This is a genomic window from Leisingera sp. SS27 (genome assembly GCF_028368855.1).
In the GTDB taxonomy this organism is placed as follows: Bacteria; Pseudomonadota; Alphaproteobacteria; order Rhodobacterales; family Rhodobacteraceae; genus Leisingera.
Genome location: NZ_JAQNCY010000008.1, coordinates 112039 through 167411 on the forward strand (window position 1 = coordinate 112039; position 55373 = coordinate 167411).

The following is a 55373-nucleotide window of genomic DNA, read 5'->3' on the forward strand; positions in this document are numbered from 1 at the left end:
CTGCGCCTTCTTGGCGGCCTTCTCTGCCGCCTGTTTTGCCGCTTTCTGGGGGTCCTCGCCCTTTTCCTCGCCCTTGGCGAAATAGCTGTCGTAGAGCGAGGTGGCATAGTCCTCGATCTCCTCCAGCAGCGCGGCCCAGCCGCCCTGGTCCAGGGATTTGGCCTTGGCCTCCTTCATCACCGCGTCCTTGGCGGCCTTCACCGCCTTGGCCTTGGCGTCCTCCTTGGCCTTTTCGTCCTGCTTTTCCTTGGCCTTCTTCTCAGCCTTGGCCTTGCCGGGGCCTGCGTTCAGTTTCTTGATGGTGGTCTTGCCGGGGTCGATGCGGCAGTCGGGCTTGAAGCCGCAGATCTCCTGCTGGAACTGGCCGATCATCTTTTCCAGCACCGGCGTCGGGGTGCCGTCGGTCTTGACCTTCTTGATCCCGGACTGGCCGGCAAAGGCATTCAGCAGTTGTTGAACGGTTTTGACGTCTTCGGGCAGGTTCTTGCCCTTGCGCCCGACGGAGGCGGAAAGCTTGGCAGCCATGGTAAACTCGCAAATTGGAACCAGCGGGCCGGAAACTCTGCCCGCGCAATAAAATTCTACACCCAAAGCAGCGTTTCAGGCAATCTGCGCAGGGTTGTGCGGCACTGCTGCGTGTGGCGATTGATCTCAGCCGGAAACTATGCGCATCAAGGCCTTCATGGTTTGCAAGCTGCCGCATATCCGCCCGGGCATGGCCGTCGGGCTCTTGGGAGGGTCCTTTGATCCGCCGCACCGCGGCCATGCGGCGATTTCCCATGCGGCGCTGAAGCGTTTCGGGCTCGATCACCTGTTCTGGCTGGTGTCGCCCGGCAATCCGCTGAAGACCCGCCAGCCCGCGCCGCTCGCGCGCAGGATCGCTGCGGCAGAGGCGCTGGTGCAGCATCCCCGCATCCATATCAGCGGTATCGAGGCGGACCTTGGCACCCGCTACACCGCCCAGACCCTGCGCCACCTGCGCCGCCGCCATCCCGGCGTGCGCTTCGTCTGGCTGATGGGGGCTGACAACCTGACCCACTTCCATCGCTGGAAGGACTGGCAGCAGATCCTGGACACGGTGCCGGTGGGGGTGCTGGCGCGTCCCGGCGACCGGATCTCGGCCCGGTTCTCCCCGGCGGCCCGGATCTACCGGCATTCGATGCTGAAAGGCAGCGAAAGCCAGCTGCTGGCACAGGCCGAAAGCCCGGCCTGGTGTTTTGTCAATCTGCCGATGGTGGACGTCAGCTCCACCGCGCTGCGCGCCCGCGGCAGCTGGTCAGCGGCGGAGGGCTGCTGAGGCCAGCCCGGCCGACAGCACCACCCCCAGCCCGGCCCAGGTCCAGGCATCCGGCAGCTGGCTGAACACTGCCCAGCCCAGGCCGACCGCGGCGACCAGCTGGAAATAGACCATCGGCGCCAGCTTCACCGCCTGCACCCGGCCATAGGCAAACAGCAGCAAGAGGTTGCCCAGCATCGAAAAGGCCGCACTCCCCACCGTCAGCGCCGCGGTGGCGGGGGTGAACTCCGGCAGGCTGGCGAGGCCCAAGGGCAGCATCAGCAGGGCCGACAGCAGCAGCTGCGTCAGGCTCAGCTCCAGCGGTGTGCCGACATGCGCCAGCCAGCGTGAGCTGGTCAGAAAGCCGCCATAGAAACAGCCTGCCAGCACCGCCCACAACAGGTTCACAGAGCCGCCGAACCCCGGCCGCACCACCATCAGCACACCCAGGAACCCCAGCGCCATCAGCAGGCTGCGCAGCGCCGTTGCCTGCTCGCGCAACAACAGCACCGACAGCACGTAGCTGACCACCGGCCCGATGAAGAAGGCGGCAAAGACATTGGCCAGCGGTTCCGTCTGCAGCGCCAGCTGGATCGAGAAGATACCGCCGGTCAGCAGCCCGGCGCGCAGCCACAGCCGCCAGTCACCCAGCAGGGAGAACGCCCGGCGCGGCACAAAGGGCAGGATCAGCGCGGTGCCGATGGCAAAGCGGGACCAGGCGACAAAGGCGGGCGTGGCCAGCCCGGCGCCGGTCAGCAGCTTCCCGCACAGGTCGCCTGCGGGGATCATTGACATGGCCGCGAACATGAGGAGTACTGCCTGAAACATGGCTGCCAGCGGTAGCAGGACTTGCCCGTGTGAAAAAGCCCGGACCTTGCGGCGCAAAGCTGCGGATCGGGGATTGAAGTAGAGCCGCTCCTGACCCTAAAAATGAATAAGATGACTTCACGCCGGACATTCCTTCTTTCCGGGCTCGCCGCCTTGGCGGGCTCCTCTGCGCTGGCCAATGCGCCGGCGGTCTCATTGCGGCCTGTTGCCCGCAAGGTCAGCTCTTTGGCGGCGGGGGCCGATGGCCTGAAGGCGCTGATTGAACGCGCGGGCCTCAGGGGCGAGGCTGTTTGCGCGGTGGCGGATGTGAAGACCGGCCAAGTGCTGGAATCCTCCGGCGGCACCCAGGCCCTGCCGCCTGCCAGCGTCGCCAAGGCGCTGACCGCGCTTTATGCGCTGGACGTGCTGGGGGCGGACCACCGGTTTGAGACCCGTATCCTGGCCACCGGCGGTGTCGCGGGCGGCGTGGTGAACGGCGACCTGATCCTGGCGGGCGGCGGCGACCCGCTGTTGAACACCGATCATCTGGCGCTGCTGGCAAAGTCGCTGAAGACCGCCGGCGTGCGCGAGGTGCGCGGCAAGTTCCTGATCTGGGACGGCGCGCTGCCCAGCGTTAAAACCATCGACCCGGACCAGCCCGATCATGTCGGCTATTCCCCTGCGGTTTCCGGCATCTCGCTGAACTTCAACCGGGTGCATTTCGAATGGAAGCGCGCCGCCAGCGGCGGCTGGGCGATCACCATGGACGCCCGCACCGAGAAATACCGCCCCGAGGTGGCCACTGCCCGGATGGCGATCCAGTCCCGCGCGGTGCCGGTCTATACTTATGCTGAGAAGGGCGGCGTGGACCACTGGACCGTCGCCTCCAAGGCGCTGGGCAAGGGCGGGTCCCGCTGGCTGCCGGTGCGCAACCCTGCGGCCTATGCAGGGGACGTGTTCCGCACCATGGCGCGCGCCAATGGCATCAAGCTGCCAAAGCCCAAGGCAACCCGCACGCTGCCCTCAGCCACCCTGCTGGCCCAGCACCACAGCCCGCCGCTGGATGTGCTGCTGAAGGCGATGCTGAAGTATTCAAACAACCTGATGGCAGAGATGATCGGCATGTCCGCCACCGCGGCCCGCGCGGGCCGTCCGGCCTCGCTCAAGGCGTCCGCCGCGGAGATGAGCCGCTGGGCTGCGGGCAAATACGGCATGTCCGGCAGCCGGCTGGTGGATCATTCCGGCCTTGGCGAAGATTCCCGGATGACACCTGCGGATCTGACCGGCGCGCTGGTGGCGGCCTATAAGGCGGGCCAGCTGAAACCGCTCTTGAAATCTTTCCAGATGCGTGACGCCAAGGGCCGCATCATCAAGGGGCACCCGATCAAGGTCGCCGCCAAGACCGGAACGCTGAACTTTGTTTCCGGCCTCGGCGGCTTCATGACCGCGGCGGATGGCACCGTGCTGGCCTTTGCCATTTTCAGTGCGGATCAGAAAACCCGCGGCCGCCTGACCCGGGCGCAGCGCGAACGTCCCCAGGGCGCCAAGAGCTGGAACCGCCGCGCCAAACAGCTTCAGCAGCAGCTGATCGAACGCTGGGGCGCGGTTTACGGCAGTTAGGCCCTGACTGGTCTGGCAGTTTTTCCTGATACTGGACGTTTCTTGCGGGCCAGTTCGCAGGCAGACCGTTGGCGCGGCCTGCCGGGAATGCAAAGGACCAGACAATGACTGAGCGTATCAACGACCACGGACAGCCCATCGGTGCCCCGCTGCCGGATTGGCAGGGCGCACGCCTGCCCGGCCACGACGGGCTGGCAGGCCGCTACTGCCGGGTGGAGCCGCTGGACGCCGCCCGCCACACGACGGATTTGTTTGCCGCCTTCTGCCAGGACCCCGGCGGCGCGATCTGGACTTATATCCCCTGGGGGCCGTTTGGCACCGAAACCGAACTGCGCACCTGGATCCAGGGTGCCAGCGGTGTTGATGCGCAGCCCTATTTTGCCATCGTCAACGGCGCCAGCGGCCGGGCCGAAGGGGTGGCCAGCTATATGCGGATCAAGCCCGAACACGGCGTGATCGAGGTCGGCGGCATCACCTATGCGCCGTCCCTGCAGCGCACGCCCGCCGCGACGGAGGCGATGTTTCTGATGATGGCGCGGGTGTTCAACGACCTCGGCTACCGCCGCTATGAATGGAAGTGCGACGCCTTGAACGCGCCTTCCTGCCGGGCGGCGGAGCGGCTGGGTTTCACCTATGAAGGGCTGTTCCGCCAGGCCGTGGTCTATAAGGGCCGCAACCGCGACACCGCCTGGTATGCGGTGCTGGACAGCGAATGGCCGCGGCTGGAGGCGGCTTATGCCGAATGGCTCGATCCCGGCAATTTCGACGCTGAGGGGCAGCAGAAACAGAGCCTAAGCAAGCTTATTGCGGCCCATCGGGGGTAGCGTCCGCCACTGTCCGCCCGGCCTGCGGGTCGTACAGCCCGCCGCCCAGATGCGCGTGGCCCCAGCCCATGATCTGCAGCAGCAGCCCCTCCAGGCTGCGGCCCGCCTCCGTCAGGGCATAGCGGTAGCGCACCGGCCGGTCCTGATAGGCTTCGCGCGCCACCAGCCCCAGCGCCATCAGCCGCTTCAGCCGCTCTGACAGCAGGTTGGCGGCAATATGCTCCTCGCTTGCCTGCAGCTCTTGGAACGTATGCTTGCCGTGCCACATCAGATCGCGCACCACCAAGAGCGTCCATTTGTCCCCAAGAACGTCCAGCGTCCGGGCTATCGAGCAGCGCGAGCGGTACTTGGTCTGCGGCTGGGTCAAGGCGCGTCTCCTGTGGATCCTGGTCCCGCCACATTAAGAGACTTTTAAAATGAAAGCCACTACCGCATAGTCACTTTAATTTTGAAAGTGACTCGCGCAGCCAGGGAGACCCGCCGCATGAACGCCATCGGAAACACGCCGCTTGTTCAACTGAAGCATCTGACCACCCCGGACATGGCCGGGGTCTGGGTGAAATGGGAGGGCGCCAACCCCACCGGCAGCATGAAGGACCGGATGGCGCTGTCGATGATCAAAGGGGCGGAGCGGCGCGGCGATCTGAAGCCCGGCGGCAGGGTGGTGGAATACACCGGCGGCAGCACCGGCAGCTCGCTGGCGATGGTCTGCGCCACCCGCGGCTACAAGGCGCATTTCGTCTCCTCCAACGCGTTCTCGGAGGAGAAGCTGCAGACCATGCGCGCCTATGGTGCGAAGGTGGAGATCATCCGCGCCGAGGGCGGCATCCTGACCGCCAGCGTGATCGACCGCACCATCGCGCGGGCCAGGGAGCTGGCGGCGGAGCCGGATGTGTTCTGGACCGATCAGGTCAACAACATGGACAACAAGCGCGGCTACCACGGTATGGCGCGGGAGATCCTGTCGCAACTGGAAGGGCCAGTGGATGAATTTGTCATGGCCACCGGCGGCGGCGGCTGCATTTCCGGCAATGCCGAGGTGCTGAAGGAGGTGAACCCTGAAACCCGCATCATTGCCATCGAGCCCTATCACGTGCGCAACCTGTCGGGCGGCGACACCAGCGGCACCCACCAGCTGGAGGGGATCGGCCTGTCCTTCCTGCCCAAGATCCTGCGCCGCGACCTGATTGACGATGTGGTGCCGGTCCGGGACGAGGACGCCTTTGCTGGTGCCCGTATGCTGGCGCAGCAGGAGGGGCTTTTGGGCGGTATCACCTCCGGCGCCAATATCTGGGCGGCGCTGCAGCGTGCGCGCGAACTGGGGCCGGGCAGGCGGGTGGTCACCGTGGTGATCGACACCGGCCTGCGCTACCTCAATTCCGCGCTCTACCGGTGACCGGTCTGGCGCAGACGTGAAGCCGGGGGAGCGCGCAGAGGTTTGACATTGCACAGCTCAGGCTAGTTTCCTGCCAATGCAGCCGCCAGCAAGGCGGCGCCAGCCAGGGAGAAGCCCATGTGTGACCATTGCGTAATGAATGCCGTCAAGGACCGGATGCTGTCGCGCCGGTCGTTGTTCAAGGCGAGTGCCGCCGCAGCCGCCGGTGCTGCCCTTGGGGCGGGCGCCTCTGCCCCCGCTGCCGCCATGGCGCACGGCGGGGTGGTGGACATGACCCATGCCTATGACGCCGATTTCCCGACCTATTTCGGCCAGCCCGGGGTAGAGATCACCCAGGCCTTCAATTTCAAGGACAACGGTTTCAACCTGTTCAATCTGACCCTGAACGAGCACACCGGCACCCATATCGACGCGCCGCTGCATTTCTCGGCCGATGGGCAGGCGGTGAATGAAATCCCGGTGCAGAACCTGATCTGCCCGCTCTGTGTGATCGACATTGCCGCCCGGGCCGCGGAAAGCCCGCATGCCCAGGTGACACCGGATGACATCAAGGCCTGGACCGCCGAGCACGGCGATATCCCGGACGGCGCCTGCGTGGCGATGCACTCCGGCTGGGGCGGCAAAACCGGCAGCGACGGCTTCCGCAATGCCGACGAAGAGGGCGTGATGCATTTCCCCGGCTTCCATGTGGAAGCGGCGCAGATGCTCCTGGAGACCGGCGCCGTGGCGCTGGCGGTCGACACGCTGTCGCTGGACCACGGCCCGTCCGCGGATTTCGCCACCCATTACGCCTGGCTGCCGCAGAACCGTTACGGGATCGAAAACCTGGCCAATCTGGATCAGGTGCCTGCCAGCGGCGCCCGTTTGTTCGTAGGGGCGCCGGCGCACCGCGGCGGCTCCGGCGGCCCGGCCCGTATTCTGGCGGTGTCCTGATGAGACCCGGCCGGCGCCGGGGGGAGTGCCGGCCGGGCCCAGGGAAAAAGATTGCTCAGGTGCCGGACGCTTCCAGCGTCCCGGCCTCCCGGCGCATCAATTCCCCTGCCAGACCGCTAAGGATTTCCATGCTGAAGCCGCCCAGCTGGCGGTGGCGCTCCTGCACTGCTTCCCATATGTCCTCGCGGCGGATGTTGTCCAGCAGCTCATGACCGCTCCAGGTCAGCCCGCGCACATGCCAGTTGCCATTGGACAGCCTGCTGAACCGGGCCAGTCCGGCGCTTTCCAGCAGGCTCAGATGATACGACAGCTTGCGCGCCTCACCGTCGGGCAGGCACTCTTCCGCGGGCAGCATCATCGCTTCGGCAGAAGAGCGCGGCAGGGCGCAGAACGCTTCTCTCCCGCCCTCGATCTCGAGCAGAAGCCTGCGGATTTCACCAATGTCTCTTTGCCACCTGACCATGCACCGATTCCCAATACGCGTCGAACTAGCGCGAAATGGGAGTCGGTCAAATTTTCTGCAAGCTTGCGTTGTGCAACCCCGCCATGCGCGCCGGGCAAGGGAAGCTGCGTCAACCGGGCGGTGTCAGACCATGTGCCGCGCCCGCGCGCCGCGCTCGATCGCGGCGGCGTGCAGCCGGTCGATGTTCAGCTCGTAACGGACCTCTGCCAGGAACTCCAGCTCGGTCTCGCCCAGCACCCCGTCAGCCGCCGCCACATCGCAGGACAGCGCATAGGCTGTCTCGAACAACCGCTCCGGCAGGTCGCCGCGGATAAGGCCGAACAGCGCCTCCAGCCCGTCCTCCTGCTCGAACAGGTCTAACACGGTGCGGGAAATGCGGGCCACCCGGTCGATGTCATAGTCTGCAAACACCGGCAGCATGTTGACCGCCGACTGGATCTTGACCAGCTCGGCGGTGCGGATGTTCTCGTCCGAGGCAGACACCGCCACCATCAGCGCCACCAGGCAGTCCTGCGGGGACATCGGGTGCGGGGTTTGCTCTGTCATGGACGAATTCCTTGTCTGGAAAATTTGCGATGCAATCAGGATAGGTATGCCCGCAGCCGGGTTCAACGGCAGACCGCGCGCTGCGGCAATTTTTGCGCGGCTGCGGCCTGCAAATCCCTGCGCCGGAAGGGCTGCCGTCATTGACTCATGCTGCACAGGCACAATAGAGGGAAGGGCCGGATGCATGGGGCATCCGGGATGATCACGCGGCACCCCGATCGCTGACAGAACTGCCGCCGATGGAGAACACAAATGTCTGATGTGCGCAACGAGGCTCTGAAGAGCAAAGCCTGGCCGTTTGAAGAAGCCCGCCGGGTTCTCAAACGTTATGCCAAGGGCGCGCCGGAGAAGGGTTATGTGCTGTTCGAAACCGGCTATGGCCCCTCTGGCCTGCCGCATATCGGCACCTTCGGCGAGGTCGCCCGCACCACCATGATCAAGAAGGCGTTCGAGACCATCTCGGACATCCCGGCCAAGCTGATCTGCTTCTCCGACGATTTGGACGGCATGCGCAAGGTGCCGGGCAACGTCCCCAACCAGGAGGCGCTGGCGGAGCATCTGCAAAAGCCGCTGACCTCAGTGCCGGACCCGTTCGGCACGCATGAGAGCTTTGGCCACCACAACAACGCCATGCTGCGCCGGTTCCTGGACACCTTCGGGTTTTCCTATGAGTTCTATTCGGCCACCGAATTCTACGGCTCCGGCCAGTTCGACGAGATCCTGAAGCGCGCCGTCGACAAATACGATGACATCATGGCGATCATGCTGAAGTCCCTGCGCGAGGAGCGCCGCCAGACCTATTCGATCTTCCTGCCGATCCACCCGGAAACCGGCCGCGTTCTTTACGTGCCGATGAAGAAGGTCTGCGCCGAGACCTATACCATCACCTTCGACGACGAGGACGGCAAGGAATGGACCCTACCGGTCACTGGCGGCAACGTGAAGCTGCAGTGGAAGCCGGACTTCGGCGCCCGCTGGGCCGCGCTGGAAGTCGATTTCGAGATGTATGGCAAGGACCACTCCACCAACACTCCGATCTATGACGGCATCTGCCGGGTGCTGGGCCAGCGCGCGCCGGAGCATTTCACCTATGAGCTGTTCCTCGATGCCAACGGCCAGAAGATCTCCAAATCCTCCGGCAACGGCATCTCGATCGACGAATGGCTGACCTACGCCTCGACCGAGAGCCTGGCGTATTTCATGTACCAGAAGCCCAAGACCGCCAAGCGGATGCATTTCGACGTGATCCCCAAGGCGGTGGACGAGTACCACCAGCAGCTGCGCGCCTACCACACACAGGACCTGAAGGCGCAGCTGAACAACCCGGTGTGGCATATCCACGGCGGCGATGTTCCGCAGTCGGACATGGTGGTGCCGTTCTCGATGCTGCTGAACCTGGCCTCTGCCTCCAGTGCAGAGGACAAGGAAACCATGTGGGGCTTCATCAACAAATACGCCCCCAACGCCACCCCCGACACCCATCCGGGCATGGATCAGGCGGCGGGCTTTGCGGTGGCCTATTTCAACGACTTCGTGAAACCCGCGAAGGAATTCCGCCTGCCCACCGATCAGGAGCGCGCGGCGCTGCAGGACCTGGCAGACGCGCTGAAATCGGCGGACGCCGCCCTGGCCGCAATTGCCAGGAAGAACGAGATCGCAGGCAACACCGACCCGCTGCCCGAGGCGGATTTCGCGGATGAGGAATTCCTGCAGTCGGTGGTTTTCGCCATCGGCAAGATCCACGGCTTCGAGCCGCTGCGCGCCTGGTTCTCGGCGATCTACGAGGTGCTGCTGGGCGCCTCCCAGGGCCCGCGTTTCGGCGGCTTCATCGCGCTTTACGGCGTCGAGGACACCATCGCGCTGATCGAAAAAGCGCTGGCGGGCGAGCTGGCCTGAGCCTGAACAGTCTATCGCAATCGAAGGGCGCGGGTTTCCGCGCCCTTCTGCGTTTCCAGCCTTGCCGCCCGCGGCCGCGCCCTGCGCAACAAAATTACCAGATCGAAAAAAAGTTTGACGCAGCGTCACCCTGTCCTAACATTAAGAAACGGACCGGGAGGGACAGATGCGCAGTGTTCTGTTTGCGGGGGTAAGTGTTTTTCTTCTGACCTTTCCGGCCTTTGCCCAGAGAGAGCCGGTCACAGCTGTGATCGGCTCTCAGTTTGAGGCCTTCCTGAACAATGATGCTGAGACGGCGTTCACCTTCGCCTCTCCGGATATCCGCCGGATTTTCGGCACGCCTGAGCGGTTTGGCGAAATGGTGAAGCAGGGCTATCCGATGGTCTGGCGCCCTGCAGAGGTGCGCTATCTGGACCTGCGTGAGGTGGCGGGCGGGTTGTGGCAGCGCGTCATGATCACCGATCAAAGCGGCGCCGTGCACCTGTTGGATTACCAAATGGTTAACCTGGAAAGCGGCTGGAAAATCAACGCGGTGCACCTGCTGAAGGGGCCGGCCGGCAGCGTCTGAACCCAGGGCAGCGTACGCACCGCTGGGCGGAATTTAACGCCCTTTCTGTACTTCCTTTTTCCCGAACGCGAGATGCGCAGCAGGAAAGGAAGCTTCCATGAATAAGGCAATCACCGACGGTCTGCAGCTGATGCCCCCCGCCTTTGCGGATGGTCTGGGCGTCTGGTCCAGCGGCGACGGCACCCCGGGGTCTGACACCTATGATGGCGCCGTAAATGCGGTCTTTGTGGCGGCGGATGGCGATTTCGGCAGCTGTCTGGAAATGCAGAAGACCGAAAACACCCAGAAGCTGCGCTTCATGGGCCAGACACCGCTCACGCCGGGCTGCTATCTGCAGATCAAGGTCCGCATCAAGGCCATGAGCGGCGCGCTGCCTTCGGTCCGGGTTGCAGGCTGGGCGGCGGCGGCCGGCGGCGGCCATATCGGCGGCGTCACCGAGTTTGCGCCGCAGGTGGCGCTCAGCACCTATGGCCAGGTGGTGGAGGTGACCGGCATCGTCGGCAGCGGCAGCCGCGGCGGCGTGGACATGCCCTGGGGCCGCGATGCAGCCTATGGCCACCTTGGCCTCGACCTCACCGGCGCTAACGGCGGCGTGGTGCGGATCGATGATATCGAGATCACCGACATCACCAGCGCCTTCCTGCGCGATATGCTGAGCGTGGTGGATGTCACCGACTATGGCGCGGTGGGCAACGGCAGTTTTGACTGCACCGCCGCGTTCGAGGCGGCCGACGCCGCCGCCGACGGCCGCCGCATCCTGGTGCCTGCGGGGGAGTTCTATCTGGCCAGCACCGTGTCGCTGAACCACGAGGCGGTGTTTGAAGGCACGGTTGAGATGCCGGACAGCGCCATGCTGCTGCTGACCCGGAACTTTGATTTCCCCTCCTACGCCGCGGCTTTCGGGGATGAGGGGCTGGGCTTCCGGAAGGCGTTCCAGGCACTCTTGAACAACTCCGACCATGAATCGCTGGACCTGATGGGCCGCAAGATCACCGTCAGCGCCCCCATCGGCATGGCGGCGGCGGTGCCCAACAAGACCTCCTATGCCACCCGCCGCATCATCCGCAACGGCCAGATCGAAGCCGCGGACAGCGCCGCCTGGGACACGCAGGTGGTGACGTCGCAGGCGACCTACAGCGCTGCGGATGCCAAGAAGCTGACCAATGTCACCAATATTGCCAACATCGCCGTCGGCTCCCTGGTCGAGGGCGCTGGCGTGGGCCGCGAGGTTTATGTCAGGTCCAAAAACACCGGCGCCGGCGAGCTGACCCTCAGCGCCGCGCTTTACGATGCCGAGGGCACCCAGAATTTCACATTCCGCGACTTCAAGTACCTGGTGGACTTCAGCGGCTTCGGTTCGCTCAGCAAATTCGGCCTGCAGGACATCGAGTTCCAGTGCAACGGCCGCTGCAGCGCCGTGCGGCTTGCGCCCTCCGGCTCGGTCAACACCTTCGACAGCTGCTTCTTCTCCCGCCCGCTGGACCGCGGCATCACCTCCACCGGCACCGGCTGCCAGGGCGTTCTGATCGACAATTGCCAGTTCCTGTCGAATGAAGACGCGCTGGATGTGCCGGACCGTGTCAGCATCGGCCTCAACGTCAATGCAAATGACTCCAAACTGCGCGGCAACCGCGCCACGCGGTTCCGGCACTTCGCTGTGCTGGGCGGCAGTTACAACACCGTGGCCGGCAACCACTTCTTTCAGGGCGATGCGGTGCCTAACGGGGTGCGCACCGCCGGGCTGGTGCTGGCCTTCAACAACTGCACCTCCACCGTGTCGGACAACTACATCGACAATTGCTTCATCGAATGGACCAACGAGCGCGATACTACGCCGGACTTCAACGGAGGGTTTTCTTTCAGCGCCCTTTCCATCACCGCCAATGTGTTCCTGTCGGGCGATGTGGCGCCCTGGTTCAGCTACATCGTCATCAAACCCTATGGCAGCGGCAACTTCCTGAACGGGGTCTCGGTGACCGGCAACAAGTTCCGCTCCCTGAACGGCACCATTGACCGCGCGGAACGGGTCGACACCAGCTTTGCCAATCTGGATTTCAGCCGCTCCAAACACGTCGATTTCAGCGGCAACATGTACCATAACGTTGTGATCCAATCGGCCAACCCGCTGCGGCGTGTGCATAATCAGGCCTCGGCCGCCTCCACCTGGACCGTTGCCGCCGGCGGCGAGCTGCCGTTTGAGGGCCATGCGCGGTTTGTCGACAGCGTTGTGCCGATTGGGGCGCTGCAGACCAGCGGCAATAGCACCCGCTATATCACCTCCTATGCAGAGGTCTCGCAGGGGGCGAACAACGACAATGTGAACCTGCGCTGGCCGGAGGCGGTCAAGGGGCAGGTGCAGCTGCTGATGCGGATGGACAGCGGGTCCTGACGCGATGGCCCTAATCGCCCGGCAGCAGATCTGCGGCGGCAAGGCGGAACGCCTTGCCAAAGCCGCCGTTCAGATGCGCTGCCGTGATTGTAAAGCGGACAAAGCTGAAATCGGCAAATTGCAGGTAGAGTTTGGCCTTCGGCTGATGCGCCAGATAGGCCGCGGCAACAGTATCATGGTCCGCGCTGTCACGCGGCACAAAGGCCGCCTCTGCCAGCAGGCTGAGCCGCGGGTGGGTCAGCGCGTCGCCCTTGGCGCCCGGCTCCCCCACCAGCAGCGAACAGGCGGGATGCTGCCGCAGCGCCTGCGTGTGCTGCGCCAGGTCAGAGATCAGGCTGATGGGATGCCCTTGGGGGTCCAGACCAAAGGCCACCCGCGTCACCATCGGCTGGCCGTCTTCCAGCAGCACGCCAAGCGCGGCAAACCGGGCCCCGGTCATCAGGCCGCGGGCCATCCCGCGGGCTTGGTCATCGGTGGGGCGGATCACATCGGCCATGGCGCGCTTTCTGTTTTGTGCTGCCCGACCGGGTCAGCGGCTTCAGAATTTCTGCCACAGCCCCAGCTTCAGGCCAAGGCTGCCCGCGCCGGCGGAGCGGCGCTCCACGCCGACGACCAGCTCGCGGCCGGTGCGCAAGGGATAGCGCAGCGACGGCGTCAGCGTGTAGGAAAACACCCCGCCATCCGGTTTGGAGGTCTCGATCTTGAGCATCGGGGCGGGTTTGCCGGGACGGTTCAAACCCAGGGTGGCGTCCAGTTTCCAGACTGCCGCCAGACCGCTGTTGCGCAGCTCATAGGCGGCGTCGATGGCCAGCCAGCCGCTGATGGTGCCGGTGTCGAAGCCGCGGCCATAGGACAGGGTGGCCTTCTGCATCATCATCCAAAGGCCGCGGTCATGATTGCCGCCAAAGGCGGCCTCTGCCGCCAGCCGGTAGCGCGCGCCCTCATAAAGCGGCATCCGGGCAAAGATCAGCGCATGGCCGGACAGATCGCCGGACTGGTTCAGATCCACCCCCAGTGTCAGCTTGGGCGTGATGCCGTAGGCGCCGTAATAGCTCAGCTCGTGCTGTTCACCGCTGGCGGTCTGCCGGTAGCTGGCGCTGGCCGCGGCAAAGCCCTGGCCCGGTGTCTCAAGCCAAGCGCCGCCATCCGCCGGCGGGGCCAGCAGCACGGCAAGACAGGCGGCAAAGGCAGGTCTCATCCCGAAACCTCGTTGCGAGAGCTGCAAGGGTTCGGCTTTATGGTTAAGGTTGTGTTAACCGCCTCTCGAACGGCCGGAGGGCGTTCCGTAAAAAATGACGTGCGCTTGGTGCGGTAACGGGCGTAGGCTGGGATCACGTCAACGGAGGAGCCAATGCCGAAAATAGCAAAAACCGCGGACATCCAGACCGTTATCACCACATTCGAGATGACGCCGGGCACCTGCCAGGATCTGCTGGAGGCGCTTGAGAATGCCTATGCGGAGTTCATCTCCAAGCAGCCGGGCTTCATTGCGGCGGGCCTGCATGTGAATGATGCGCAGACCCGGATCGCCAACTACTCGCAATGGCGCCGCCGCGAGGATTTCATGGCGATGCTGCGCAGCCCGGAGATGCGCGAGCGCAACCGCAAGATCAACGAGCTGTGCCGCAGCTTCGAACCGGTGATGTATGACGTCGCCGAGGTGTTCGGGGCCTGAGCCCCGGCTGCCTCAGATGAACCGGCGCAGGGTCATCAGTCCGGAGCGGATGATGACCTTGGCCGAATCCACCACTTCGGCGATGCGCTCGTAGTGCACCTTGATCGGCCCCTGGGAGCGCAGCAGGATCGTCACCGCATCAGCGCGGGCGCGCCGGAAGGCCTCCGCCGCCGGGCTCAGCCCCTCGGGCTTGATCGCCTTGAACGTCTGGCCGCCGCTGCGCAGGGGAGCAGCGGATCTGTCCCGGTACTGCTTGAGCGCGGCATTCAGGGTGCTCTCCACCATCTTCAGCGCCTTGCGCCCGTCCTTGTAATCCGGGTAGCGGCTCAGCTCTGATGCGGCGCGGCGGTAGAACTGCCGGTAGCAGTCGATCTGATAGGCCGGGGGCAGCTGGCGGCAGCTGCTGTTACCGCTTGCCAGCACCTTCACCGCCTTGGCAGTGACGCTGTCCGACATCGCGGTGGTGTAGCTGCCGTGCGGCGCCTTCGGGCTGGCGGCTGCGGGCAGGGCCAGCGCCACTGCCAGAAAGCCTGCGGAAATGGATTTGAAAATCATCCGGGTACCTTTCAATCAGCGTCCCGGAGCGCGGCCGGGGCAGGGGCCTCATCCGGAACCATAGGCGGGCGGCGGCGTTGGGCACAAGACTTGAGCAGTTCCGCCCTGGCGTGCACGCTGCAGATGATCCCTGTCAACGCGCTGGGCGGAAAAAGGGTGTAAACTGAAAGAGAAGGGAGAACTGCTATGTATCACAACATTCTGGTGCCGGTCTCATTTGACCCTGAACGCGACACCACCGGGCCGCTCAAGGTGGCGCGGCTGCTGTCCTCGCCAACCGCCAAGGTGACGCTGCTGCATGTGATCGAAGAGGTGCCGGCCTATGCGATTTCCTATATCCCGGCGGATTTCATGGAGGGCACCCGCACGGCGCTGCAGGCAGAGCTGGACGGGCTGGCCAAGACGCTGCCCAATGCCGAGGGCGTGCTGGTGGAGGGGCATTCCGGCCGCACCATCCTGGACTGGGCAGAGCAGAACGGCCCGGATCTGATCATCCTCGCCTCGCACCGGCCGTCGATGCAGGACCTGATCTGGGGGTCGACCTCAGGCCACGTGGTGCGCCACGCGGCCTGTGCCGTGCATGTGGTGCGCTGAGGCTAACCCGGCCCTCAGGCCGGGACCGCCGCTTTCAGCAGGTTCCAGGCCAGCCGGATCATGCCGCCGGGCAGCAGAGCGGAACGCAGCAGAACCTTGTTCGAATTCACCGCCTCCGCGATACGGGCATAATGGACCTGCTTGTTTGCCGGTGAGCGCAGCAGGATTGTTTCGGCCTTCTTCATTGCCGCTTCGGTCTGCCGCTTGATCTGAGGCACCGCCTCCCGCTTCACCGGACGGTACAGGTTGAGCCCCTTGCGCTTGACCGGCTGGGCGGGGTCGAGGTTCTGCTTGACGGCCCTGGTCAGGGTTTCCTCGACCAGAACCAGTGCCCTGTGCGCCTCGGCATAGGCCTGGTTGCCGTTCAGTTTCTGCGCCGCCAGCTTGTAGGTGTGGCGGTAGCAGTCGTATTTGTAAGCCCAGGGCAGGGTGCCGCAGCGCTCAAACCCGCGGGTCAGCGTGGTGACAACCGCCTTGGTGGTCTTGGAACTGAGGCCGCTGCGCTGGCCGCCGCCGGAATCCATCCCGTCCCGGCTGCCGCCGCCGTCGCCGCCGGCAAGAGCCGTGGCACAGGAAAAGATCAGGGCCAGTAGCCCGGCGAGGATGGTCTTGCTGCTCATGTAAGCCTCCTTGATTTGCTCCAGCTTACCACGCGTCAGCTTTCTGGAAACGGGCGGAAAGCCGCAAATTGCGGGATTTTGCACTGGTTTTGCCTTGCAGGAGGCCAAAGCGGTTCCCACGTGAAAGGCTGGAGTTGCAGAAGGAGACGCGAATGCAGTGCCCGATTGACGGAACCGAACTTGTGATGTCCGACCGCGCCGGGGTCGAGATCGACTATTGCCCGCGCTGCCGCGGCGTGTGGCTGGACCGGGGCGAATTGGACAAGATCATCGAACGTTCCGCCCAGCCGGTGCAGTCCGCGCCGCAGCCGCAGCGCTATGAGGAGCGCAGCCGGGAGTACGGCCGGGAAGATGGCCGGAAATATGAAAAGAAGTACGAAAAGAAGTCCTTCAAGAAGAAATCGAAGAACTTCCTGGAAGATCTGTTCGACTTCTGACCGCCGCCATCCGTGCCGCCCCGGAAACACGGGGGCGGCTGGCCGCAGGCATCAGTGCATGGTGCAGAAGGAGCCGTGTTTGGCGTCCTTCATCAGGGTGTCGAAATCGGACCCCTTCATCTCCACCAGCGTCTTGTGGTCGCCGGCCTCGAACCAGACCTTGTCGAGTCCGGTGAGGCTGTCGTCGATCACCGTGGGCACCATATAGGCCGCGCCGACGCACGGCGCCGCGCCCGGGTCGCAATCATCAAAAACCTGATCCAGTTCAATCTCTGGCGCGAGGCCAAGGCGGCGGTCGACCATCGACTGCAGCTTGTGCAGATCGACCTTCTGGTCAGAGGGGATCACCGCCAGAAACGGGCCTTCCTCCATGTGGATCAGAACCGATTTGGCCAGATGGCCGCCCGGCACATGGGCGGCTTCGGCGCATTCGGACGCAGTGGCGGTATAGGGGTGGCGGACGGTGGCAAAGGGCAATCCCTGTGCCTCCAGATGATGTTTCAGGCGTGAGGCAATCATCGAAGGGTCCTCCTGTCTGGGGCGGGACCCCGGCGGCGCGTGGCGCAGGTCCTGGCCGCCGCGGGAGCGTTCCGGCTCACTGATCTGGCGGCGGCATCAGTCCTGGGCGCAGCAAGCGGCAGGCCGGGGCGCGCGCAGGTTTATGGTGCCTGACAGTCTGCGCCCGAAGGGGTGAGTCGGGCAAGGGGGCGGGGCGGCGGGCCTGCAAGCCGCGGAAATATCTTGGGAACTCTTTGCGCCCCTGGGTCGTTATCCCTGCGACGCACCGCTGTGGTGCCAGGTAATCGAGAGGGAAAACCCATGAAGACAGGATCTGCCGTTGCCATTGGAGTGGCCGCCGTTATCGCCATTGCCGCCGCGTTCTACATGATCGACGTCGACCAGACCGAAGAGGCCCGCCTGCCGGATGTGGAAGTGAACGTCGAGGGCGGCCAGCTGCCCGAGTTCGATGCCGAGGTCGGGTCGGTCGAGCTGACCGAGGAATCCGCCACCGTGAAGGTGCCGGATGTCGACGTGGAGATGAAAGACGCCGAGATCACCGTGCCCGGCATCGAAGTGACCCCGCCGGAAGACGCCGGCACCGAGACCGCCGCCGACAACTGATTTAAGATTTGTGGTGAAGAGTGGTCCCCCTCCGGAGTTTCCGGAGGGGTTTTTTGTGGTTTGGGCCTGGGGAGCGGTGGCCCGGGCACGGGTGTAAATGAAAGGAGGTTTCGCTGCGAAACCTTGTTTATTAATATAAGGTTGGTGGGTTTGTGGTAGCTTTGCGGAGGTGAGTGTGCTGTGCAGTCGTACGTCGCTCAATATTAACTCCAGTTGATGTCATTTTCGTCAATGAAGCCAACTGTATACTCACTTTCCCCTTCATTCTGGTGAAAATGAGAAACGTGCCAATATGTACCTTCACCATTTAGGCCTGGTGTCGAGTATTCGGTTCTAATGCTTGACAATCCGTCGGGAAAGATTTTAACAACTTCGCTGTTTCTATCTGCCTTTCTGAATATTTTTACTCCTCTCTTCGGTTTTACGATGTAATTGCTTGATCCGTTGATCCATCGAAGAGATTTTTGGAAATTTTGTTTCTTCCGAATGATGTCCACCGTGTTGTCGAAGGCGTAGTGGGCTCTTGCTTCAATGCCTTCTGCCTCGAAAACTTTCAGATCATTTTTTACGGTCCAAGCGTCGCTTTGAACGTGGCGGTAGACTTCTGGTGTAAGGCGCCAAATATTCCACCATGTTCCGTGGTCAATTCTCATTTTCGCTAGTTCGGCGTCAAGATGGTTGCTGTCCATGACTATGAAGTCAAAGGGGGAATTCACCCTCTCATCTATGTAGTTCGCATTTCGCGCATATGAAGGTGCATTGCATCCGATATGGAAAAAACCAGGCGCTGTCACGTTCTCCTTCCGAAAAGTGCTTGATATCGTAGGATTTTTCAAACTCTAAAAAGAAGGCTTTTCGAGTGAAGGTAAGTGCGTCATTGTAGTTTTTTTGAGCTAGGGAGTTCTCGCATTCCTGAAGCAGTTCTTTCGTTTCGCCATCGTCAAGAATGGAGGTCAAGCTTAAGTTCCAGAATTCCCTTTGAAATATCGTTTTGGTCGCCTTTTCAAAAAAGTCGCGACAGGTGCCAAGGTAACCCTGAAGCTCAGTACGATCCGGTTGGACGCCGTGATGTTTTGCATTCACGCGAACCTTGTTAAGCTGCAAAAGGCGGAATCTAAATGGTAACTCAACGTTTTCAGGGAGCTTTTCGTTAATTCTGTCTAAGTAGGTGGGGATGTCAGTTTGTTGTTTTACGTTTGCATTGAGGAAGTCTGATGCGGTCACTAAAAATGCTTCCAAGCTGTCGTGCAGCAAGGAGATAGCAGCGAATATCGAAGGCTCCCTATCTATAGAAGCTTGGTCGTTAGCTAGTTGGAGATGGTACCTCGTAACGATCAATTGTCGAATGTGTTTTTCGTCAAGGCTCAATCTTTTTTCCCCGTTTTTCTTGTAGGACACGATCCATAGTAAAGATCAAATCCTCACGAAAACTTCTTCTGCGACTTGCCCCTATACGCCCGCGTCCCGGCCTTCCCGGCCGTTGAACGGCCCCGCGATTTGACGGCGGCCTCCGACGCTGCCTCCACCGCCGATTGCCGCGCCAGCGGGTCGTCGGAGATGGCGAGGTCCACCGCTTCCAGCCGTTTGACCTCGTCGCGCAGGCGGGCGGCTTCTTCGAACTCCAGGTTCTCTGCGGCCTTGCGCATCTGGTCGCGCAACCCGTTCAGATGCGCCTCCAGATTGGCGCCATGCATCGGCTTGTCCACCGTGGCGGTGACGCGGTTCATGTCCACATCGCCCTCGTAGAGGCCGGCCAGAACATCCTCGACGTTTTTCTTGACGGTTTCCGGCGTGATGCCGTGTTCGAGGTTGTAGGCGATCTGCTTTTCGCGGCGGCGGTTGGTTTCGCCCAGGGCGCGCTCCATCGAGCCGGTGATTTTGTCGGCATACATGATGACGCGGCCGTCGGCGTTCCGCGCGGCGCGGCCGATGGTCTGGATCAGCGAGGTCTCGGAGCGCAGGAAGCCTTCCTTGTCGGCGTCCAGAATGGCGACGAGGCCGCATTCGGGAATATCCAGCCCCTCGCGCAGGAGGTTGATGCCGATGAGCACGTCAAAGGCGCCGAGGCGCAGGTCGCGCAGGATCTCGATCCGTTCCAGCGTGTCGATGTCGGAGTGCATGTAGCGGACCTTGATGCCCTGTTCATGCAGGTATTCGGTCAGGTCCTCGGCCATGCGTTTGGTCAGCGTGGTGACCAGGGTGCGGAAGCCGTTTGCGGTGACCTTGCGGATCTCATCCAGGAGGTCGTCCACCTGCATGCCGACGGGACGGATTTCGACCTCAGGATCCAAGAGGCCGGTGGGGCGGATCACCTGTTCGGTAAAGACGCCGCCGGACTGGTCCAGCTCCCAGCCTGCGGGGGTGGCGGAGACGAAGACCGACTGCGGGCGCATGGCGTCCCATTCCTCGAACTTCAGCGGGCGGTTGTCCATGCAGGACGGCAAGCGGAAGCCATGTTCCGCCAGGGTGAACTTGCGCCGGTGGTCGCCGCGGTACATGCCGCCGATCTGCGGGACGGAGACGTGGCTTTCGTCCGCGAACACGATGGCGTTGTCGGGGATGAATTCAAACAGGGTCGGGGGCGGCTCGCCCGGGGCGCGGCCCGTGAGGTAGCGGGAGTAGTTCTCAATCCCGTTGCAGTGGCCGGTGGCCTCCAGCATTTCGAGGTCGAAGTTGGTACGCTGTTCAAGGCGCTGGGCTTCCAGGAGTTTGCCGTCGCGCACCAGCTGGTCGAGGCGCTGTTTCAGCTCCGCCTTGATGGAGACCACGGCCTGATTGAGGGTCGGCTTGGGCGTCACGTAGTGGGAGTTCGCATAGACGCGGATCTGCTCGAAGGTGCCGGTCTTTTCGCCGGTCAGAGGGTCGAATTCTGTGATCGCCTCCAGCTCCTCGCCGAAGAAGGAAAGCTTCCAGGCGCGGTCCTCCAGGTGGGCGGGGAAGATTTCCAGCGTGTCGCCGCGGACCCGGAAGGAGCCGCGCTGGAAGGCCTGGTCGTTGCGCTTGTATTGCTGGGCGACCAGATCGGCCATGATCTGGCGCTGGTCGTACATTTCGCCCGCTTTCAGGTCCTGGGTCATGGCGGAGTAGGTTTCGACCGAGCCAATGCCGTAGATGCAGCTGACAGACGCGATAATGATGACGTCGTCGCGTTCCAGAAGCGCGCGGGTCGCCGAGTGGCGCATCCGGTCGATCTGCTCGTTGATCTGGCTTTCCTTCTCAATATAGGTGTCGGAGCGCGGCACATAGGCCTCCGGCTGGTAGTAGTCGTAGAAGGAGACGAAGTATTCGACCGAGTTCTCCGGGAAGAAGCCCTTGAATTCGCCGTACAATTGCGCCGCCAGCGTTTTGTTGGGGGCAAGGATGATGGCCGGGCGCTGAGTTTCCTCGATCACCTTGGCCATGGTGAAGGTCTTGCCGGTGCCGGTGGCGCCCAAGAGCACCTGGTTGCGCTCGCCGTCCAGCACGCCCTCGGACAGTTCCTTGATCGCGGTGGGCTGGTCGCCTGCGGGATCGAAAGTGGTGTTCATGACAAACCGCTTGCCGCCCTCCAGCTTGGGCCGCTGCTGCGGCGCGCGCTGGGTCATCATCGGCATGGTCTTGTCGGAATGGGCATAGGGCATCGGGCGACTCCGTTGGCGGCTGGGGCCGATTTTGGTCTGTTTTTGTTCCGGTGCAAGGGGGCGGGGGCCGCAATCCGGAATATGGTGTCAGATTTTGTCAGCAGGTGCGGGGCGCAGGAGCTTTCCCAGCAATTCTGCCAGCCGCCGCGCCTCACCGGTGCTGAGGTTGCTGGAGATGGCGGGCTCCATGGCGGCGGCGTAAACCTCCCACATCTGCGCGCGGGTTCTGGCGCCTTCGGGGGTGAGCAGCAGCACCTGGCCGCGGCCGTCACCGCTGCAGTCCTGCCGGGTGAGGTATCCGGCCCTGGCCAGCCGGTCCGCCAGCCGTGAAACACCGTATTGCGGCAACAGCAGTTTTTCCTGCAGCTCATAGGGGCGCAGTCCCGCATCGCCTGCGCATTCCAGCTCCCACAGCAGGTCGTACCAGTCGAGGCCGGGCAGGCCTGCCTGTTTCAATGCAGCCTCCACCGCGGTGAGGATGGTTTTTTGCGCGCGTGCCAGCGGCAGCCAGACGGCAAAGGGATCGGGGGCGGACATGGTCATGGCAGAAATTTAGATGCAAGTGCATTGACATTCAAGGGTGGTTGCCCATGTGATATACATGCAAATGCATCTAAATGGAGACGCCCATGAACGACCTGCATCTGATCAGCCATCACCTGTGCCCCTATGTGCAGCGGGCGGTGATTGTGCTGAGCGAGAAATCCATCCCGCACCGGCGCACCTATATAGATCTGGCGGAGAAACCAGACTGGTTCCGCGCCCTGTCGCCAACGGGCCGGGTGCCGCTGCTGGAGACCGGCGGGCGGGTGCTGTTCGAAAGCCAGGTGATTGCGGAATATCTGGACGAGACAACGCCAGGCTCCTTGCATCCTGCGGATCCGCTGGAGCGGGCGCGGCACCGGGCTTGGATCGCGTTCGGCTCGGACACGCTGGCGGCCATCGGCAAGCTCTATAATGCACCGGATCAGGCAGCGTTTGCTGCGGCGGCGGACAGCTTGCGCGAACGGCTGGAGCGGGTCGCGCCGGAGGTGTCGGGGCCGTTCTTTGCCGGGGGCAGTTTCCATATGGTGGATGGGGTCTGGGGGACTGTGTTCCGCTATTTCGACACCTTTGATGCCATCGGGGATTTCGGCCTGATGCCGCCGCAGGGGCGCATGGCAGACTGGCGCGCGGCGGTTTCTGCCCGCCCATCGGTTCGTCAGGCGCCCCCGGAGGGCTACCCGGGCCGGCTGACGGCATTTCTGGCCGCGCGGCAGTCGTATCTCGGGGCGCTGGCCCGGGTGTCCTGTGGCAGCGCTGCAAATGCCGGATAACCCTGTTCAAAATGCCACCTTGCTGCAGACCTGCATCCGGCGCATAAATGCGCTGGATTTGAGACTCAGGAGCGGGAGACAGCCCATGCAAGCGCGGATTTACCGGCCGGCACGCAACGCCATGACCTCTGGCATGGCCAAAACGCGGAAATGGGTGCTGGAGTTTGCCCCTGCCTCGGCCCGCGAAGTGGACCCGCTGATGGGCTGGACCTCCTCCACCGACACCCAGGCGCAGGTCAAGTTGCGGTTCGACAGCAAGGAAGCGGCGGTTGAATACGCCGAGGACCACGGCATCGACGCGGTGGTTGTCGAGCCGAAAGTCCGCAAGGCCAATATCCGCGCTGGCGGCTACGGCGAAAACTTTGCCACCAGCCGCCGCGGTCCCTGGACCCACTAAGACTGTGTAAATCTTCCACGAGTTCCCACCGTTTCGGCACGAGTTCTCACCAAGATCTACATATAGGGCGCCCAGCGGGCGCCTTTTCTATATCTGGGTTGGGGCGTTGTGGCAGAGACCGAATGCATTGCGGAAACAGAGAACAGGCTCCTTCGTTTTGCTGTGCCTGCATATTCGGGGTCTGGGTGACTTCATACCCGGCGATGGGGGCAGCGGCCGCCTTCTGCAGCAGTGAAAAGATAGAGTTTCACATCAGCCTGCTCCAAGACAGCAGTCAGTCCAAACTTGCCGTTAAGTTGACACGCTTGGCGCCGATCGCTGCATGTGCGAGCTTTTTCAAGCCTTCCAGCGCAAGCGGACCTTCAGCAGGGCGCAAGCACTTGTTCTTATACCGCCAGCTGGAACGGGGTCAGCAAAGCGCAGAACTCGGCCGTTTGACGCAACCAGCCGAGGTTTTGCGCTGCAGCGCAGCCCGCCGTTCCTGCCGTTCGCTGGGGCTGCGAGGTGTTGGACCTGGTGAATTCACACACAGCGGACAAAGCCGCCGCTCCCGTCGCCGGAAGCAATGACGGCAGGCAGCCCAACACAGATGTGACCGGAACCGCTGTTTGGCCCTTCTCACTCCTGGAGGGTGGGCGGTCTCCGGAAGTTCGCCGCACATGCGTGTGCATGCTTGAGCGACTGCAGAACCGGCCCTTCATCATGAGCCTCAGTCCGGAACCTGACTGGCCGACACTCCACACGGTTGACAGTGGGTGCGTGCGTGTTCGCGTTATATGCCGCGTCCTGTGCGACCTTGTAGATGAGCAGCTGTTTCGCCGGATGTTAAATTCTACATAAAGGAATGTAATTTTACATATTGAAACTATGGATTGGATTGGCTAGCAAAACTAAAGCAAGAGATTCTGAGAGCAACGTGCGGGGGGAAATGGTGAACCTGGTCAATCTGGCAATGGATGACGGCATTGCTGTTGTGACGGTGGAGAACCCGCCGGTGAATGCTCTTTCGCACGCGGTGCGCTCTGGCTTGCAGGACTGTTTGCGGAGGGCGCTGAACAGCGCGCAGACCAAGGCGGTGGTTATCTGTTGCGCGGGCCGCAGCTTCTTTTCCGGAGCGGATATACGGGAATTCGGTAAGCCGCCCCAGGCGCCGATTCTGCCGGATCTCATTAATGAAATCGAAGCGGCGCCTGTGCCGGTCATTGCCGCGATGCACGGAAACGCGCTTGGCGGCGGGCTGGAGGTTGCCCTGGGCGCGCACTACCGGGTTGCGCTGAAGGGAACCCGCTTTAGCCTGCCGGAGGTCACCCTGGGGCTGCTGCCCGGCGCAGGCGGCACGCAGCGCCTGCCGCGGCTGATCCCGGCGGCGGATGCGGCCCGGATGATCACCGGCGGCAAGCCGGTTGATGCCGGTGCGGCGCTCTCGATGGGATTGATCGACAGAATCGGGGACGGCAGCGATGCCTGCGCCGAAGGTGTTGCCTTTGCACGGGACCTGATCGCGGCGGGCAAGGGGCCGCGCCCGGCCGCCAGCCTGCCGTGCAATCGGCTGGAGCCCGCGGAACTGGCGGCCTTAAGGGCCAAAACAGCCAAGGCGGCACGCGGGGCCGTTGCGCCGATAGCCTGCCTGGAGGCGCTGCAGGCGGCAATGTCGTTGCCCTTTGCCGAGGGGCTGAAGGCAGAGCGCGCGCTGTTTCAGGACCTTGTGGCTTCCGATCAGAGCAAGGCCCTGATCCATGCCTTCTTTGCCGAGCGGCAGGCGGGAAAACTGCCGGATGCCGAACGGGCTGCACCGCGTGAAATCAGCCGGGTGGGTGTTGTGGGCGGCGGCACAATGGGGGCGGGGATAGCTGTCAGCGCCCTGTTAAGCGGCCTGGACGTGACCCTGCTTGAGCGCGACGAGGCGGCAGCGTCAAAGGCAGCGGCCAGTGTCGGAAAGATGCTGGACAGTGCAGTGAAACGCGGCAAGCTGTCCGGGCCGCAGCGCGATGCCATGCTTGCCGGAACCTTCCGCTGCACCACTGCGTACGAGGACTTCGCACAGGCGGATCTGGTGATCGAAGCCGTGTTTGAAAGCATGGACGTCAAGAAGGACGTGTTCACCCGGCTTGACAAGGTCTGCAAGCCAGGAGCCATTCTGGCATCGAACACCTCGTACCTGGATCTGAACCGGATTGCGGCAATGACCAGCCGCCCGCAGGATGTGATTGGTCTGCATTTCTTTTCGCCGGCGCATGTTATGCGGCTGCTGGAAGTTGTGGTGGGGGCTGAAACTGCCCCGGACGCAGTGGCGACGGGCTTTGCACTGGCCAAGCGGCTGAAAAAAGTGGCGGTGCGCGCGGGGGTCTGCGACGGCTTTATCGGCAACCGGATCCTGTCGCACTACAGCAAGGCGGTCTACGGCATGGTGCTGGCGGGGGCGAGCCCCTATGCGGTCGACAGGGCGCTGACGGGCTTCGGCCTGGCGATGGGGCCGTTTGCAGTGGGCGATCTGGCCGGGCTGGATATCGGCTGGGCGAACCGCAAACGTTTGGCTCCGGCGCGTGACCCGGGGGAGACCTATCCCGAATTTGCCGACCGGCTTTGCGAATTGGGCCGGTTCGGGCGCAAGACCGGGCGCGGTTTCTATATCTACGAGGAGGGCGCCAGCAGCCCTCGTCCTGACCCTGAGGTGGAAGAGATCATCGCGGCGGAACGGGCTGCCAAGGGCATCACGCCCCGCAGCATCGGCGCAGCGGAAATCATCAGCCGCTACATGGCTGCAATGGTGAACGAGGCTGCGCGCGTGGTCGGCGATGGCATTGCCTTGCGGCCGCTGGACGTGGATGTGACCCTGCTGAACGGTTACGGGTTTCCGCGCTGGCGCGGCGGGCCGATGCACTATGCCGATGTCATCGGGCTGGACAGGATCCTGCAGGATATCTGCCGCTTCCACGAGGAAGATCCCCTGCTCTGGCAGCTTGCGCCGCTGCTGGAACGTCTGGCCGCCAAAGGCCGGACCTTTGCCAGCCTCAACACCTGAAGGAGTTTTCAATGAAACAGGCGGTCATCGTCTCCACCGCGCGCACCGGTCTGGCCAAATCCTACCGCGGCGCCTTCAATGAAACCCATGGGGCAACCATGGCGGGCCATGCTATCAGCCACGCGGTGCAGCGGGCCGGCATTGCGCCGGACCTGATCGAGGACGCGCTGGTCGGCTGCGGCTACCCCGAAGGCAGGACCGGGTCCAACATTGCCCGCCAGTCGGTGATCCGCGCAGGGCTGCCGGTGTCCGTTTCCGCGGCCACCGTGAACCGCTTCTGCTCTTCCGGGCTGCAGGTGGTCGCCATGGCGGCGCATTCGATTGTGATGGAGGGCGCGCCGGCCGCGATCGGGGCAGGGGTGGAAAGCATAAGCCAGATGCCGCCCGCCCGCCCGCCGCAGGCGCGGGAAAGCTGGATCCTGGAAAACAAGCCGGAACTGTATCTCCCGATGATCCAGACCGCTGACATCGTCGCCGAACGCTATGGCATCAGCCGCGAAGCGCAGGACGAATTGGCGCTGTCCAGCCAGCAGCGCACGGCTGCGGCGCAGGCAGCGGGCCGTCTGGATGATGAAATTGTGCCCATCACCGTGACTCAGGCCTTCAAGGACAAGGAAAGCGGCGAGATCACCCGCCAGGAGGTGAATTTTGCCATGGACGACTGCAACCGGCCGAACACAACGCTGGAAGGGCTGGCCGGGCTCGCCCCGGTGCAGGGTGAGGGACATTTCGTCACCGCTGGCAATGCCTCGCAACTGAGCGACGGGGCGGCGGCGCTGGTGCTGATGGACAGCGCGTTGGCCGAACGTGAAGGCGCCGAGCCGCTGGGCGCCTTCAAGGGCTTTGCCGTGGCAGGTTGCGAGCCGGATGAAATGGGCATCGGTCCGGTCCATGCGGTGCCGCGCCTGCTGCAGCGGCACGGGCTGACGGTCAGCGACATTGATCTGTGGGAGCTGAACGAGGCCTTTGCCTCGCAGGCGCTGTACTGCCGCGACCGGCTGGAGATCGACCCGGAGATTTGCAACGTCAACGGCGGTTCGATCTCGATCGGCCACCCGTTCGGCATGACCGGGGCGCGGATGACCGGGCACCTGCTGCTGGAAGGCCGGCGGCGCGGCGCCAGGCTGGGCGTTGTCACCATGTGCATCGGCGGCGGAATGGGCGCGGCCGGCCTGTTTGAAATCTTCTGAGGGGCACCACGCGATGGATCTGAATTACACCAGGGAAGAACAGGCGTTCCGGACAGAGGTCCGCCAGTGGCTGAAGGAAACCCTGCCGCATGAGCTGCGCGAAAAGGTGCGGCTGGGCAAGCGGCTGGCCAAGGCGGACATGGAACTGTGGCACAGCCTGCTGAATGCGCGCGGCTGGCTGGCGCCGAACTGGCCGCGGGCCTATGGCGGCTGCGAGTGGAACGCGGTACAGCGCCATATCTTCGAGGAGGAAGCCTGCCTGGCCCATGCCCCGCGCAGCCTGCCCTTTGGCCTGACGATGCTGGCGCCGGTGCTGCTGGCGTTTGGAACCGAAGACCAGCGCCAGCGCTTTCTGCCGCGCATTTTGAACGGCCAGGACTGGTGGTGCCAGGGCTATTCCGAGCCGGGCGCAGGGTCCGATCTGGCGGCGGTCAAGACCCGCGCGGTGCGCGACGGCGGTCATTATGTGGTCAATGGCCAGAAAACCTGGACCACGCTGGGCCAGCACGCGAACTGGATATTCTGCCTGGTGCGGACGGATCCGGATGCCAAGAAACAGGAAGGCATCTCCTTTCTGCTTATCGACATGGACACACCCGGAGTCACGGTCCGCCCCATCGTGCTGATTGATGGCGAGCCGGAGGTGAACGAGGTGTTCTTTGACAACGTCAGGGTGCCTGCGGAGAACCTGGTGGGGGAGGAGAACAAGGGCTGGACCTACGCCAAGTACCTGCTGACCCATGAGCGCACCAATATTGCAGGCGTGGGTTTTTCGACGGCGCTTTTGACCACTTTGAAACATGTTGCCGGGCGGGTGAACTCCGGCGGCCGGCCCCTGGCGGAGAACCCGCATTTCGCGGCCCGCATGGCGCAGGCGGAGATCGACCTGATGGCGATGGCGACCACCAACCTGCGGGTTGTCTCAGCCGCAGCCAAGGGGCAGGCGCCCGGCGCCGAAAGCTCGATGCTGAAGGTCAAGGGCACGGTGATCCGGCAGGAGCTGACGTCACTGCTGCGCCGGGCGATGGGGCCAGACGCGCTGCCGTTCCAGCCTGACTTTCTGGATGGCGGCAGCAATGCAGCGGCGCTGGGGCCGGACCATGCGGCGGCAGCGGCGCCCTCCTATTTCAACATGCGCAAGCTGTCGATCTTTGGCGGCTCGAACGAGGTGCAGCGCACCATCATCACCAAGGCCATTCTGGGGCTGTAACGGGGGCAGGCGACATGGATTTCAATCTGACCGAAGAACGGATGATGCTGCGCGATACGCTGCGGCGCTTTCTGGCGGACAAATACGCGCATGAGAACCGGCGGTCGCTGATTGCGTCGGGTGAGCCCTATGATACCGGGATCTATGCCGGGCTGGCCGAACTGGGCGTGCTGGGGGGCATGTTCCGCGAGGATCAGGGCGGATTCGGCGGCGAAGGCTTTGACCTGATGGTGGTGTTCGAAGAGCTGGGCCGCGCCGGGGTGATCGAACCGGTGCTGCCGGCGGTTCTGGCGGGCGGGCTGATTGCTGCCTCCGGCAAGGGCCGCCAGCGCGGACTGGCGGATGAGATCATTGCCGGAACCCATCTGGCGGCGCTGGCCCAGGGCGAAGCCGGATCGCGTTATGACCTGAACCATGTGGAAACCACGGCGGCTGCCGAAGGTGATGCCATCGTGCTGAACGGCATCAAGACCCATGTGCTGTACGGCGCCGAGGCGCAGACCCTTGTGGTGTCGGCACGGGAGGCCGGCGCGGTGGCGGATGCGGCAGGCATTTCGTTGTTTCTGGTGCCGGTGAACACGCCGGGCGTGACCGTCAGCGGCCACCGTAATATGGACGGCATACCGTCAGCAACGGTTGCGCTGGAGGGTGTGCGGCTGGCGGAGACGGCGCGGCTGGGCGCGGCCGGAGGCGGGCTGGAAGCGCTGGAAGCCGCTGTTGCCCGCGGCCTGGCAGCCATCTGCGCCGAGGCGCTGGGGGCGATGGAGGCCGCCAAGGATCTGACCATCAGCTATCTGAAGGAGCGCAAGCAGTTCGGCATGCCGATCGGCAAGTTTCAGGCGCTGCAGCACCGGATGGCGGATATGCTGATCGAAGTGGAGCAGGCGCGTTCGGTGGTGATCAACCTGGCAAGCAATCTGGATCAGCCGCGGGCTTTGCGCGAAAGCCACGCCAGCGCGGCCAAGAACCTGGTTGGCCGGGCCGGGGCGCTGGTGGCTGAGGAATGCATCCAGATGCACGGCGGCATCGGCATGACCGATGAATACGCGCTGTCCCATTTTGCCCGCCGCCTGACGATGATCGACCATCTGTTCGGCGACACGGACTACCATCTGGAGCGCTTCATCGCGCTGAAGGCAGGGTAAGAGATGCCGCTGGTGCGTCCCGGCAGGCCCCTGATCCCGCTGTTCGAGGCGATGGGCTATGACATAGAGCTAGACCGGGAGGCGGTTGAGGCGCATTGCGTGCTAGAGATTTCCAGCCTGCACCTGAACCGCCAGGGCGGCTTGCATGGCGGGGTGGCGGCGACGCTGCTGGATACGGCCAGCGGGATCACCGCCAGCCTGTCCTGCGATCCGCAAGGGATTACCCCATTTGCCACCCTGTCGCTGAACGTCAGCTACATGGCGGTGGCCCGGTCTGGCCGCGTGCGGGCGACCGGCCGGATCACCGGCGGCGGCAGCACAACCAAATTTGTCTCTTGCGATCTGCGCGACGGGGAAGGGCGGCTGATTGCGGCCTCAACCGGCGTTTTCAAGCGGGTGCGCGGAGCAGCAGCTGAGGATGCGGCATGAGCGCGCTTTACCGGCATGAGGTCCGCGGCGGGACCCTGGTTATCTGGAACTGCAACACAGGCATGCGCAATGCGCTGTCCTATGAGTACTACCACGGCTTGCAGGACGGTCTGGCGCGGGCGGCAGAGGACCCTGCGATTGCTGCGGTGATCCTGGCGGGTGCGGGCGGGTTCTTCTGCTCCGGCGGCAATCTGAACATGCTGAAGGAACGCCGGGAGATGCCGTACGAGGAACGGCAGGTGCAGATCGGCAAGCTGAACGCCTTGATCCGTGCGGTCCGGGACTGCCCCAAGCCAGTGATTGCAGCTGTCGAAGGCGGCGCGGCGGGAGCAGGGCTGTCCTTGGCGATGGCGGCGGACATGATCGTCGCTGAAGAGGGGGCGATGTTCACCCTGGCCTACGTCAAGGCGGGCCTGGTGCCGGATGGCGGCGCCACCTACGCGCTGACGCAGGCGCTGCCGCGGGCGACCGTGGCCCGGATGGCGATGCTGGCGGAACCGCTCAGCGCGGAACGGATGCACCAGCTGGGGGCGGTGACGGAGCTGGCCCCCAAGGGCCGCACCCTGGCGCTGGCAGAAGCGCTGGCCGATGCGGTGGCCCGCGGCCCCGAACAGGCAATTGCCGGCATCAAGGCACTGCTCAACCAGGCTGAGACCGCCAGTTTCGAAGACCAGATGACCCATGAACGCGATGCCATGGCGCAGGCCCTTGGCGGTGACGAGGCCCAGGCGGGCATCGGCGCCTTTCTCAGCAAGACCTCCCCAGTATTCCGGTAAGGAGACCGACATGATGCACACTTCTGCGCTTCCGGCGATTTTCGATACAGCCGTGACCCGGACCTATGGCACCCGGCTGCCGGTTGTGGCGGGCGGCCTGCAATGGCTGGCCAATGCCGAATATGTATCGGCTGCGGCGCGGGCGGGGATTGTCTCGTTCATCACTGCCGCCAGTTTCCCCGAAATGGACGATCTGCGCGCCGAGATCCGCCGCTGCCGCGAGATGTGCGAAGGCAAGGCCTTAGGGGTCAATGTCTCGATGATCCCCAAGCTGGTGCCGGGCGAAAAGACTGAAGAGGTGTTCCGCCTGATCGCGGACGAAGGCGTGCAGTTCGTCGAAACATCCGGCCGCAGCCCCGAGGCCTTCATGCCGATCCTCAAGGATGCCGGGATCACCGTGCTGCATAAGGTGCCCAGCCTGCGCTATGCGGTGAAGGCGGAGCAGGTGGGGGTTGATATGGTGTCGATTGTCGGCGCCGAATGCGGCGGCCATCCCGGCATGGACATGGTTGGCAGCATGGTCAACGCAGGCCTGGCCGGGGACCGGCTGACCATCCCCTGGCTCATCGGCGGCGGCATCGGGCACGGCAAGCAGATCATGGCGGCGCTGGTGATGGGTGCGGCGGGCGTGGTGATGGGCACCCGGTTCCTGGTTGCCAGCGAGCTGACTGCGCATCCGGATTACAAGCAGGCGATGGTGAATGCGAGCGAGCTGGACACGCAGCTGACCATGCACACGGTGCGCAACACCGTGCGCAGCCTGCGCAACCAGACCACAGAAACGGTGGCCAGGCTGGAGCGCGACAATCCGGAGATCGGCATTCAGGAGCTGCTGAAGCATGTGTCCGGCAAGATCGGGCGCCAGGCCTATGCCACTGGCGACGTCTCCCGCGGGCTGCTGTCGGCGGGCCACGCGCTGGGGTTCGTCGACAAGGTGGAGCCCTTTGCCGAAATCACCGCCCGGCTTGAAACTGAGGCGTTGGCGGCATTCGGGCGGCTCGGTCTGGCGGCGTGACGCTGCAAGGGAGGAGGAAAGACATGCATAACCGCGTACACGGGCTGCTGCAGGCTGCCGCCGAGGCCCGCCCCGATGCTTTGGCGCTGATGGATCAGGATGGCCGCCGCCTCACCTGGCAGGAGATGTCCCAAGCGGCACATGCCGCGGCGGAGCAGCTGAAGTCCGCAGGCGTGCGGCCCGGCGACCGGGTGGTTCTGGTGTTTGAAAACTGCGCCGAGGTGATCGCATTTTTCTATGGTGCAAGCCTGCTGGATGCATCCGCGGTTGCCATCAATGCCCGGCTCACCACGGCTGAGCTGGACCGGATCTTTGCCCACTCCGATCCCAGTGCCGTCATGTTCACGGCGGCCGCATCCGCGGCGGCCCGGGCCCATGCGGATCACTATGGCGCCCGGGACGTGCAGGGTGTCTTTGGCGCTGCAGCCCTGATGCCGCGCGCAGGCGCCACGCAGGAACCGGTGTCGGAGGACGGGCGCGAACAAACCGCCCTTCTGCTTTATACCTCGGGCACAACCGGCGCCCCCAAGGCCGCGATGCTGACCCATGCCAATCTTCTTGCAGGGGCGGCGGCCTCAGCCGAGGTGCGGGGCATTCAAACGTCGGATGTGACCTATCTCGCGCTGCCGCTCAGCCATATTTTCGGGCTGGTCACCATGCTGTCCGTCACCCTGGCGCAATCGGCGATGCGGATGGAGGCGCAATTCTCGGCAGAGCGCCTGTACCAGGCATTGCAGGAGGATGTGACCCTGCTGCCCGCGGTGCCGCAGATGCATGCGCATCTGTTCAACTATGCCCGCGCCCACGGCAAGCCGCGCTATGATGCGGGAAAACTGCGGTTTGTCTCCTCGGGCGGTGCGCCCCTGGATCCGGCCTGGAAACGCGAGGCGGAGGCCTTCTATGGCCTGCCGCTGCAAAACGGCTATGGGCTGACGGAGGGCACTGCGGGTGTCTGCGCAACCCGCAACGCCTTAGGCGACCCTGACATCAGTGTCGGACTGCCGATGGGCGGCTGCACCCTTGAACTGGATCTGGACGCGCCGGGCGCCACCCATGAGGCGGGCATCGGCGAGATCCTTGTTGGGGGGCCGCAGATCATGAAGGGCTATTTCCGCGATCCGGTGCAAACAGCTGCCGCGCTGACGCAGGACGGGTTGTTCCGCACCGGCGACCTGGGCCGCTTTGACGATGAAGGGCGGCTGCATATTGCCGGGCGCACAAAGGAACTGATCATCCGCTCCGGCTTCAATGTTTATCCGGTGGAGATCGAGGCGGCGCTGACCGAGCATCCGGAGGTGGTGGTGGCCAGCGTGGTAGGGCGCACCGTCGAAGGGAACGAGGAGGTTCTGGCCTTTGTCAGCGCCGCCACCGGCAGCAGCGTGGAGGAGGCGGAGCTGAAGGCCTTTCTGCAGGACCGGCTTGCGCCCTACAAGCGGCCGGCACGCATCATTGTGGCCGCCGCGCTGCCTGCCGCGCCGACCGGCAAGATCCTGAAAGCGAAGCTGATCGAGACCTTTGCCAGCGAACTGGCGGACGGCGTCTAATCTGCTGCGCCAGCTGCCCCGCCTGCAGCGAAGCACCTGCGCCGGTCCTGCTGGCTGCGGGCCGCAAGCGGGCAGATGTTCAAAAATTTCAATATGTGGAATAAAATTCTAGACAGAAGCTTAAAATTCCACATAGTAAAACTTGCGATGGCTTTCGAGGAGGAGATGCCAGTCATGGGAATGATCAAGAATTTTCTGGGAGGGCTGACCCTTGCGGCCGGTCTTGGTGCAACGGCAGTATCTGCGGAGACCGTGATTTACTACGGCCACAGCGGCCCGGACAGGGGCACCGTCCCTGCTGCGCTGAAATGGTTCAACACCCGTATCGGCGAGCTGTCGGACGGCGATCTGCGGCTGGACGTTCAATGGGGCGGCGCGCTGTTCAAGGCAAGCGCTGCGGTGCAGGGGATCAGCGACGGGGTGGCGGATGCAGGCTCGATCATTGCAGCCTACTTCCAGAAGGAAATGGCGGCCTATTCGCTGGCGGACTTCCCCATCGGCGGGCCGAATGCCTGGGTGGCCATGCGGGCAGCCGACCGTCTGATGCGGTCAGAACCCCAGATCACCGAGCATTTGGCCAGCCAGAACCTGGTCTATATCGGCACCTTCACGGCCTCGGCCGTCAATGTTGCCTGCGCCGGAGAGCCGATCCGCTCGGTTGAGGACATCAAGGGCAAGAAGGTCCGCGGTGCAGGCGTTTACGGCAAGGTGTTCGGCGAAATGGGCGCAACCCGTGTGAACCTGTCAGTCTATGAGGCGTATCAGGGGCTCGATACCGGGCTGATCGACTGCAGCCAGGGCTATGACTACATTGTGCCTTCGCTGAAGTGGGACGAGGTGATCGACAGCTATACCGTCCTGAACTGGGGGCAGATCGGCGGTTATGGCATGTTCATGAACAAGCAGGTCTATGACAGCCTGGAGCCTGGCCAGCAGCAGGTGCTGATGCAGGCGGGCGAGGAACTGGCGGATCAGTTCGCCAAGATCGTGACCGGGGCCAACAGCAAGGCGATGAAGGCGATGACCGCAGGCGAGACCACCCGCAAGATTGAGGTCATCGAGCTGAGCGATGCTGACAAGGCTGTGCTGAATGCTGCCGCGAAACCCTTTATTGCCGACTGGATGGAAAATGCCCGCAGCGTCGGTTTGGATGCCGACCAGCTGATGGCAACCTACACCGCCGCGGTGGCTGAATTCACCGCCGAGTTCGAAGCCGAAGGGTACCCCTGGACGCGAAGCAACTGATCAGGGCGAAGCAGAGACCGGCCGGCGGCTGTAGGGCCGCCTGGCAATTCCGAGGGAGGACGTGATGCTGCACAGGCTTGAGCGGGTATTCGTTGATGTATCGGCTGCGGCCATCATTCTGCTGGCGCTGCTGATATTTGCCGATGTCGTGGCGCTGAATCTGTTCAACAGCTCAGTGCCGGACACTATTGTCATCGTGCGCGAGCTGATGGTTCTGGCGATTGTGATGCCTTTGGCCGCCGCAACCGCGCAGCGGGCGCATATCGCGGTGGAGTTTCTGACCAATCTGCTGCCGCCGCGCGTGTCGGGATGGTTGGCAGTGTTCGGCACCCTGTTCGGCCTGCTGGCGCTGACGCCGATCCTGTATTCGGGTGGCCGCGAATTCCTGCATCAGTGGCAGACCGGTAGCGTGTTTTACGGCGATCTGAACCTGCCGCAATGGCCGGGACGGCTGGCCTTTACCATCGGGATTGCGCTGGGCTGGCTGCGGCTTGCGGTGATGGCTGCCGGCGACGCGCTGACCTTGCTGCGCGGCGGCGTGATCGCGCTGCACAAGTCCTGACACCGATCTGACATTCAATAGACCTGCCGAGGAGACTGTCCGTGGATCCTGCCCTGATCGGCCTTGTGGCCTTTGCCGTTATGCTCGTGCTTCTGGCCATTCGTGTGCCGATTGCCTTTGCCCTGATTGGCGTGGCGACGCTGGCGGCCTTTACAATCTTTGCATTCCGCACGGGCACCTTCATGCCGGAACGGGCCTTCCGGGCGACCTCCTCGCTGGTTTTCAACAACTCCTTCGATCTGCTGCATTCCTTCGACCTGTCGATGATCCCGCTGTTCATTGCGCTGGGAAACATCGCCTACCGGGCCGGGATCACCACAGCGGTCTATGACGCCGCCAAGGTGTGGCTGCTGCGCCTGCGCGGCGGGATTGCGGTGGCCTCCGTGATGGGCTGCGGCGGGTTTTCCGCCATCACCGGATCCAGCCTGGCCTGCGCGTCGACCATGGGCAAGATCTGCACCCCGGAAATGCTGCGGCTTGGCTATGACCCAAGGCTGGCAACCGCCAGCGTCGCCGCCGGGGGCACACTTGGCTCGCTGATCCCCCCGAGCATCCTGTTCATCATCTATGCAATCTTCACCGAGACCTCGGTGAACAAGCTGTTCATTGCCGGCATTCTGCCGGGACTGCTGACGCTGGCGGGTTTTGTCCTGGTCATTGCGATGTGGATCAGGGCGGACCCGGCGGCGGTCCCGGCCCGCGGCGAGGCGGCCAGTTTCGCCGAAAAGCTGGCCGCGTTCCAAAGAGCATGGCCCGCTGCCGTGATCTTTGCGGTGATCGTGATCGGGATTTACGGCGGCTATTTCACCGCCACGGCGGCCGCAGCGGTGAGCGTTGTGCTGACTGTGCTGATCGGCATGGCGCAGCGGCAGCTTGATCTGGCAGGCATCTGGCTGGCGGTCCGGGAAACCTGCGTGCAGACCGCCGCGATCTTCTTTGTTGCCGCGGGGGCCAAGATATTTGTTGCGGCCATCGCCTTGACGGGCATGGCTCCGGCGCTGGTGGACTGGGTTTCACAGGCTGAATTCTCGACCGCGACGCTGCTGTTTGCCATCTGCGTGGTCTATCTGGTGCTGGGCATGTTTCTGGATCCGATCGGAATCATGGTTCTGACCCTGCCGCTGGTGGTGCCGCTGGTGGAATCCTACGGGCTGAACCTGATCTGGTTCGGGGTCGTTGTGGTGAAACTGCTGGAGATCGGCCTGATAACGCCGCCTGTGGGGCTGAACGTCTTTGTCCTTTCCAATGTCGTTGGAAAAGACGCGCCTGTCGGCATGGTCTTTTCCGGCATCTGGCGGTTCCTCAGCATCGACGTGATTGTGCTGCTTCTGCTGGTGGCTTTCCCGCCGATCTCTCTGGTGCTGTCAAATGCGGTTCAGTAGTATCGGGACAGCGCGAACAGCGGATGCCCCGCGCAGGCCAGACGCCCGCATAGATACAGGAAACACCATGCCAGCCGATTCATCGGACAAGAGATTTGCAAACACACTGGCGCGGGGCCTTACAATCCTGCGGGCCTTCCGCCCGACGGATGACGGCCTGGGCAATCTCGAAATCTCGGAGCGCACCGGCATTCCGCGCCCGACAGTGTCCCGGCTGACATTTACCTTGTGCGCGCTGGGATACCTGACCCATGGGCGGCGGCACGACAAATACCGGCTCGGCCCGGCGGCGCTGGCACTGGGGAACATTGCGGCCGCATCCTTTGCCTTTGTCGAGATTGCCTCGCCGGTCATGCAGCGGCTGGCAGATGCAACCGGCACCTTGACCGCGATCAGCATCAAGGATGACCAGCGGATGCTGATGACCAAGGCCTGGCGGCCGGTGAACTCATCCGCGATCTGGCTGGACGTGGGCTACCGGATGCCTCTGCATACGTCATCCAGCGGCAAGGCCTATCTGGGGGCGCTCAGCGATGCGGAATTTGCCCGCTTCCTTGAGGGCCAAAGCGGTGAGCCGGAAGAATTGCTGGCGGAGCTGGCGGCAATCCGGCTTGCCGCGCACGACGAGATCCTGGCTGACGGCTACACCCAGGTGCGGGGCGGAAACCGGTTTTCCGAGACCATCAACGCCGCCGCGGTGCCATACCGCCCGTCCGATCTGGGGGAGCCGGTGGCGTTTCTGGCAAGCTCGACCTCAAAACTGCTGACGGATCAGCGCATCTTTGACGAGGTCGGACCAGCCCTTGCCGAGGCGGTGTCTGAGGTCCGCAGGATGACAGGTCAGCAATCGGCGCTGGTAATGAATGAATAGGGAATCCCGGTCGCTACCGCCCCTGCCGGCGGATTTTCGGTGTTCTGTCATCCCTCGTGGCGCGTCAGGAGCCATCGTTTGATGGCAGCTTCTCAGGTCGCTTAAGACAATTGTACGTTTTGCAGCATTCGCCTGGTTGGGCTCGCAGATTTCCTTGGATGGACAAGCCTGGCAAGTCGACTTCAAAGCACGGTATTCCTTTCGCCCGACGGTATCCTGACCGCGGTTCGGCGTTGATGCTGTATCCGCCCCAGCGCACCTGAAGACGGATAGATCGTTTACTGATCTCCTAACCGGCTCAATCCTGCGGCGGGTCACAGCATGCCGCTCGCTGCTGAACGATAACCGGGATATTGCCGGTTCACTCAAGCTACAGCTTTCAGAACGCAGCGCCCTGCAGTGAGCAAGGCCCTGTTCTCTCGACAAAGCGCTGGAAAGCGACAATAGTCCAATACCGCCCACACAGAAGAGCGGCAGGTATGACAAATACAGATATGGCAAGGCTGGCCGACCCGCTCGGGCAAGCAAGTATTCTCATCGTGGACGATGAACCGGGGATGCGCAATTTCCTCGTGAAAACCCTGCGCCCTCTATGCCTGTTGGTGGATGAAGCCGAAGACACCGGAGCCGCAACCGCCCTGCTCAATACCAGGCAATATGATGTGATGATCCTCGACAACATCATGCCTGGCCAGAAAGGCCTGGACTGGCTGGAGGAGCAGCGGCGTGAAGGCGGCTTCACCGATACCATCCTGATTACCGCCTATGCCGATCTGCAAACGGCAATCGACGCGCTCCGGGCCGGGGCGTCGGATTTCGTCCTGAAGCCTTTCCGCTCCAACCAGATCCTCAATGCCCTGCGCCGCTGCATCGAGACGGCGCGGCTGAAGCGCGAGAACATGCTGCTGCGGCGGGAGCTGGAAACCGCTGGCCCCGGCCGCTGCCGCCGCCGCGAGCTGGTCGGGGCGTCGCCTGCCGTTGGCCAGGTGCGCGCCTTGCTGGACCGGGTGGCCCAGGTCTCGACTCCGGTGCTGATCACCGGCGCCTCCGGTACCGGCAAGGAGGTTGCCGCACGCCACCTGCACGCGCGCTCCAGCCGCGCCGGGGCGCCTTTCGTGCCGGTGCAATGCGGCGCCATTCCGGCGGACGTGATTGAATACGAGCTGTTCGGCCATGCGCCCGGCGCCTTCCCCGGTGCGCCAGCCGGGCGCGAAGGCCTATTGGCCTCGGCGCAGGGAGGCTCCGTATTCCTCGATGAAATCGGCGAACTCAGCCCTTCGGCACAAACCGCGCTGCTGAGGGTGCTGGAGGATGGACGCATCCGGCCAATCGGCACCGAGCGGACGGTGCAGCTCGATGTCCGCTTCGTGATGAGTTCCAGCCGCGCGCTGGACGAAGCGGTGGCGGCGGGCACTTTCCGCGAGGACCTGCTGTTCCGCATCAATGTGATCGAAGTGGTAATGCCGCCTTTGCGGGAACGCGGCACCGATATCGTTGAGCTTGCCGGGCTATTCCTGTCCGAAATCGCTGCCGAGCTGCAGCTGCCTCCGCTGGAGCTGTCTGCCAGCGTCAAATCCGCCCTGCTGCGCCATGACTGGCCGGGCAACATTCGCGAGCTGCGGAACTTCGTTGAACGCTCCTTGATCTTCGGCTGCTTTTCCCTGGACACGCTGGCCCCGGCCCGTCCCGCTGCCGACATCCTGCCGCTGGAGGAGGTCGAGCGCCGCGAGATCCTGCACGCGCTGGAAGCGGCCGGCGGCAACCGCAGCGAAGCGGCGCGGCGGCTGGGTGTCTCGCGCAAGACCATTGACCGCAAATTCGCGGCCTGGGGGCTCTGAGCCGTGCGCAGGCTGCGTTCGCTCATGCGGTCGGTCCGGGTCCGGCTGCTGCTGATCGCACTGCTGCCGATGTTGGTGCTGATGCCGCTGCTGCTGGGCATTGCCACCTGGCGCTGGTCGGAAAAGACCGACGGCCTTTTGATCAGCAAGGTGAACGGTGACCTGACCATCGCCGACCAGTATCTGGCCAGGCTGACCGCCACCTCGGGCGAGCTGCTGGATGCGGTGGCGCAATCGGTCCGGTTCCGCAGTGCGCTTGCGGCGGGTCGTTCCGCCGGTTTCCTGGCCCAGGAACAAGCCCGGCTCGGTCTCGATTTTCTCTATCTCGCTGGACCCGATGGCCGGGCCGGTTTCACGCCCGCTGACTGGCCTGTCATCCGCGGCGCGCTGCAGGGGCAGTGGCAGAGCGCAGTCGACATTCTGCACGCTGCCCAGCTTGACACGCTGGCCCCCGGTCTTGCCGCCCGCGCGGCCATCCCGCTGGTGGAGACCGAAGCGGCTGTGCCCACGGACCGAACCGCCGAGACCCGCGGCATGATCATCCACTCCGCGGCCCCGGTGGTCCTGCCGGACGGCCAGAAGGCGGTTCTGGTGGGCGGGCGCCTGCTGAACCGCAACCTGGACTTCATCGACACCATCAACGCGCTAGTCTACCGCGAGCAAAGCCTGCCGGAGGGCAGCCAGGGCACCGCCACGCTGTTTCTGGAGGACGTGCGGATCTCCACCAATGTGCGGCTGTTCGAAAACGTGCGTGCGCTCGGCACCCGGGTCTCGGCCGAGGTGCGCGGCCAGGTGCTGGGGCGCGGTGATGTCTGGCTGGATCGGGCTTTCGTTGTGAACGACTGGTACATCTCCGCCTATGAGCCGATCCTGGACAGCCGCGGCAACCGGGCCGGAATGCTTTATGTCGGCTTTCTGGAAACCCCTTTCCGCCAGGCCAAGCGCAGCACGGTGCTGACGCTCGGCGGGGCCTTCCTGCTGATCGCGGCGATGTCGGTGCCGATTTTCCTGCGTTGGGCCGGCCGCATCTTCCGCCCGCTTGAGGGCATGACCCAGACCATCGCCCGGGTCGAACAGGGGGATCTGGCCGCCCGCAACCAGCCGCAGCAGGACGGCGGCGAGATTGCCCGCGTGGCGGCGCATCTGGACAGCCTGCTGGACCAGGTGCAGGAGCGCGACCGGCAATTACGCGGCTGGGGGGAAAGCCTGGAGGCCAAGGTCGAGGAGCGCACCGCAGATCTGCGCGAGGCGAACCGGCGGCTGGAGCGGACCACCGAACGGCTGATCGTCTCGGAGAAACTCGCGGCGGTCGGCGAAATCACCGCCTCCGTCGCGCATGAGATCAACAACCCGGTGGCGGTGATCCAGGGCAACCTGGATCTGGCCCGGACGGTGCTGGGCGGCCATGCGGAGCCGGTCGAGGAGGAATTCCGGCTGATCGACGATCAGGTCTACCGCATCGGCGTGATCGTCTCCAAGCTGCTTCAATTCGCCCGGCCCGAGGAATACTCCGGCGCTTCCGGGCTGATTTCCCCGGCCGAAGTGGTGGCCGACTGCCTGGTTCTGACCCGCCATCAGATCGAGGCCACCGGGATCGAAGCAGAGGCGCAACTGGCCAGTACCGGCCAGGTCCGGATGTCGCGCACGGAATTACAGCAGGTGATCGTCAATCTCGTCCTGAATGCGGTGCAGGCGATGCCCGGCGGCGGCCGGCTCACCCTGACCGCCGAGGATGCCGCCGGTGGGGTGCTGCTGACCGCAGAGGATACCGGCACCGGCATCCCGGCGGACCTGCTGAACCGCATCTTCGACCCGTTCTTCACCACCAAGCAGGCGCAGGGAACCGGGCTGGGATTGTCGATCAGCCATCAGCTGGTGAGTCGCGCCGGCGGCCGCATCACCGTGCAGTCAGAACCCGGGCAGGGCAGCCGGTTCGAAATTTTTCTGCCCGCGCCTGCCGGCGCCTGATCCGGACAAATTGGCGCAAATGCGCAGGTCCCGGCTCCCCGGTGCGGACAGATTGTCCCGCAACCGTCTGATGATGTCTGGCGAGACGGACAGAGTGACATGATAAGATATTGTTATTGCTAAATTATTCATTTGACAGCTGGGTCATCCCTCCGCCTTTGTCAAGCTACGGCACATTGCCGCGGGCCATTCGGGGCGGCCGCAATAGGAGGTTGCAGCCGCCGGAACAGCACTAGGGAGGACACCACATGAGTACGCCATCATCCGGCGGGCTGAGCTTTCTGCACAAGGAGCACATCACCGCCGAACTCGGTTTCAACCGCTGGCGGGTGCCACCGGCATCCATCGCCATCCATCTTTGCATCGGCTCGGTTTATGCCTGGTCGGTGTTCAACCCGCCGCTGACCCGCGAGCTGGGGGTGGTGGCCTCCAGCGCCGATGACTGGAGCCTCGGCTCTGTTGTCTGGATCTTTTCGGTCGCGATTGTCTGCCTCGGCCTGGCCGCCGCATTTGCCGGCAAATGGCTGGAAGAAGTCGGGCCGCGCATGGTGGGTGTCGTGGCCGCGCTGCTGTGGGGCGGCGGCTTCATTGTCGGCTCGTTCGGCATTTCCAGTCATCAGCTGTGGCTGGTCTATCTGGGTTACGGCGTGCTTGGCGGCTGCGGGCTGGGACTGGGCTATGTCTCGCCGGTGTCAACGCTGATCCGCTGGTTTCCGGACCGGCGCGGCATGGCGACGGGCATGGCCATCATGGGCTTCGGCGGCGGCGCGATGATCGCCGCGCCGGTCAAGGGCTGGCTGCTGGACCTCTATGCAACCGCGCCGACCTATCTTGGCGCCAGGGATGCGGTGCAGACCGTGGTCGAAAACGGCCGGGTCTTTGCCGAAACCGCACAAGGCAAGATCGAGGTGGTGATCGCCAGCACGGCGCAGGCTGCCGAGTTCGGCGGCGAGGCCGGCGCCTATGCGGTGGGCACCGGCAATACCGGCGCAGCGCAGACATTTATGACCCTGGGCGTCGTTTACTTCGTCGTGATGATCCTGGCCGCCTTCCAGTACCGGGTTCCGGCCAAGGACTGGAAGCCTGAGGGCTGGGAGCCGAAGCCTGCCGCCTCGGGGCTGGTGACGCAGAACGACGTGCATATCGACCAGGCGCTGAAGACGCCGCAGTTCTGGCAGCTGTGGGTGATGCTGTGCTTCAACGTCACCGCAGGCATCGGCGTGATCGGTGTCGCCAAGACGATGATGTCCGAGATCTTCGGCTCGGTGATGCCGCTGGTGGCAACCGCCGCTTTCGCCTCGACCTATGTGCTGATGATTTCGGTCTTCAACATGGTCGGGCGGTTCTTCTGGGCGTCTGCCTCGGACTACATCGGGCGCAAGGCAACCTACATGTGCTTCTTCGTGCTGGGCACTGCGCTCTACCTGTCGATCCCCTATTTCGCCTCTGCCACCGCGGCCAATCCGTCTCTGGTCTACCTGATGGGCTTCTACCTGGCCACGATGCTGATCTTCTCGATGTACGGCGGCGGCTTTGCCACGATCCCGGCCTATCTGGCCGACATGTTCGGCACCATGCATGTCGGCGGCATCCACGGCCGCCTGCTGACTGCCTGGTCAACCGCGGGCGTGCTCGGGCCGCTGGCCATCACCTCGCTGCGGCAAATGTCGGTAACTAATGCGGTGCAGGACCTGGCCGCCAAGGTGGACCCAGCCGCCTTTGCCGCGAAATTCGGCGCGCCCGTTGCGCAGCTTGACCAGCTGGTGGCAGCCAAGACCGTGACCATCGCCAAGCTGATGGAAATCGCACCGGCCGGCACCGTGGATCCGACGCCGAGTCTCTACAATACAACCATGTATTGCATGGCGGCGTTGTTGGCGGTGGCCTTCTTTGCCAACCTCTTCATGCGTCCGGTGAAAGAGCACCACCACCATGACGGACCCGAGCTGCAAGCTGTCCCGGGTGAATAACAATGCCAGCCGGGGCGTCTTCTGCGCTCCGGCTTGTGACCCGAATTCAAGACAGCAAATTTCCAAGCAGAACTTCAAATTACTGCCGACGTAACCGGAAATGCGGCAAACTTTATGCGGGTACCATTCCTGTGCCTGGCTATTCACAACGCGGCATCCGTTACGAACTGCAGCGTGTAACTAACTCCGAATGGCCGCTTGCCGATTCTCAGGACAGAAATAGGGCTATTGCAGAAGGCACTAGCTACTCGCCCGCATAACTCAGGGGTTAAGTTGCTTTGGGTTGATTGCCGTCGTTGCCCCGAGCGGCTGCAGCGGGTGCTTTGTCCCGCTCCCCCTTGGTCGATCCACGTTGCGGCGAAAGGGTGGATTGAATTTGGCCCCTCGGACAGACTTTCTACGGCCGGTTTGGCGACACATGCTGCTTCACAGCGAAAACCGCGCCGCAGTCGCGAGCGGATGCTGCTTTGGCAACATGTCGAAACGTCAATGTCGGCTTTGTCCGCGTGACGAACTCCCCGTAGAGTCCGCGGATATTAGTTCGCTCTGTTCAGGGTTTGGTCCTCTACTGACCTTTGATGATACTCCCGCGGGGTGAGCCCGTCGAGGCTCGAATGCGGGCGGTGGTGATTGTAATCCTCGCGCCAAGCCGCGATCAGGTCTCGGGCTTGGCGCAAAGTGGCAAACAGGTGCTCGTTCAGGCACTCGTCACGCAGTCGGCCATTGAAGCTTTCCACGAAGCCGTTTTGCATTGGCTTGCCAGGGGCAATGTAGTGCCACTCGACCTTGCGGGCCTCTTGCCATTTCAGGATGGCGTTCGACGTCAGTACCGTTCCGCTCGCCATTGTCCTCGGACCAATGGCGGACAAAGCTCGCTCGCTGACCACCATGCAGGAGGAGCCGCGCAGCCGGGCGATGTTGTCCAGTTCACGCGCCACGCATTGCCCGGAAAGAGACGTGTCGACCACGCAGGCCAGGCACTCCCGGCTGAAGTCGTCAATGACGCACAGACCCGGAAACGGCGCCCGTCTGACAGGCTGCCGGACACGAAGTCCAGCGACCACCTTTGGTTCAGGCCTTGCGGAATTGCCATCGGCGCACGGGTGCCAATGGCGCGTTTTCGCCCGCCGCGCTTGCGCACCGTCAGGCCCTCTTCGCGGTAGATCCGGTAGAGTTTCTTCCAGTTCACTTGCCAGCCCTCCCGGTTCAGCAGAATATGCAGGCGCCGATAACCCAACCGCCTGCGTTCTCCGGACAACTCTTTCAACCGCTGACGCAGCCCCTGGTCCTCCGGCCTGCTTGACCTTCGCCGATAGACACCCGGATCAAGCCCGCCCAAGGCACACGCCCGCCGCTGGTTATAGTTCTTCTCTGTCATGGCCCAGTCCACGGCACGTTTCCGAGCACCGGGCTTCAGAAGGGTCCGCAGGCTCACTCGAACGCATGGCGTTCGCCTGCTTCCATTCCCAGCATTTCCATGAGTGCGGCGACGTCGGGCATGTGCTCCGCAAGCATCTTCTTCAACTTGACGTTCTCGGCCTCCAGGGCCTTCAGCCTCTTGGCCTCGAACACTTCCATACCGCCATACTTCGAGCGCCATTTGTAGAAGGTGCCATCGCTGATACCGTGGCTGCGGCACAGTTCCTTGGTACCTATCCCGGCCTGGTGCTCTTTCAAGATGCCAAGGATCTGCTCGTCGCTGAACCGGCTTTTCCGCATTGTCTGGCTCCTCGTGTGGAGAACAGGCTAACTTCAAAACGCGGACATTTCTGGGGAGCACGTCACTTTTCAAAGATGATCGAAAAGCATGCGCTGCTGGATGCTGGTGCCGGCGCCTGATGCGTATGCCTGGCATCTGCCCGATCAACGAAGGCGGGGTCATCTTTGCCGACGAGATAGAGCAGGATTTCCTGCCCTTTGACTGGGGTGTCGAGGCCCAGGTTCACCTGTCCGATAAGAGGCTGTCGTTGGTCGTCTGAGCTAGCCACAACATACATGTTCCGAAGTTTCACGCAGCAATCATTTCCAACTGAACTGCCGGCCCATTGCCGGCCTTAAGCGCGGTCTTCGGATGCTGCGGCCGCAGCCCGCATTCCGGACATTCGAATTGGCTGAGCCACGGTTCAAATGAAGACTGACGGGCTACGAGTTTGGGCTACCTAAACAGAAGTAACAACGCTTCCAGGCTGGTTGAATGCGAATTTTTGAGCCTCTTTACTGGAACTCGACACCTTCATCGCCGACCATAGTCAGGCGCACTTTGTCCACGCTCTCTTTGGGATGAAGCGCCGTGTAGAACTTCCCGACATCATCGCTGATGGTATCCAGCACGGCTTGCAGTGCTCCATTTTGAACCTTGATGAAGGTATCCAGCATTGACGAAAGGGTGATGACTTGGGCTTCGTATGCACCCTTTATGTTTTGATAGCTTTCAAAGTCGTTTACCTGATCGCTGACGGTTTTGAGACTGGTCAGCGCAGCGGCGACCTTCCTCTCCAGTTCCGTGAGCCGCAGCTTCTTCGCGGCTTCTTTGACTTGCTCCGCAGCCGTTATCAAAATGTGCCTGCGGCGCATTCAGGAAGGGTCTGGCGAGGCACATCGTTTCGGCCTCTGAGTCGCAAAATGTGCTCAGCATCTCGGTCTCGATCTGCCCGCGGAAATATTGGCGCATCCAAAAACCAGTTCCAAACCCTCTACGCTGGTGGGATCATTCGCCCTTTGGTTCCTCGCGATAAACCTGGTGCTGTGCGGAATGTTGTCTTCTCGCGGCGCCATCTCGACACATTCCTCGAAACGCTCAACGCGCTCCCGGTGGCATCGGAAACCGGAAAGGAACTGCACACAATCGCATATGCATGTCAGCGCGGTGCTGGCACCCGGGCATGGGCAGAAGCCTTCGTGACGCTATGCCCTGCCGCTGAATGGAGCGGTGTTTACTCCTGCTGACAACAGTGCCTCACGGATCCGTTGGGCTGATGCATCAGCAGATGCCGTGTCGCCGTGCAAGCAAATTGTGTCAATAGGTGTGGCAACCCTCGTGCCATCCGCGGCGAAGACTGCGCCTGCCTTGAGCATTCTGACCACGCGCTGTGCAATTTCATCGGCATCGTGAAGAACGGCACCGGACTCACCCCGGCTGACCAGAGATCCGTCCGGGTTATAGGCCCGGTCGGCGAAAATTTCGCAGGCACTTTTGCAGCCAAGCTCCTTGGCGGCGGCCTGTTGTTCGGTGGCAGCCATTGCGACAACGATGATGTCCGGAGCAACCGATAAGGCTGCATCATAGCAGGCCAGAGCAACGTTCCTCTCTCTGGCTGCCCGGTTGGCCAAAGCGCCGTGCAGCTTGAGGTGCCGGACTTCAGCCCCGCAGGCCCGCGCCATCGCTTGCAACGCTCCTAGCTGATAACGCACCATATTACCGAGGCTTTCCAATGGGATGGACATTTGGCGGCGGCCAAATCCTTGGAGATCGGGAAAACCCGGGTGGGCTCCGATTCCAATGCCTCTGCCGTGAGCCGCCGCGATGGTCCGCGCCATGACATCGGGATCGCCCGCATGAAAGCCGCAAGCAATATTGACCGAAGTCACCGACTCCAGCAGGGCAAGGTCGTTGCCCATTTTCCAAGGGCCGAAGCTCTCGCCCATATCCGCATTCAGATCGACGGTTCTGATCATCGGTTTTCTCTCTCCAAATCATCTCCGGACGTAGCGCCGCTGATCAGCTGGTAGGACAGCAGGTTAAACATGGCCCGCGGATCCCGCAGCAGCGGCCGCAGCGATTTGCTTAATTTCTGACGGCGCTCCTGCTCCAGGTGTTCGATCTGCATCGCTTCCTCCATCGTCACGAATTGAAATCTGAAGGCCGTGCCGGGGCGTGCTTGTGCCGCCAGCGGCAGGTCTGCAGGCAGGACTGAGCCGATCCGCGGGTAGCCGCCGGTTGTCTGGCATTCGCTGAGCAGCACAAAGGGCGAGCCGTCGCCGGTGATCTGGATGTCGCCGGGCACGATGACTTCCGAGACCACTGTCAGCCCGCCGCCGGGCTTCAGTTCAGCAGCGTCCGAGATCAGCCGCATCCCCATCCGGTTGCCCCGCACGTCGCGGCGGAAGGTGCTGTTCTCGAAAGCCCGGATCTGCTCCGGGGTGAACAGGCCGGTCTGCGGGCCCGCGACAACCCGCAGGGTCCCGCCTTCGCACCGCGCAGCAGGGTCCAGCCGCTGGCCAGTGCCGCGCAGGCCGGGATCCGCGCCAACCGGCAGGCGATCGCCTGACTGCAGCGCGCGTCCCAGCCCGGTGCCCAGATGCGCCGATCGCGATCCAAGCAGTGGATCGGTCGCGACACCGCCGCCAAGATGCAGGTAGCCGTAGCAGCCGGCCTCGCAGCCGCCGATCTTCAGACGGCCGCCGCGCGGCAGGAGGTGGCTGGCGTCCCAGACCAGCGGGGTGCCGTCGAGGCTGGCCCGCATTGGCGCGCCTGTAAGCGCGATACGCATGTCTTCAGAAGCCTCGAACTCCCCGCCGGCGCCCGCCATCTCCAGCGCCGCGGTGCCGGCATCCTGCCCCAAAAGGGCGGCGCCTTCGGCCAGCGCCAGCCGGTCGGCGGCGCCGCCGCGGGACAGGCCCCCGGCGAGGTGGCCGGGACGGCCAAGGTCCTGCACCGTAACACCGGGTCCAGCGCGTTTCACCGTCAGTGTTCTGGTCATCGGATTGCCTCCGCTCGGGCGCCGCCATTGGGATCAGCCTTCATTCTTTCCAGTGTCTCCGCGCCGACGGACTCAACTTGCAGTTCATCGCCCGGCCGCAGCACGAATGGTTCATCCGTGTCCGGGTGGAACAGCTGGAAACAGGTCTGCGCAACATGCCGCCAGCCAGTGGGAGCGGGCACCGGGAACAGCACCAGCTGACGGATGGCAACCGCAAGCGCACCGGCCGGCACCTGGCTGGTCAGCTTGCTTTGACGCGGGATGTCCCACGCTGGGGGCAGTTCACCCAAGTAGGGCTGGCCAGGGGCAAAACCGATGGTCTGCACCCGCACTGGGGACCTTGTGAGTGAGGCTATGGCCTCCTTGGGTGTCAGCCCCGCCGCTTGTGCTGCTTCCTCCAATTGCGGTGCCATCTCCGTTCCGAACACGGCGGGCACCCGCCACAGCCTGCGGCCTTGCGGCAGCGGTGCGTCGAGCCAGTTTTCGCGGGACAGGAGGTGCGCCAGGTTTTCCCGGATCTCCGCATGGCTGCTGCCGCGGGGATCAAACCTGAGATAGGCGGAAACCAGTGAGGTCGAGGTTTCCTCTACCGCGCTCCAGCCCTCCCGGTCCAGCGCATGGCGGAAGGCCAGCGCTGCCCGGTTCGCAGGCTCGTTCAACCGGTCTGCGAAGGTCACAAGGAACCCGTCAGTGCCAAGCGCACTGATCCGGGGCCATTCAGAAGCGATGGCCATCGTTCACATCCTTTTATGCAGGGTTAGTAGAACAGGGCGGGCAGCCAGAGCGCGAGTCCGGGGAAGACCAGCAGAAGCCCCAGCATGACGAACATGGTCAGCACGAAAGGCAGTGCGCCTTTCATGACGTCCATCATCGGACCTGACTTGCGCAGCCCCTGCACCACGTAAAGGTTAATGCCGATCGGCGGCGTGATCAGGGCGGTTTCCAGCAGAACCATCAGGAGGATGCCGAACCAAACCGGATCAAAGCCGAGCGCCACCACGATGGGTGTCACCAGCGGCGCCATGGTCAGGAGCATCGACAGCGTCTCCATGAAGCAGCCGATCAGCACCAGGATTGCCACGATCATCAGCATTGTCTGCATCGGTCCCCAGCCAAGGCCGGTGACAAAGTCGGTCAGCGCCTGGGTCAGGCCGATGATCGACAAGACGAAATTCAGGAACACCGCCGCGATGATGATCAGCATGATCATGGCGGTGGTGCGCATGGTGCCCTCAATGGCTTCGCGCATCATGTTAATCGAGAACTTGCCGTTGAAGGCCGCCAGCGCCATGGCCGCAACCACGCCCAGGGCGGCAGCTTCGGTCGGGGTGGCGATGCCTGCGTAAATTGAGCCGACGACGACCAGGAAGATCCCCAGCGGCGGCACCAGCGCCGGCAGCGCCCCTATCCGTTCGCCCCAGGAATAGCTGAGCTTCTCGCCGCCCCAGCCGGGGCGCAGGATACAGGTGGCTGCCACGGTTGCGATGAACAGAGCTGCCAGCAGGAAGCCGGGCAGGAAGCCTGCCAGATAAAGCTCGGGCACCGAAGTATTGGTCAGCAGGCCATAGAGGATCAGGTTGATCGAGGGCGGGATCAGGATGCCCAGCGTGCCGCCCGCGGCGATGGTGCCGAGGAACAGCGGCTCGTTATAGCCGCGTTTCCGGATCTGCGGGATTGCCACTGTGCCGATGGTGGCAGCTGTGGCTACCGAGGAGCCGGAAGTGGCGGCGAACAGCGCCGAGGAGCCGATATTGGAGTGCATCAGCCCGCCGGGCAGCCAGCCCAGCCATTTGACGATGCCATCATACATTTTCTCGGTGATGCCTGCGCGCAGCAGGATCTCGCCCAGCATGACAAACATCGGGATCGCTACCAGCAAAAAGTCGGTGCTGGTCTGCCAGGCCATATCCGAGATGGCGCGGTGCAGCGGCATCGGGCTGTCGGTCCATTGCAGGATCAGTCCAAGCCAGCCAAGGGATGCGGCAATCGGCACGGCCAGTCCGATCAGCGCCAGCAGGATGAGGAGTGTTTTCAGCAGCATGGGTCAGACGCTTTCGTCTTCGATTTGTTCATCAATGGATTTGACGCCGATCAGGTCCTGCACGCCGGCCTGATCGCCCTGGGCCAGCCGTTTGAGTGCAACCAGCCCAATGAGGACGCCGGAGGCCACAAACAGCAGCCAGCCCATCAGCCAGGGGATTTGCGGCAGCGCCAGCGGCACCCGCAGCGGAGTGATCGAACGGGACCCGTGCTGGACGGAGTCCGCCACCATGCCCCAGACCATCACCGCAACGATCCCGGCAAAGCCGATCAGCAGCACCAGCCCCAGAAAATTGATCATAGGATGCAGCTTGCGGGGCAGGGTGCCCATCAGCGCATCGACCCGGATATGGGCGCGTTCAAACAGCGCAAAGCTGAAGGCAAAGGCAGTGGCAACGCCAAAGGCATAGCCGGAGATCTCGTCCGCGCCGCCGAGAGAGATATTAAAGATCTTGCGCAGCAGCACTTCCAGCGTGACCAGGAAGGCGGACAGCACAATCAGCGTGCCCCCGGCCCAGGTCAGCCACAGGCTGAGTTTTCGGGTGCGGGTCAAAAGGGACTCAAGCATTGTCTTGCCTCTTGGATGCAATTAGGGCGGCCGGATGGGTCAGGCCGCCCCTTTTTCAGTGAAGTATCAGTTGGCTTTGGCGGTCATGCCAAGGACTTTGCCGACCGTGTTGTTCCAGTTCTCGGCGCAGTCCTCTCCGCAGCGCTCGGCCCAGCGGGCGAGCACGACCTCGGACGCGATCTTGTCGCGGATGGCAAGGTCTTCGGCGGAAGGTTCCACCAGCTTCATGCCGCCCTTTTCGCCGATCTCGCAGTCGCCGCCGGTGATGCAGGAGATTGCGATGCCGTCCTCGGTGGCGGTCTCCGCCCACATGCGTTCGTTCAGCGCGGCGATCTCAGTCTGCATCAGCTCTTGCTGCTCAGGAGACATAGAGTTCCACTTGTCCATGTTCATTGCCCCAAAGGCGAGGCCCCAGCCGACGCGCAGGGTGTAGGCATGGGTGGCCACCTGCTGCCAATTGGCGGTGTAGGCCGACATGGTGCCGGTGATGCCGCAATCCACCACGCCCTTTTCCAGCGCCGGGATCACTTCAGAGAAGGGCACCGTGACCGAGGTGCCGCCCGCGCCTTCGACGAAGTCGCCCAGGGTCGTCGCGTAAACACGGATTTTCTTGCCTTCCAGATCCTGGATCCCGTTGACCTCGGCGTTACACCACAGGGTTTGGCTGGGGAACGGGTACAGCATCAGGAGCTTGGCGTTGTAATACTGGGCAAAGGCCTCTTCCAGAGTCGGAAAGTAGGCTTCCGCCACCTTGCGCTGGGTATCGATATCCTGGGTGACAGAGCTGAGGTCGGCGCCTTCGAAAATGGCATTTTCGGCAGCCACATAGCCCGGCAGGCCAAAGGCGAAGTCAAAAACGCCGTTCTTGACAAGCCGCATGATTTCAAAGCCTTTCAGGCCCAGTCCCGACTGCGACTGGATTTCGCCGACGATCTGCCCGCCGGAAGCTTCGGCCAGGCGCTCGTTGAAGAAGGGGCCTTCGTGTTTCTGGTAGTTTGTCAGGCTGGACCAGGTGCCCACGGCCTTGAGCACCACCGGGTTGTCGGCCAGTGCCGCGCCTGCGCTTAGTGCCAGTGCGGCGGTCAATGCGGTTAGTGATTTCATGTCTTCCTCCCTGAAGATTTATGTCCGGTAGTCGGGAACCTCGGCATTCTCGCTGACATCGGTGATCAGCATATGGCCGGGTTTGTGGGTGATGCAGAGCGGCAGCGCCGCGGTTTCAATGGCAACCTGAGGGGTGACGCCGCAGGCCCAGAACACCGGGGTTTCGCCGGCCCCGACCAGGGCCGCGTCGCCCCAGTCCGGGCGGGTGATGTCCTGAATGCCGATTTCGGCCGGGTCGCCCCAGTGCACCGGCGCGCCATGCGCCAGCGGGTAGCGGCGCGATATACCGGCGGCCTGTTCCACGCGGTCCTGCGGCAAGGCCCGCATGCTGACAACCATCTTGCCGGAAAACGGGCCGGCGGGAACGGTATCGATCCCAGTCCTGAACATCGGCACGGTGGTGTTGTTTTCGACATGCCACAGCGGCAGGCCCGCGCGCTGCAGGGCGTGCTCGAAAGTAAAAGAGCAGCCGAGCGCAAAGGCCACGAAATCATCCTGCCACAGGGCCTGAATGTCCGTGACAGTCTCAGCCAGCTTGCCGTCACGGTAAACGTTATAGGCCGGCACGTCGGTGCGGATGTCGATGTCCTGCCCCAGCGTGGCCATCATCGGGTTGCCGGTGTCGGAAACACCTGTCAGCGGGCACGGCTTGGGGTTGCGTTGGCAAAACCGCATGAAATCCAGCGCATATTTCTCGGGCATGATCGCCAGGTTGGCCTGCAGAACGCCGCTGCCCAGGCCAGCCGTATGGCCCTGGTACTGCCCGGCCCGGATCGCCGCACGTGCTTCGGCTGCGCTGCCGTCTTTCAGATGCTGATAGGTGATGGTCACTTGCTTCCCTCCGCTTGGCAAAGGGTCACAAGAAACACCTATAATATCAAATCGAATGTTTTTTCCGATTTTGATCAGTTTTTTTTATCGGAGAAAGAATGCATCCGCGACGTCACGGGCCAGATGAGCGGCGGTCTCGGTAACATGGCTTTTGGGTTCGCCCAGGTAGGACGCTGTGAACTGAAGCGGGTTTGGCACCCAGCCGGGATCGAACTCGACAATCCGGCCTGCGGCAACCAGCTCCTCTCCCAGCACCCGGGGCAGAACGGCAACGCCGAGATCCGCTTCGACCAGCCGGAAACAGGCTGAAAGCGAGGAAGATGGAAACAGCGAAACCTCTGGCCCGACCCGTTCAAACAGCATTTCCTTCAGTTCCCGGTGCGGCCGGGTGTGACGCGCATAGGTCAGAACAGGGCGTGACAGATAGGCCGCTGGATCTTGCTCTGTGCGGCCCTTGGCGGCTGCATACCAGGCCAGTGGAAATCCGGGTAAGTCTATGTTGTTGACAGAGTAATCCGAAACCGGCCCGAGCAGCACCGCCAAATCGATCTCGCGGGCCATCAGCCCCGCCCGCAAGTTGACCGAGATATCCACGTTGAACTCGATCTCCAGCTTTGGGAAGTGGCTGTGCAAGGCTGACACCAATTCCGGCAGCCAGCATTGGGCAATGGTCTCCGAAACGCCAAGGCGCAACCTCCCTTCGATGCCGCTGGGGTCCACGACATCCTTTTCCACCAGTTCGGACAGCTGCTCGAATTTTTCGGCATGCACCACCAAAAGCTCGCCGCGTTTGGTCAGCTTCATACCGCCCGAGGTCCGTTCAAACAGCTCGCAGGACAGCGAGTCCTCAAGGTTCTTGATCCGGGCAGTCACGGCAGGCTGGGTTAAATTCAGTGCATTGGCAGCCCGGCGCACACCACCCAGCCGGACAACATTCAGAAACGTCTTGAGTTGTTCAAAGTTGATTCTCGCCATTCCCGATTAGTCGCACGAAGCGGCCGTGAATGCACCGGAGCTGAAACCGTCCGGTTGGAAATCACCATCTGCAGCCCCGCCATCGTTATTTGGGCCAGCAACGCTGGAAGGCTATGAATTGGGGGTGAGGTGCAACGCTTATGTTTCAAGGGTCCGTTTGCGGGCCCTTTTCTGCGGACGGACACATTGGCTTTGGTGGCAATTCACGCCGGATACTGAATGAGAGAATGCCTGAATGTTTGAATTTTTTGGCAAATTGATAACCGGTGGAGGCTCGCTGCAAATCTGCATCCTGCAGGTTTTCTGCGGGTTCCCGACCGGTCTGCAGAAAGAAGGCGTCCGGCGGGTGCCATTGCTGTATCTGATGCCAGGTGCCCGGTGTCACCTCTTCCGGGACGCAAGGATCCCGGACTCCCGTATGATCTCGGAGACCTCGTGCTCCTTCCGGTAGGCCATGACATGCACCCCGGAGACGCCGGAAATCTCCCGCATCTGCTGGATCAGTTCGATGCAGATCTTTTTGCCTTCCTGTCCGGGTTTTTCAGCCTTCTCCATTCGGTCGATGACCGCATCGGGCACATGGATCCCCGGCACATTCGAGCGCATCCACCGTGCTGCCCGCGCCGATGCCAGCGGGCCGACCCCGGCCAGGATGTAAACCTTCTTGTCCAGCCCCAGGTCCCGCACCCGTGCCATGAATTTCTCAAACAGGGGCACGTCGTAGATGTAGTTGGTCTGGATGTACTCGGCCCCGGCCTCCACCTTCTTGGCCAGCCGTTCCGGGCGCCAGTCATAAGGCGGGATGCAGGGGTTTTCAGCCGCGCCCAGAAACAGCTGCGGCGGGTTCTTGATGGTGCGTCCGGACAGGAATCTGCGCTCATCCCGCATTGTCTTGATGGTGCGCAACAGCGACAGGGAGTCGAAATCGAAGACCGGTTTGGCGCCCGGCTGGTCGCCTACGCCCACGCCATCGCCGGTCAGGCAAAGCACATTGCTGACGCCCATGGCCGCGGCCCCCAGAACGTCGCCCTGGATGGCGATGCGGTTCCGGTCGCGGCAGGAGATCTGGTACACCGGCGAATACCCTGCACGGGTCAGCAGCGCACTGATGCCGATCGAGGACATGTGGCAGTTGGCGCCCGAGGCATCGGTGGCATTGATGGCGTCGGCAACCTCGCCCAGCGGGCGCGCGGCCTCATAGACATCTGCAGGGTCGGCGCTGTCGGGCGGGTTCAGTTCAGCGGTGATGGCAAAGCGTCCGGAGCGCAGCACCCGTTCCAGCCGGCTGTGTGAGACATGGCCCTCGGGCGGCGCGGAATAAGGCTGGGGCAAAGTATGATCCATCACTTGCTGCCTTTCACAGCCTGCGCGGGCTCCTCTGCCAGCGGCGCGGCGGAGGGTTCGTTTGCGCGGGCACCGGGGAAGGCATCGGCAATGGCGGTGCGGCGCTTTTCCCGGGCTTCCCGCAGATGCGCAGCTTTTTCGCGGCTGACGCGCAGCCAGGACGAGGACCCTTCGAGGTTACGCTCCACCGGCGGCAGAACGGTGTGAATCTGCGCGCCGCCTTTCATCCGCGACGCCCCGTCCCATGCCAGCGCCCAAACGCATTTCATCTCCGGCTTTACCTCGCAGAAGCCGCCCGGCCTGACACCGCCGCAGGGGCCGTTGCGCAGCTGTTTGGGGCAATTCATCGGGCAGGACATGCCGGTTGACGACAGCACGCATTGCCCGCACATCTTGCAATCGAACAGCACGGTCTTGACGCATTTTTCAACAAAGGCGACCGGGCGCTCAACCCGGTCATAGCCGATCTTTGCAAGAACCGGGTCCAGCGCGATCATGGCGCTTTCCAGGCGCTTGTAGATCCATTCAAAACTGCGCGAATGGCGGATGGCAAACAGGCGGATCCTGTACAACGGGCTTCCCTTTCTCCA

55 protein-coding genes and 1 pseudogene (1 of these 56 running past the window's edge) are annotated in these 55373 nt (G+C 63.1%); 30 read left to right on the top strand and 26 right to left on the bottom strand.

The window, feature by feature from the left end:
- A protein-coding gene (locus tag N6L27_RS16730; protein ID WP_271908472.1) for a peptidoglycan-binding domain-containing protein crosses the window boundary here: on the bottom strand, positions 1–525 show its start. 537 nt of this gene lie to the left of the window's left edge; only the first 525 of its 1062 coding nucleotides appear in the window; its start codon is at positions 523–525; its stop codon lies beyond the left edge, outside the window.
- Between the two features lie 139 nt (positions 526–664).
- Here N6L27_RS16730 and N6L27_RS16735 point away from each other — a divergent pair, with 139 nt between their 5' ends.
- On the top strand, positions 665–1297 hold the full coding sequence (locus tag N6L27_RS16735; RefSeq protein WP_271908474.1) for a nicotinate-nucleotide adenylyltransferase: 633 nt from the start codon (positions 665–667) through the stop codon (positions 1295–1297).
- Here the strand turns inward: N6L27_RS16735 and N6L27_RS16740 are convergent.
- Positions 1277–2104: a DMT family transporter gene (locus N6L27_RS16740; protein ID WP_271908476.1), complete on the bottom strand. Its 828-nt coding sequence runs from the start codon at positions 2102–2104 to the stop codon at positions 1277–1279. The two genes, N6L27_RS16735 and N6L27_RS16740, sit on opposite strands and share 21 nt — an antisense overlap.
- 111 nt (positions 2105–2215) lie before the next feature.
- Between N6L27_RS16740 and dacB the strand changes: the two genes are divergently transcribed.
- Together dacB and N6L27_RS16750 are read left to right on the top strand one after the other, a co-directional pair.
- Positions 2216–3703, top strand: coding sequence for a D-alanyl-D-alanine carboxypeptidase/D-alanyl-D-alanine endopeptidase (gene dacB / locus N6L27_RS16745; RefSeq protein WP_271908539.1), 1488 nt, complete (start codon positions 2216–2218; stop codon positions 3701–3703).
- Between the two features lie 104 nt (positions 3704–3807).
- Complete coding sequence (locus tag N6L27_RS16750) at positions 3808–4527, top strand: GNAT family N-acetyltransferase (protein ID WP_271908477.1); 720 nt, start codon at positions 3808–3810, stop codon at positions 4525–4527.
- Here N6L27_RS16750 and N6L27_RS16755 read toward each other — a convergent pair.
- Entirely contained in the window at positions 4505–4894 is a 390-nt protein-coding gene (locus N6L27_RS16755; protein WP_039180681.1) for a winged helix-turn-helix transcriptional regulator, read from the bottom strand. The two genes, N6L27_RS16750 and N6L27_RS16755, sit on opposite strands and share 23 nt — an antisense overlap.
- Positions 4895–5011: 117 nt before the next feature.
- Between N6L27_RS16755 and N6L27_RS16760 the strand changes: the two genes are divergently transcribed.
- Positions 5012–5923, top strand: coding sequence for a PLP-dependent cysteine synthase family protein (locus N6L27_RS16760; protein ID WP_271908478.1), 912 nt, complete (start codon positions 5012–5014; stop codon positions 5921–5923).
- Between the two features lie 117 nt (positions 5924–6040).
- Positions 6041–6856: a cyclase family protein gene (locus N6L27_RS16765; RefSeq protein WP_271908479.1), complete on the top strand. Its 816-nt coding sequence runs from the start codon at positions 6041–6043 to the stop codon at positions 6854–6856.
- A 55-nt stretch (positions 6857–6911) separates the two neighbouring features.
- Here N6L27_RS16765 and N6L27_RS16770 read toward each other — a convergent pair whose 3' ends face one another.
- Both N6L27_RS16770 and N6L27_RS16775 read right to left on the bottom strand, forming a co-directional pair.
- Positions 6912–7319, bottom strand: a complete 408-nt coding sequence (locus N6L27_RS16770; RefSeq protein ID WP_271908480.1) for a DUF2513 domain-containing protein — start codon at positions 7317–7319, stop codon at positions 6912–6914.
- Positions 7320–7442: 123 nt separating this feature from the next.
- Complete coding sequence (locus tag N6L27_RS16775) at positions 7443–7865, bottom strand: tellurite resistance TerB family protein (protein WP_271908481.1); 423 nt, start codon at positions 7863–7865, stop codon at positions 7443–7445.
- Between the two features lie 252 nt (positions 7866–8117).
- Between N6L27_RS16775 and N6L27_RS16780 the strand changes: the two genes are divergently transcribed.
- The 3 genes from N6L27_RS16780 (at position 8118) to N6L27_RS16790 (ending at position 12718) form a co-directional block, all read left to right on the top strand.
- Positions 8118–9761 carry a lysine--tRNA ligase gene (locus N6L27_RS16780; protein ID WP_271908482.1) on the top strand — a complete coding sequence of 548 codons (1644 nt, stop codon included), beginning with the start codon at positions 8118–8120 and terminating at the stop codon, positions 9759–9761.
- Between the two features lie 166 nt (positions 9762–9927).
- On the top strand, positions 9928–10329 hold the full coding sequence (locus N6L27_RS16785; RefSeq protein WP_271908483.1) for a DUF4864 domain-containing protein: 402 nt from the start codon (positions 9928–9930) through the stop codon (positions 10327–10329).
- 97 nt (positions 10330–10426) lie between these two features.
- Positions 10427–12718, top strand: coding sequence for a glycosyl hydrolase family 28-related protein (locus N6L27_RS16790; protein WP_271908484.1), 2292 nt, complete (start codon positions 10427–10429; stop codon positions 12716–12718).
- Positions 12719–12728: 10 nt separating this feature from the next.
- On the opposite strand, the gene N6L27_RS16795 is transcribed toward N6L27_RS16790, so the two are convergent.
- Together N6L27_RS16795 and N6L27_RS16800 are read right to left on the bottom strand one after the other, a co-directional pair.
- Complete coding sequence (locus N6L27_RS16795) at positions 12729–13214, bottom strand: HugZ family pyridoxamine 5'-phosphate oxidase (RefSeq protein ID WP_271908485.1); 486 nt, start codon at positions 13212–13214, stop codon at positions 12729–12731.
- Positions 13215–13256: 42 nt separating this feature from the next.
- Positions 13257–13916, bottom strand: a complete 660-nt coding sequence (locus N6L27_RS16800) for a hypothetical protein (RefSeq protein ID WP_271908486.1) — start codon at positions 13914–13916, stop codon at positions 13257–13259.
- Positions 13917–14069: 153 nt separating this feature from the next.
- On the opposite strand from N6L27_RS16800, the gene N6L27_RS16805 reads away from it, so the two are divergent.
- A complete protein-coding gene (locus N6L27_RS16805) occupies positions 14070–14393 on the top strand; it encodes an antibiotic biosynthesis monooxygenase family protein (RefSeq protein WP_039180660.1) in 324 nt (107 codons plus the stop codon).
- Between the two features lie 12 nt (positions 14394–14405).
- Here the strand turns inward: N6L27_RS16805 and N6L27_RS16810 are convergent, their stop codons facing one another.
- Positions 14406–14948 carry a hypothetical protein gene (locus tag N6L27_RS16810; protein ID WP_271908487.1) on the bottom strand — a complete coding sequence of 181 codons (543 nt, stop codon included), beginning with the start codon at positions 14946–14948 and terminating at the stop codon, positions 14406–14408.
- 186 nt (positions 14949–15134) lie between these two features.
- Between N6L27_RS16810 and N6L27_RS16815 the strand changes: the two genes are divergently transcribed.
- Positions 15135–15542, top strand: coding sequence for a universal stress protein (locus tag N6L27_RS16815; protein ID WP_039180657.1), 408 nt, complete (start codon positions 15135–15137; stop codon positions 15540–15542).
- Between the two features lie 14 nt (positions 15543–15556).
- Here the strand turns inward: N6L27_RS16815 and N6L27_RS16820 are convergent, their stop codons facing one another.
- A complete protein-coding gene (locus tag N6L27_RS16820) occupies positions 15557–16162 on the bottom strand; it encodes a hypothetical protein (protein ID WP_271908488.1) in 606 nt (201 codons plus the stop codon).
- Positions 16163–16314: 152 nt separating this feature from the next.
- Here N6L27_RS16820 and N6L27_RS16825 point away from each other — a divergent pair, with 152 nt between their 5' ends.
- Positions 16315–16599, top strand: a complete 285-nt coding sequence (locus N6L27_RS16825) for a TFIIB-type zinc ribbon-containing protein (RefSeq protein ID WP_271908489.1) — start codon at positions 16315–16317, stop codon at positions 16597–16599.
- Between the two features lie 51 nt (positions 16600–16650).
- Here N6L27_RS16825 and N6L27_RS16830 read toward each other — a convergent pair whose 3' ends face one another.
- A complete protein-coding gene (locus N6L27_RS16830; RefSeq protein WP_260016371.1) occupies positions 16651–17118 on the bottom strand; it encodes an aminoacyl-tRNA deacylase in 468 nt (155 codons plus the stop codon).
- A gap of 300 nt (positions 17119–17418) precedes the next feature.
- Here N6L27_RS16830 and N6L27_RS16835 point away from each other — a divergent pair, with 300 nt between their 5' ends.
- The gene (locus N6L27_RS16835) at positions 17419–17721 is read left to right on the top strand and encodes a hypothetical protein (protein ID WP_271908490.1); all 303 of its coding nucleotides are present in this window, start codon (positions 17419–17421) and stop codon (positions 17719–17721) included.
- 203 nt (positions 17722–17924) lie between these two features.
- On the opposite strand, the gene N6L27_RS16840 is transcribed toward N6L27_RS16835, so the two are convergent.
- The 4 genes from N6L27_RS16840 to N6L27_RS16855 all read right to left on the bottom strand — a co-directional run bounded on the left by N6L27_RS16840 (position 17925) and on the right by N6L27_RS16855 (position 21884).
- Positions 17925–18410 (bottom strand): hypothetical protein, encoded by a 486-nt coding sequence (locus N6L27_RS16840; protein WP_271908491.1) that lies wholly within the window; start codon positions 18408–18410, stop codon positions 17925–17927.
- 31 nt (positions 18411–18441) lie between these two features.
- On the bottom strand, positions 18442–19119 hold the full coding sequence (locus N6L27_RS16845) for a hypothetical protein (protein WP_271908492.1): 678 nt from the start codon (positions 19117–19119) through the stop codon (positions 18442–18444).
- Positions 19120–19142: 23 nt separating this feature from the next.
- The gene (gene uvrB / locus N6L27_RS16850) at positions 19143–21341 is read right to left on the bottom strand and encodes an excinuclease ABC subunit UvrB (RefSeq protein ID WP_271908493.1); all 2199 of its coding nucleotides are present in this window, start codon (positions 21339–21341) and stop codon (positions 19143–19145) included.
- Between the two features lie 87 nt (positions 21342–21428).
- A complete protein-coding gene (locus N6L27_RS16855) occupies positions 21429–21884 on the bottom strand; it encodes a MarR family winged helix-turn-helix transcriptional regulator (RefSeq protein ID WP_271908494.1) in 456 nt (151 codons plus the stop codon).
- Positions 21885–21970: 86 nt separating this feature from the next.
- Here N6L27_RS16855 and N6L27_RS16860 point away from each other — a divergent pair, with 86 nt between their 5' ends.
- The 17 genes from N6L27_RS16860 to N6L27_RS16940 all read left to right on the top strand — a co-directional run bounded on the left by N6L27_RS16860 (position 21971) and on the right by N6L27_RS16940 (position 43221).
- Positions 21971–22657: a glutathione S-transferase family protein gene (locus N6L27_RS16860; RefSeq protein ID WP_271908495.1), complete on the top strand. Its 687-nt coding sequence runs from the start codon at positions 21971–21973 to the stop codon at positions 22655–22657.
- Between the two features lie 85 nt (positions 22658–22742).
- Positions 22743–23054, top strand: a complete 312-nt coding sequence (locus N6L27_RS16865; RefSeq protein WP_271908497.1) for an ETC complex I subunit — start codon at positions 22743–22745, stop codon at positions 23052–23054.
- A 928-nt stretch (positions 23055–23982) separates the two neighbouring features.
- The gene (locus N6L27_RS16870; RefSeq protein ID WP_271908540.1) at positions 23983–26076 is read left to right on the top strand and encodes an FAD-dependent oxidoreductase; all 2094 of its coding nucleotides are present in this window, start codon (positions 23983–23985) and stop codon (positions 26074–26076) included.
- Positions 26077–26087: 11 nt separating this feature from the next.
- A complete protein-coding gene (locus N6L27_RS16875) occupies positions 26088–27266 on the top strand; it encodes an acetyl-CoA C-acyltransferase (protein ID WP_271908499.1) in 1179 nt (392 codons plus the stop codon).
- A gap of 13 nt (positions 27267–27279) precedes the next feature.
- On the top strand, positions 27280–28476 hold the full coding sequence (locus tag N6L27_RS16880) for an acyl-CoA dehydrogenase family protein (RefSeq protein WP_271908500.1): 1197 nt from the start codon (positions 27280–27282) through the stop codon (positions 28474–28476).
- A 14-nt stretch (positions 28477–28490) separates the two neighbouring features.
- Entirely contained in the window at positions 28491–29621 is a 1131-nt protein-coding gene (locus N6L27_RS16885; RefSeq protein ID WP_271908501.1) for an acyl-CoA dehydrogenase family protein, read from the top strand.
- 3 nt (positions 29622–29624) lie between these two features.
- Positions 29625–30050, top strand: coding sequence for a PaaI family thioesterase (locus N6L27_RS16890; protein ID WP_271908502.1), 426 nt, complete (start codon positions 29625–29627; stop codon positions 30048–30050).
- Positions 30047–30826: an oxepin-CoA hydrolase, alternative type gene (locus tag N6L27_RS16895; protein ID WP_271908503.1), complete on the top strand. Its 780-nt coding sequence runs from the start codon at positions 30047–30049 to the stop codon at positions 30824–30826. The genes N6L27_RS16890 and N6L27_RS16895 overlap by 4 nt, the downstream gene beginning before the upstream one ends.
- Positions 30827–30836: 10 nt before the next feature.
- The gene (locus N6L27_RS16900) at positions 30837–31841 is read left to right on the top strand and encodes an NAD(P)H-dependent flavin oxidoreductase (protein WP_271908504.1); all 1005 of its coding nucleotides are present in this window, start codon (positions 30837–30839) and stop codon (positions 31839–31841) included.
- Positions 31842–31864: 23 nt separating this feature from the next.
- Positions 31865–33385 (top strand): class I adenylate-forming enzyme family protein, encoded by a 1521-nt coding sequence (locus tag N6L27_RS16905; protein WP_271908505.1) that lies wholly within the window; start codon positions 31865–31867, stop codon positions 33383–33385.
- Positions 33386–33559: 174 nt separating this feature from the next.
- Positions 33560–34630, top strand: coding sequence for a C4-dicarboxylate TRAP transporter substrate-binding protein (locus N6L27_RS16910; protein ID WP_271908506.1), 1071 nt, complete (start codon positions 33560–33562; stop codon positions 34628–34630).
- A 64-nt stretch (positions 34631–34694) separates the two neighbouring features.
- Entirely contained in the window at positions 34695–35192 is a 498-nt protein-coding gene (locus N6L27_RS16915) for a TRAP transporter small permease (RefSeq protein ID WP_271908507.1), read from the top strand.
- A 41-nt stretch (positions 35193–35233) separates the two neighbouring features.
- The gene (locus N6L27_RS16920; protein WP_271908508.1) at positions 35234–36574 is read left to right on the top strand and encodes a TRAP transporter large permease; all 1341 of its coding nucleotides are present in this window, start codon (positions 35234–35236) and stop codon (positions 36572–36574) included.
- Between the two features lie 67 nt (positions 36575–36641).
- Entirely contained in the window at positions 36642–37445 is an 804-nt protein-coding gene (locus tag N6L27_RS16925) for an IclR family transcriptional regulator (RefSeq protein WP_271908509.1), read from the top strand.
- Between the two features lie 479 nt (positions 37446–37924).
- Positions 37925–39283, top strand: coding sequence for a sigma-54-dependent transcriptional regulator (locus N6L27_RS16930; RefSeq protein ID WP_271908510.1), 1359 nt, complete (start codon positions 37925–37927; stop codon positions 39281–39283).
- A 24-nt stretch (positions 39284–39307) separates the two neighbouring features.
- Positions 39308–41251: a sensor histidine kinase gene (locus tag N6L27_RS16935; protein WP_271908541.1), complete on the top strand. Its 1944-nt coding sequence runs from the start codon at positions 39308–39310 to the stop codon at positions 41249–41251.
- 248 nt (positions 41252–41499) lie between these two features.
- Positions 41500–43221 carry an OFA family MFS transporter gene (locus tag N6L27_RS16940; RefSeq protein WP_271908511.1) on the top strand — a complete coding sequence of 574 codons (1722 nt, stop codon included), beginning with the start codon at positions 41500–41502 and terminating at the stop codon, positions 43219–43221.
- A gap of 536 nt (positions 43222–43757) precedes the next feature.
- On the opposite strand, the pseudogene N6L27_RS16945 reads toward N6L27_RS16940, so the two are convergent.
- Positions 43758–44940: pseudogene (locus N6L27_RS16945) on the bottom strand (IS3 family transposase).
- A gap of 119 nt (positions 44941–45059) precedes the next feature.
- Between N6L27_RS16945 and N6L27_RS16950 the strand changes: the two are divergent.
- Positions 45060–45200, top strand: coding sequence for a hypothetical protein (locus tag N6L27_RS16950; protein WP_271908512.1), 141 nt, complete (start codon positions 45060–45062; stop codon positions 45198–45200).
- 235 nt (positions 45201–45435) lie between these two features.
- Here N6L27_RS16950 and N6L27_RS16955 read toward each other — a convergent pair whose 3' ends face one another.
- The 11 genes from N6L27_RS16955 to N6L27_RS17005 all read right to left on the bottom strand — a co-directional run bounded on the left by N6L27_RS16955 (position 45436) and on the right by N6L27_RS17005 (position 55355).
- Positions 45436–45795, bottom strand: a complete 360-nt coding sequence (locus N6L27_RS16955; RefSeq protein WP_271908513.1) for a hypothetical protein — start codon at positions 45793–45795, stop codon at positions 45436–45438.
- A 330-nt stretch (positions 45796–46125) separates the two neighbouring features.
- Positions 46126–46896, bottom strand: a complete 771-nt coding sequence (locus N6L27_RS16960) for a LamB/YcsF family protein (RefSeq protein WP_271908514.1) — start codon at positions 46894–46896, stop codon at positions 46126–46128.
- Positions 46893–47921, bottom strand: coding sequence for a biotin-dependent carboxyltransferase family protein (locus N6L27_RS16965; protein WP_271908515.1), 1029 nt, complete (start codon positions 47919–47921; stop codon positions 46893–46895). Before N6L27_RS16965 ends, N6L27_RS16960 begins: the two co-directional genes overlap by 4 nt.
- Positions 47918–48655, bottom strand: coding sequence for a 5-oxoprolinase subunit B family protein (locus tag N6L27_RS16970; RefSeq protein ID WP_271908517.1), 738 nt, complete (start codon positions 48653–48655; stop codon positions 47918–47920). Before N6L27_RS16970 ends, N6L27_RS16965 begins: the two co-directional genes overlap by 4 nt.
- A 23-nt stretch (positions 48656–48678) precedes the next feature.
- Complete coding sequence (locus N6L27_RS16975) at positions 48679–49962, bottom strand: TRAP transporter large permease (protein ID WP_271908518.1); 1284 nt, start codon at positions 49960–49962, stop codon at positions 48679–48681.
- Positions 49963–49965: 3 nt separating this feature from the next.
- Positions 49966–50529 carry a TRAP transporter small permease subunit gene (locus tag N6L27_RS16980; protein WP_271908519.1) on the bottom strand — a complete coding sequence of 188 codons (564 nt, stop codon included), beginning with the start codon at positions 50527–50529 and terminating at the stop codon, positions 49966–49968.
- Between the two features lie 66 nt (positions 50530–50595).
- A complete protein-coding gene (locus N6L27_RS16985; protein ID WP_271908520.1) occupies positions 50596–51633 on the bottom strand; it encodes a TRAP transporter substrate-binding protein in 1038 nt (345 codons plus the stop codon).
- Between the two features lie 18 nt (positions 51634–51651).
- Positions 51652–52464, bottom strand: a complete 813-nt coding sequence (locus N6L27_RS16990; RefSeq protein ID WP_271908521.1) for a putative hydro-lyase — start codon at positions 52462–52464, stop codon at positions 51652–51654.
- Between the two features lie 84 nt (positions 52465–52548).
- Positions 52549–53439, bottom strand: coding sequence for a LysR family transcriptional regulator (locus N6L27_RS16995; protein ID WP_271908522.1), 891 nt, complete (start codon positions 53437–53439; stop codon positions 52549–52551).
- Between the two features lie 381 nt (positions 53440–53820).
- Positions 53821–54783, bottom strand: a complete 963-nt coding sequence (locus N6L27_RS17000; RefSeq protein WP_271908523.1) for a methylenetetrahydrofolate reductase — start codon at positions 54781–54783, stop codon at positions 53821–53823.
- Positions 54783–55355, bottom strand: a complete 573-nt coding sequence (locus N6L27_RS17005) for a methylenetetrahydrofolate reductase C-terminal domain-containing protein (RefSeq protein ID WP_271908524.1) — start codon at positions 55353–55355, stop codon at positions 54783–54785. The genes N6L27_RS17000 and N6L27_RS17005 overlap by 1 nt, the downstream gene beginning before the upstream one ends.
- Between the last annotated feature and the right edge of the window lie 18 nt (positions 55356–55373).

Excerpts from the sequence above, each read along its gene's own strand:
- N6L27_RS16750 (WP_271908477.1), top strand. The coding sequence starts at position 3,808 with ATGACTGAGCGTATCAACGACCACGGACAGCCCATCGGTGCCCCGCTG.
- N6L27_RS16830 (WP_260016371.1), bottom strand. The coding sequence starts at position 17,118 with ATGATTGCCTCACGCCTGAAACATCATCTGGAGGCACAGGGATTGCCC.
- N6L27_RS16785 (WP_271908483.1), top strand. The coding sequence starts at position 9,928 with ATGCGCAGTGTTCTGTTTGCGGGGGTAAGTGTTTTTCTTCTGACCTTT.
- N6L27_RS16940 (WP_271908511.1), top strand. The coding sequence starts at position 41,500 with ATGAGTACGCCATCATCCGGCGGGCTGAGCTTTCTGCACAAGGAGCAC.
- N6L27_RS16760 (WP_271908478.1), top strand. The coding sequence starts at position 5,012 with ATGAACGCCATCGGAAACACGCCGCTTGTTCAACTGAAGCATCTGACC.
- N6L27_RS16885 (WP_271908501.1), top strand. The coding sequence starts at position 28,491 with ATGGATTTCAATCTGACCGAAGAACGGATGATGCTGCGCGATACGCTG.
- N6L27_RS16915 (WP_271908507.1), top strand. The coding sequence starts at position 34,695 with ATGCTGCACAGGCTTGAGCGGGTATTCGTTGATGTATCGGCTGCGGCC.
- N6L27_RS16855 (WP_271908494.1), bottom strand. The coding sequence starts at position 21,884 with ATGACCATGTCCGCCCCCGATCCCTTTGCCGTCTGGCTGCCGCTGGCA.
- N6L27_RS16810 (WP_271908487.1), bottom strand. The coding sequence starts at position 14,948 with ATGATTTTCAAATCCATTTCCGCAGGCTTTCTGGCAGTGGCGCTGGCC.
- N6L27_RS16880 (WP_271908500.1), top strand. The coding sequence starts at position 27,280 with ATGGATCTGAATTACACCAGGGAAGAACAGGCGTTCCGGACAGAGGTC.
- N6L27_RS16905 (WP_271908505.1), top strand. The coding sequence starts at position 31,865 with ATGCATAACCGCGTACACGGGCTGCTGCAGGCTGCCGCCGAGGCCCGC.
- N6L27_RS16860 (WP_271908495.1), top strand. The coding sequence starts at position 21,971 with ATGAACGACCTGCATCTGATCAGCCATCACCTGTGCCCCTATGTGCAG.
- N6L27_RS16925 (WP_271908509.1), top strand. The coding sequence starts at position 36,642 with ATGCCAGCCGATTCATCGGACAAGAGATTTGCAAACACACTGGCGCGG.
- N6L27_RS16840 (WP_271908491.1), bottom strand. The coding sequence starts at position 18,410 with ATGGACAGCAACCATCTTGACGCCGAACTAGCGAAAATGAGAATTGAC.
- dacB (WP_271908539.1), top strand. The coding sequence starts at position 2,216 with ATGACTTCACGCCGGACATTCCTTCTTTCCGGGCTCGCCGCCTTGGCG.
- N6L27_RS16820 (WP_271908488.1), bottom strand. The coding sequence starts at position 16,162 with ATGAGCAGCAAGACCATCCTCGCCGGGCTACTGGCCCTGATCTTTTCC.
- N6L27_RS16975 (WP_271908518.1), bottom strand. The coding sequence starts at position 49,962 with ATGCTGCTGAAAACACTCCTCATCCTGCTGGCGCTGATCGGACTGGCC.
- N6L27_RS16800 (WP_271908486.1), bottom strand. The coding sequence starts at position 13,916 with ATGAGACCTGCCTTTGCCGCCTGTCTTGCCGTGCTGCTGGCCCCGCCG.
- N6L27_RS16835 (WP_271908490.1), top strand. The coding sequence starts at position 17,419 with ATGAAGACAGGATCTGCCGTTGCCATTGGAGTGGCCGCCGTTATCGCC.
- N6L27_RS16740 (WP_271908476.1), bottom strand. The coding sequence starts at position 2,104 with ATGTTTCAGGCAGTACTCCTCATGTTCGCGGCCATGTCAATGATCCCC.
- N6L27_RS16770 (WP_271908480.1), bottom strand. The coding sequence starts at position 7,319 with ATGGTCAGGTGGCAAAGAGACATTGGTGAAATCCGCAGGCTTCTGCTC.
- N6L27_RS16960 (WP_271908514.1), bottom strand. The coding sequence starts at position 46,896 with ATGATCAGAACCGTCGATCTGAATGCGGATATGGGCGAGAGCTTCGGC.
- N6L27_RS16935 (WP_271908541.1), top strand. The coding sequence starts at position 39,308 with ATGCGGTCGGTCCGGGTCCGGCTGCTGCTGATCGCACTGCTGCCGATG.
- N6L27_RS16930 (WP_271908510.1), top strand. The coding sequence starts at position 37,925 with ATGACAAATACAGATATGGCAAGGCTGGCCGACCCGCTCGGGCAAGCA.
- N6L27_RS16870 (WP_271908540.1), top strand. The coding sequence starts at position 23,983 with ATGGTGAACCTGGTCAATCTGGCAATGGATGACGGCATTGCTGTTGTG.
- N6L27_RS16950 (WP_271908512.1), top strand. The coding sequence starts at position 45,060 with ATGCGTATGCCTGGCATCTGCCCGATCAACGAAGGCGGGGTCATCTTT.
- N6L27_RS16780 (WP_271908482.1), top strand. The coding sequence starts at position 8,118 with ATGTCTGATGTGCGCAACGAGGCTCTGAAGAGCAAAGCCTGGCCGTTT.
- N6L27_RS16775 (WP_271908481.1), bottom strand. The coding sequence starts at position 7,865 with ATGACAGAGCAAACCCCGCACCCGATGTCCCCGCAGGACTGCCTGGTG.
- N6L27_RS16900 (WP_271908504.1), top strand. The coding sequence starts at position 30,837 with ATGATGCACACTTCTGCGCTTCCGGCGATTTTCGATACAGCCGTGACC.
- N6L27_RS16955 (WP_271908513.1), bottom strand. The coding sequence starts at position 45,795 with ATGCGCCGCAGGCACATTTTGATAACGGCTGCGGAGCAAGTCAAAGAA.
- N6L27_RS16795 (WP_271908485.1), bottom strand. The coding sequence starts at position 13,214 with ATGGCCGATGTGATCCGCCCCACCGATGACCAAGCCCGCGGGATGGCC.
- N6L27_RS16790 (WP_271908484.1), top strand. The coding sequence starts at position 10,427 with ATGAATAAGGCAATCACCGACGGTCTGCAGCTGATGCCCCCCGCCTTT.
- N6L27_RS16995 (WP_271908522.1), bottom strand. The coding sequence starts at position 53,439 with ATGGCGAGAATCAACTTTGAACAACTCAAGACGTTTCTGAATGTTGTC.
- N6L27_RS17000 (WP_271908523.1), bottom strand. The coding sequence starts at position 54,783 with ATGGATCATACTTTGCCCCAGCCTTATTCCGCGCCGCCCGAGGGCCAT.
- N6L27_RS16825 (WP_271908489.1), top strand. The coding sequence starts at position 16,315 with ATGCAGTGCCCGATTGACGGAACCGAACTTGTGATGTCCGACCGCGCC.
- N6L27_RS16865 (WP_271908497.1), top strand. The coding sequence starts at position 22,743 with ATGCAAGCGCGGATTTACCGGCCGGCACGCAACGCCATGACCTCTGGC.
- N6L27_RS16910 (WP_271908506.1), top strand. The coding sequence starts at position 33,560 with ATGGGAATGATCAAGAATTTTCTGGGAGGGCTGACCCTTGCGGCCGGT.
- N6L27_RS16985 (WP_271908520.1), bottom strand. The coding sequence starts at position 51,633 with ATGAAATCACTAACCGCATTGACCGCCGCACTGGCACTAAGCGCAGGC.
- N6L27_RS16805 (WP_039180660.1), top strand. The coding sequence starts at position 14,070 with ATGCCGAAAATAGCAAAAACCGCGGACATCCAGACCGTTATCACCACA.
- N6L27_RS16765 (WP_271908479.1), top strand. The coding sequence starts at position 6,041 with ATGTGTGACCATTGCGTAATGAATGCCGTCAAGGACCGGATGCTGTCG.
- N6L27_RS16980 (WP_271908519.1), bottom strand. The coding sequence starts at position 50,529 with ATGCTTGAGTCCCTTTTGACCCGCACCCGAAAACTCAGCCTGTGGCTG.
- N6L27_RS16815 (WP_039180657.1), top strand. The coding sequence starts at position 15,135 with ATGTATCACAACATTCTGGTGCCGGTCTCATTTGACCCTGAACGCGAC.
- N6L27_RS16890 (WP_271908502.1), top strand. The coding sequence starts at position 29,625 with ATGCCGCTGGTGCGTCCCGGCAGGCCCCTGATCCCGCTGTTCGAGGCG.
- N6L27_RS16735 (WP_271908474.1), top strand. The coding sequence starts at position 665 with ATGCGCATCAAGGCCTTCATGGTTTGCAAGCTGCCGCATATCCGCCCG.
- uvrB (WP_271908493.1), bottom strand. The coding sequence starts at position 21,341 with ATGCCCTATGCCCATTCCGACAAGACCATGCCGATGATGACCCAGCGC.
- N6L27_RS16970 (WP_271908517.1), bottom strand. The coding sequence starts at position 48,655 with ATGGCCATCGCTTCTGAATGGCCCCGGATCAGTGCGCTTGGCACTGAC.
- N6L27_RS16895 (WP_271908503.1), top strand. The coding sequence starts at position 30,047 with ATGAGCGCGCTTTACCGGCATGAGGTCCGCGGCGGGACCCTGGTTATC.
- N6L27_RS16965 (WP_271908515.1), bottom strand. The coding sequence starts at position 47,921 with ATGACCAGAACACTGACGGTGAAACGCGCTGGACCCGGTGTTACGGTG.
- N6L27_RS16875 (WP_271908499.1), top strand. The coding sequence starts at position 26,088 with ATGAAACAGGCGGTCATCGTCTCCACCGCGCGCACCGGTCTGGCCAAA.